Annotated in this window: 46 protein-coding genes and 2 pseudogenes; 22 read left to right on the top strand and 26 right to left on the bottom strand. The window is 70.8% G+C overall.

The genetic code is table 11. The features are described from left to right. Window positions 1-182: pseudogene (locus N4P33_RS06360) on the top strand (MFS transporter); the annotation flags it as partial. Between the two features lie 243 nt (window positions 183-425). Here the strand turns inward: N4P33_RS06360 and N4P33_RS06355 are convergent. Both N4P33_RS06355 and N4P33_RS06350 read right to left on the bottom strand, forming a co-directional pair. Beyond that, complete coding sequence (locus N4P33_RS06355; protein ID WP_061441644.1) at window positions 426-707, bottom strand: metal-sensitive transcriptional regulator; 282 nt, start codon at window positions 705-707, stop codon at window positions 426-428. 27 nt (window positions 708-734) lie between these two features. Continuing rightward, entirely contained in the window at window positions 735-1,691 is a 957-nt protein-coding gene (locus N4P33_RS06350; RefSeq protein ID WP_061441643.1) for a hypothetical protein, read from the bottom strand. 176 nt (window positions 1,692-1,867) lie between these two features. Here N4P33_RS06350 and N4P33_RS06345 point away from each other — a divergent pair, with 176 nt between their 5' ends. The 4 genes from N4P33_RS06345 (at window position 1,868) to N4P33_RS06330 (ending at window position 8,648) form a co-directional block, all read left to right on the top strand. After that, the gene (locus N4P33_RS06345) at window positions 1,868-2,146 is read left to right on the top strand and encodes a heavy-metal-associated domain-containing protein (protein WP_061441642.1); all 279 of its coding nucleotides are present in this window, start codon (window positions 1,868-1,870) and stop codon (window positions 2,144-2,146) included. Between the two features lie 89 nt (window positions 2,147-2,235). Further along, on the top strand, window positions 2,236-4,494 hold the full coding sequence (locus N4P33_RS06340) for a cation-translocating P-type ATPase (protein WP_260825269.1): 2,259 nt from the start codon (window positions 2,236-2,238) through the stop codon (window positions 4,492-4,494). Window positions 4,495-4,924: 430 nt separating this feature from the next. After that, on the top strand, window positions 4,925-6,373 hold the full coding sequence (locus N4P33_RS06335) for an MFS transporter (protein WP_199560842.1): 1,449 nt from the start codon (window positions 4,925-4,927) through the stop codon (window positions 6,371-6,373). An 835-nt stretch (window positions 6,374-7,208) separates the two neighbouring features. Continuing rightward, window positions 7,209-8,648 carry an MFS transporter gene (locus N4P33_RS06330; RefSeq protein ID WP_061441639.1) on the top strand — a complete coding sequence of 480 codons (1,440 nt, stop codon included), beginning with the start codon at window positions 7,209-7,211 and terminating at the stop codon, window positions 8,646-8,648. Between the two features lie 442 nt (window positions 8,649-9,090). On the opposite strand, the gene N4P33_RS06325 is transcribed toward N4P33_RS06330, so the two are convergent. The 3 genes from N4P33_RS06325 to N4P33_RS06315 all read right to left on the bottom strand — a co-directional run bounded on the left by N4P33_RS06325 (window position 9,091) and on the right by N4P33_RS06315 (window position 11,245). Beyond that, window positions 9,091-9,993: a F510_1955 family glycosylhydrolase gene (locus N4P33_RS06325; protein ID WP_061441638.1), complete on the bottom strand. Its 903-nt coding sequence runs from the start codon at window positions 9,991-9,993 to the stop codon at window positions 9,091-9,093. Window positions 9,994-10,086: 93 nt separating this feature from the next. Continuing rightward, window positions 10,087-10,722, bottom strand: coding sequence for a DUF305 domain-containing protein (locus N4P33_RS06320; protein ID WP_061441637.1), 636 nt, complete (start codon window positions 10,720-10,722; stop codon window positions 10,087-10,089). A 121-nt stretch (window positions 10,723-10,843) separates the two neighbouring features. Next, window positions 10,844-11,245 carry a DUF6153 family protein gene (locus tag N4P33_RS06315; protein WP_078884535.1) on the bottom strand — a complete coding sequence of 134 codons (402 nt, stop codon included), beginning with the start codon at window positions 11,243-11,245 and terminating at the stop codon, window positions 10,844-10,846. Window positions 11,246-11,526: 281 nt separating this feature from the next. Here N4P33_RS06315 and N4P33_RS06310 point away from each other — a divergent pair, with 281 nt between their 5' ends. From N4P33_RS06310 to N4P33_RS06245, 14 genes are all read left to right on the top strand, one after another. Then, window positions 11,527-11,964: a hypothetical protein gene (locus N4P33_RS06310; RefSeq protein WP_136236446.1), complete on the top strand. Its 438-nt coding sequence runs from the start codon at window positions 11,527-11,529 to the stop codon at window positions 11,962-11,964. 112 nt (window positions 11,965-12,076) lie between these two features. Further along, window positions 12,077-13,228, top strand: coding sequence for a PLP-dependent cysteine synthase family protein (locus N4P33_RS06305; RefSeq protein WP_061441636.1), 1,152 nt, complete (start codon window positions 12,077-12,079; stop codon window positions 13,226-13,228). After that, on the top strand, window positions 13,225-14,478 hold the full coding sequence (locus N4P33_RS06300) for an MFS transporter (RefSeq protein WP_061441635.1): 1,254 nt from the start codon (window positions 13,225-13,227) through the stop codon (window positions 14,476-14,478). The genes N4P33_RS06305 and N4P33_RS06300 overlap by 4 nt, the downstream gene beginning before the upstream one ends. 314 nt (window positions 14,479-14,792) lie before the next feature. Next, complete coding sequence (locus N4P33_RS06295; RefSeq protein WP_061441634.1) at window positions 14,793-15,143, top strand: NADH-quinone oxidoreductase subunit A; 351 nt, start codon at window positions 14,793-14,795, stop codon at window positions 15,141-15,143. Continuing rightward, entirely contained in the window at window positions 15,134-16,522 is a 1,389-nt protein-coding gene (locus N4P33_RS06290) for a hypothetical protein (RefSeq protein ID WP_061441633.1), read from the top strand. Before N4P33_RS06295 ends, N4P33_RS06290 begins: the two co-directional genes overlap by 10 nt. After that, on the top strand, window positions 16,515-17,444 hold the full coding sequence (locus N4P33_RS06285; protein WP_228126027.1) for an NADH-quinone oxidoreductase subunit H: 930 nt from the start codon (window positions 16,515-16,517) through the stop codon (window positions 17,442-17,444). The genes N4P33_RS06290 and N4P33_RS06285 overlap by 8 nt, the downstream gene beginning before the upstream one ends. Window positions 17,445-17,458: 14 nt before the next feature. Beyond that, window positions 17,459-18,028 carry an NADH-quinone oxidoreductase subunit J gene (locus N4P33_RS06280; RefSeq protein WP_061441632.1) on the top strand — a complete coding sequence of 190 codons (570 nt, stop codon included), beginning with the start codon at window positions 17,459-17,461 and terminating at the stop codon, window positions 18,026-18,028. After that, window positions 18,025-18,330, top strand: coding sequence for an NADH-quinone oxidoreductase subunit K (locus N4P33_RS06275; protein ID WP_061441631.1), 306 nt, complete (start codon window positions 18,025-18,027; stop codon window positions 18,328-18,330). The genes N4P33_RS06280 and N4P33_RS06275 overlap by 4 nt, the downstream gene beginning before the upstream one ends. Continuing rightward, window positions 18,327-20,204, top strand: coding sequence for an NADH-quinone oxidoreductase subunit L (locus N4P33_RS06270; protein WP_061441630.1), 1,878 nt, complete (start codon window positions 18,327-18,329; stop codon window positions 20,202-20,204). Before N4P33_RS06275 ends, N4P33_RS06270 begins: the two co-directional genes overlap by 4 nt. A gap of 5 nt (window positions 20,205-20,209) precedes the next feature. Continuing rightward, complete coding sequence (locus N4P33_RS06265; protein ID WP_061441629.1) at window positions 20,210-21,715, top strand: NuoM family protein; 1,506 nt, start codon at window positions 20,210-20,212, stop codon at window positions 21,713-21,715. Beyond that, on the top strand, window positions 21,712-23,133 hold the full coding sequence (locus tag N4P33_RS06260) for an NADH-quinone oxidoreductase subunit N (protein WP_061441628.1): 1,422 nt from the start codon (window positions 21,712-21,714) through the stop codon (window positions 23,131-23,133). The genes N4P33_RS06265 and N4P33_RS06260 overlap by 4 nt, the downstream gene beginning before the upstream one ends. Before the next feature lie 625 nt (window positions 23,134-23,758). Then, entirely contained in the window at window positions 23,759-24,619 is an 861-nt protein-coding gene (locus N4P33_RS06255) for a hypothetical protein (RefSeq protein ID WP_061441627.1), read from the top strand. Between the two features lie 20 nt (window positions 24,620-24,639). After that, on the top strand, window positions 24,640-25,170 hold the full coding sequence (locus tag N4P33_RS06250; RefSeq protein WP_061441626.1) for a carboxymuconolactone decarboxylase family protein: 531 nt from the start codon (window positions 24,640-24,642) through the stop codon (window positions 25,168-25,170). Window positions 25,171-25,251: 81 nt separating this feature from the next. Next, a complete protein-coding gene (locus N4P33_RS06245; protein WP_061441625.1) occupies window positions 25,252-26,526 on the top strand; it encodes an MFS transporter in 1,275 nt (424 codons plus the stop codon). Window positions 26,527-26,878: 352 nt separating this feature from the next. Here the strand turns inward: N4P33_RS06245 and N4P33_RS06240 are convergent, their stop codons facing one another. Then, complete coding sequence (locus N4P33_RS06240; RefSeq protein WP_061441624.1) at window positions 26,879-28,276, bottom strand: MFS transporter; 1,398 nt, start codon at window positions 28,274-28,276, stop codon at window positions 26,879-26,881. Between the two features lie 106 nt (window positions 28,277-28,382). Here N4P33_RS06240 and N4P33_RS06235 point away from each other — a divergent pair, with 106 nt between their 5' ends. Continuing rightward, the gene (locus N4P33_RS06235) at window positions 28,383-28,991 is read left to right on the top strand and encodes a TetR/AcrR family transcriptional regulator (RefSeq protein ID WP_061441623.1); all 609 of its coding nucleotides are present in this window, start codon (window positions 28,383-28,385) and stop codon (window positions 28,989-28,991) included. Window positions 28,992-29,378: 387 nt separating this feature from the next. Continuing rightward, a complete protein-coding gene (locus N4P33_RS06230; protein ID WP_260825264.1) occupies window positions 29,379-30,275 on the top strand; it encodes a DUF5655 domain-containing protein in 897 nt (298 codons plus the stop codon). A gap of 178 nt (window positions 30,276-30,453) precedes the next feature. Here N4P33_RS06230 and N4P33_RS06225 read toward each other — a convergent pair whose 3' ends face one another. The 9 genes from N4P33_RS06225 to N4P33_RS06185 all read right to left on the bottom strand — a co-directional run bounded on the left by N4P33_RS06225 (window position 30,454) and on the right by N4P33_RS06185 (window position 38,464). After that, on the bottom strand, window positions 30,454-31,821 hold the full coding sequence (locus tag N4P33_RS06225; protein WP_260825263.1) for a DUF317 domain-containing protein: 1,368 nt from the start codon (window positions 31,819-31,821) through the stop codon (window positions 30,454-30,456). Between the two features lie 65 nt (window positions 31,822-31,886). After that, window positions 31,887-33,002, bottom strand: a complete 1,116-nt coding sequence (locus N4P33_RS06220; protein WP_078884531.1) for a DnaB-like helicase N-terminal domain-containing protein — start codon at window positions 33,000-33,002, stop codon at window positions 31,887-31,889. Then, window positions 33,002-34,273, bottom strand: a complete 1,272-nt coding sequence (locus N4P33_RS06215; RefSeq protein ID WP_061441620.1) for a DNA cytosine methyltransferase — start codon at window positions 34,271-34,273, stop codon at window positions 33,002-33,004. The genes N4P33_RS06220 and N4P33_RS06215 overlap by 1 nt, the downstream gene beginning before the upstream one ends. Beyond that, entirely contained in the window at window positions 34,270-35,193 is a 924-nt protein-coding gene (locus N4P33_RS06210; RefSeq protein ID WP_258566176.1) for a hypothetical protein, read from the bottom strand. The genes N4P33_RS06215 and N4P33_RS06210 overlap by 4 nt, the downstream gene beginning before the upstream one ends. Before the next feature lie 52 nt (window positions 35,194-35,245). Beyond that, window positions 35,246-35,704 (bottom strand): hypothetical protein, encoded by a 459-nt coding sequence (locus N4P33_RS06205; protein WP_061441618.1) that lies wholly within the window; start codon window positions 35,702-35,704, stop codon window positions 35,246-35,248. Next, entirely contained in the window at window positions 35,697-36,437 is a 741-nt protein-coding gene (gene trpA, locus N4P33_RS06200) for a tryptophan synthase subunit alpha (protein WP_061441617.1), read from the bottom strand. The genes N4P33_RS06205 and trpA overlap by 8 nt, the downstream gene beginning before the upstream one ends. 92 nt (window positions 36,438-36,529) lie before the next feature. Continuing rightward, window positions 36,530-37,069: a hypothetical protein gene (locus tag N4P33_RS06195; RefSeq protein ID WP_181849636.1), complete on the bottom strand. Its 540-nt coding sequence runs from the start codon at window positions 37,067-37,069 to the stop codon at window positions 36,530-36,532. 58 nt (window positions 37,070-37,127) lie between these two features. Then, window positions 37,128-37,988, bottom strand: a complete 861-nt coding sequence (locus N4P33_RS06190) for a hypothetical protein (RefSeq protein WP_260825261.1) — start codon at window positions 37,986-37,988, stop codon at window positions 37,128-37,130. Between the two features lie 191 nt (window positions 37,989-38,179). Continuing rightward, window positions 38,180-38,464 carry a hypothetical protein gene (locus N4P33_RS06185; RefSeq protein WP_114532533.1) on the bottom strand — a complete coding sequence of 95 codons (285 nt, stop codon included), beginning with the start codon at window positions 38,462-38,464 and terminating at the stop codon, window positions 38,180-38,182. A 216-nt stretch (window positions 38,465-38,680) separates the two neighbouring features. On the opposite strand from N4P33_RS06185, the gene N4P33_RS06180 reads away from it, so the two are divergent. Next, window positions 38,681-39,883, top strand: a complete 1,203-nt coding sequence (locus N4P33_RS06180) for an IS110 family transposase (RefSeq protein WP_061441613.1) — start codon at window positions 38,681-38,683, stop codon at window positions 39,881-39,883. A gap of 5 nt (window positions 39,884-39,888) precedes the next feature. Here N4P33_RS06180 and N4P33_RS06175 read toward each other — a convergent pair whose 3' ends face one another. The 11 genes and pseudogenes from N4P33_RS06175 to N4P33_RS06125 all read right to left on the bottom strand — a co-directional run. After that, a complete protein-coding gene (locus N4P33_RS06175) occupies window positions 39,889-40,356 on the bottom strand; it encodes a hypothetical protein (RefSeq protein ID WP_260825260.1) in 468 nt (155 codons plus the stop codon). After that, a complete protein-coding gene (locus N4P33_RS06170; RefSeq protein ID WP_258566175.1) occupies window positions 40,353-40,988 on the bottom strand; it encodes a hypothetical protein in 636 nt (211 codons plus the stop codon). The genes N4P33_RS06175 and N4P33_RS06170 overlap by 4 nt, the downstream gene beginning before the upstream one ends. Further along, window positions 40,985-41,443 (bottom strand): XF1762 family protein, encoded by a 459-nt coding sequence (locus N4P33_RS06165; RefSeq protein ID WP_260825259.1) that lies wholly within the window; start codon window positions 41,441-41,443, stop codon window positions 40,985-40,987. The genes N4P33_RS06170 and N4P33_RS06165 overlap by 4 nt, the downstream gene beginning before the upstream one ends. Further along, entirely contained in the window at window positions 41,440-43,230 is a 1,791-nt protein-coding gene (locus tag N4P33_RS06160; RefSeq protein WP_114532534.1) for a type IV secretory system conjugative DNA transfer family protein, read from the bottom strand. The genes N4P33_RS06165 and N4P33_RS06160 overlap by 4 nt, the downstream gene beginning before the upstream one ends. A gap of 32 nt (window positions 43,231-43,262) precedes the next feature. Next, window positions 43,263-44,039, bottom strand: a complete 777-nt coding sequence (locus N4P33_RS06155; RefSeq protein WP_260825258.1) for a DUF317 domain-containing protein — start codon at window positions 44,037-44,039, stop codon at window positions 43,263-43,265. Between the two features lie 2 nt (window positions 44,040-44,041). Beyond that, window positions 44,042-44,401 carry a hypothetical protein gene (locus tag N4P33_RS06150; protein WP_260825256.1) on the bottom strand — a complete coding sequence of 120 codons (360 nt, stop codon included), beginning with the start codon at window positions 44,399-44,401 and terminating at the stop codon, window positions 44,042-44,044. 239 nt (window positions 44,402-44,640) lie between these two features. Continuing rightward, the gene (locus tag N4P33_RS06145) at window positions 44,641-45,462 is read right to left on the bottom strand and encodes a DUF317 domain-containing protein (protein WP_260825255.1); all 822 of its coding nucleotides are present in this window, start codon (window positions 45,460-45,462) and stop codon (window positions 44,641-44,643) included. Then, entirely contained in the window at window positions 45,453-45,806 is a 354-nt protein-coding gene (locus N4P33_RS06140; protein WP_168723761.1) for a hypothetical protein, read from the bottom strand. The genes N4P33_RS06145 and N4P33_RS06140 overlap by 10 nt, the downstream gene beginning before the upstream one ends. Window positions 45,807-45,832: 26 nt before the next feature. Then, window positions 45,833-46,636 (bottom strand): DUF317 domain-containing protein, encoded by an 804-nt coding sequence (locus tag N4P33_RS06135; RefSeq protein ID WP_061441607.1) that lies wholly within the window; start codon window positions 46,634-46,636, stop codon window positions 45,833-45,835. Next, a complete protein-coding gene (locus tag N4P33_RS06130; RefSeq protein WP_061441606.1) occupies window positions 46,633-47,016 on the bottom strand; it encodes a hypothetical protein in 384 nt (127 codons plus the stop codon). Before N4P33_RS06130 ends, N4P33_RS06135 begins: the two co-directional genes overlap by 4 nt. A 22-nt stretch (window positions 47,017-47,038) precedes the next feature. Continuing rightward, window positions 47,039-47,340 (bottom strand): annotated as a pseudogene (locus N4P33_RS06125) (hypothetical protein); the annotation flags it as partial.

The raw sequence follows: 47,340 nt of genomic DNA, 5'->3' as shown, positions 1-47,340 counted from the left end.
CCACCCACAACGGCACGCTGTCCGGCCTCCTCGCCGCACCGGTCACGATCGCCGGCGCCCTCGCCCCCTTCGCCGGCGCCGCCCTCGCGGCAGCCCTCGGCGGGTATCCCGCCCTCTTCTGGGTCCTCACGGGGATGTCCCTGGGCGCCGGTCTACTGGCAGCGGCTTCCAGCAGGCGCTGATCGGTGCTTGGGGACGGGGGCGCTCTGCACGGAGTGCTCGTTCACGCTGCTCGCGGCCCAGGCAGCCATGGTGGTTGCTGTGGCTCCCTTCGCCGGAGCAGTGCTCACCGTGCCACTCAGTGGGTACAGTCACCTCTTCGTGCTCCTGGTCATCATCGCCATGGCCGCCGCCTTCACCGCAACCTGGGGCACTCTTAACGCCGGACCTGGAGCGGGTAGTGAACCTGCCCTCCTCCCGATTCGTCAGGAGCGCACGAGGCGGGCGATGGCGTCGCTGGCTTCCTTCAGCTTGATGTCGCCGTTGCCGCTGCCGTCCGCTACGGCGGTGCGTACGCAGGTGTCCATGTGTTCGTCGAGCATCTGCAGGGCGAAGGACTGCAGGGCGCGTGTGGTGGCGGAGACCTGGGTGAGGACGTCGATGCAGTAGGTGTCCTCTTCCACCAGCCTCTGCAGTCCTCGGACTTGTCCTTCGATTCGCCGCAGTCGCTTGAGTACGTCTTCTTTTCGGTTGCTGTAACTGGCCACGGGCCTCTCCCTACTTCTTTCGATGGGTCAGTGCTGGTGGTTGCTCTCGGCGTGCTCTTCGCCTTTCGTCGGCTCCAGGGCATCGTCGGGTGCGGATTGTCCGGTGTGGGCGGTGAATGCCGCGGTCCGCACGGTGCCGTTGTGCTGGAAGTCGAGGAACAGGCGGTACGTTCCGGCACTGGGTGCGCTGGCGGTGAAAGAGACCTCGGGGCCAGCCTTGGTGGCGCCGTCGCCGGGCTCGCCGTTCGGGTGGACGTGGAGGTAGGCGAGGTCTCCTGAGCGCAGGGCGACCAGGTGACCGTAGGCGCCCAGGTAGGGCTCCAGGTCGGTGACCGGCCGGCCGTCACGGCTGACGCCGAGGGTCAACTCGCTCGCCTTGCCGGGGCGCAGGTCGCCTTTCAGAGTGACCGTGTAGCCGTCGATCGTGGTGGTGGCGGCAGGTTCGGGCAGAGGCGGTGCCTGGTAGGTGCCGGAGGCCGCGAGGTCCGCGCCCAGGGTGAGGTTGGTGGCGCCCTCGGCGGCGGGTGTGAAGTCGGCGAAGACGCGGTAGGTGCCGGCGGCGGGCAGGTCGACAGGGGTGCTCCAGGTGCCGTCGGCTGCCCGCGTGGGGTGCAGGTGGCGGTAAGTGACCAGGTCGCGTGAGGCGAGGATGAGGTGGAGTTCCTTTCCGTGCTCGCGCCGGTAGGAGGTCACCTGCCGTCCGTCCTGGTCGCGGATGGCAAAGCGAAGTTCGTTCTTCGCGCCTGCGGTCACGCGAGAGGTCTTGAGGTCCAGGGTGTATCCCGCCTCGGAGACCTGCAGGCCCGCGGGAGCTGCCTCCGTGTGTCCGCTGTGGCTGGACGGTGCCAAGCGGTCGTGCTCCGCGTGAGCCGCCGGTTCCGAGCCTCCGCCGACGGGGCCGATTACCCCGCCGACACCGTAAGCAGTGCCGAAGGTGGCCGCTAGCGCGGTAGCGAACACAGTGATCTTTACGCCGGTGTTCATGACGTGCCCTCTCCTCGGTGGTGCCGTTCCTGCTGGACCTGGCGCCGACTATATACCCCAGGGGGGTATTGGTAAGTAGCCCGTCGACGTTTGCCAAGGGTACCCCGAGGGGGTATATCTAGTGGGGTGTGCGACAGCGTACCCCCTGGGGGTACACAACTCATCTAGGAGGAACCATGTCCTGCTGCACTCCTGACGGAAGCTGCTCCACCGGCACCACCACGGCGACGGCTACTGCGGGCACCACCACCGTCTACAACGTGTCCGGGATGACCTGCGGGCACTGCAAGGCCACGCTCACCAAGGAGATCGGCGCGCTGGACGGTGTACAGGCGGTCGACGTCGACCTCGAATCCGGCCAGGTCACCGTCACCACGGCGGACGAACCCGACGACGCGCTGCTGGCCAAGGTCATCGACGACGCCGGCTACGAGCTCACCGGCCGCGCGGCCTGAAGGACCCACACCTCGGCCGGGCCCACTCGCGGGCCCGGCCTCTTCCCTCCCTGACTTTCCCTTTGCCTTGATCAGCCCAAGGAGTAGTGATGGCTACCACGGTCCCCGACACAGCCGAGGTGGAACTCGCCATCGGCGGGATGACCTGCGCGTCGTGCGCCGCCCGGATCGAGAAGAAGCTGAACCGGATGGAGGGGGTCACCGCGACCGTCAACTACGCGACGGAGAAGGCCAGGGTCAGCTTCACGGACGGGGTGTCCGTCCCGGAGCTGATCGCCACGGTCGAGGCCACCGGGTACACCGCCCGCGAGCCCGAGCCGGTACGGGCCGATGAGGCGCCGGGGGCGGCGGGGGCCGAGGAGACGGACGGGCTGCGGCCGCTGCGGCAGCGGCTGGTGACCGCGGTGCTGCTGGCCGTTCCGGTCATCGCGATGGCGATGGTGCCGGCGTTGCAGTTCGAGTACTGGCAGTGGCTGTCGCTGACCCTGGCGGCGCCCGTGGTCACCTACGCCGCCTGGCCGTTCCACCGGGCCGCGTTCACCAACGCCCGGCACGGCGCGGCGACCATGGACACGCTGATCTCGGTCGGTACGTCGGCGGCGTTCCTGTGGTCGCTGTGGGCGCTGTTCCTCGGCAGTGCGGGCACGCCGGGCATGACGCACCCCTTCAAGCTGACCATCGCCCGCGGTGACGGTTCGGGGAACATCTACCTGGAGGCCGCCGCCGGGGTGACGGCGTTCATCCTGGCCGGCCGCTACTTCGAGGCCCGCTCCAAGCGCAAGGCCGGTGCCGCGCTGAAGGCCCTGCTGGAGCTGGGGGCGAAGGACGTCACCGTGCTCCGGGAGGGCCGTGAGGAGCTGATCCCGGTCGGTGAGCTGAAGGTCGGCGACCGCTTCCTGGTGCGTCCCGGCGAGAAGGTCGCCACCGACGGCACGGTCGTGGAGGGCGCCTCGGCGGTGGACGCCTCGATGCTCACCGGCGAGTCGGTGCCGGTCGAGGTCGGCGTGGGCGACGCGGTCACCGGGGCCACCCTGAACGCCGGGGGCCGGCTGGTGGTCGAGGCCACCCGGGTCGGCGCCGACACGCAGCTGGCGCGGATGGCGAGGCTGGTCGAGGACGCGCAGAACGGCAAGGCCGCCGCCCAGCGGCTCGCCGACCGCATCTCCGGCATCTTCGTCCCGGTCGTCATCGCCCTCGCGCTGGGCACCCTCGGCTTCTGGCTGGGCAACGGCGCCGGCATCACGGCCGCCTTCACCGCCGCCGTCGCGGTCCTGATCATCGCCTGCCCCTGCGCCCTGGGTCTGGCCACGCCGACCGCGCTGATGGTCGGCACCGGGCGCGGCGCCCAGCTCGGCATCCTCATCAAGGGCCCCGAGGTCCTGGAGTCCACTCGCAGGGTCGACACCATCGTCCTGGACAAGACCGGCACCGTCACCACCGGCCGCATGACCCTGCTCGCCGTGCACACCGCCGCCGGCACCGAGGAGACCGAGGTACTGCGCCTGGCGGGCGCGCTGGAGCACTCCTCCGAGCACCCGATCGCACAGGCCGTGGCCACGGGCGCAGCCGACCGCGTCGGCACCCTGCCCGCTCCGGAGGACTTCGCCAACGTCCCCGGCCTCGGCGTCCAGGGCGTCGTCGACGGCCACGCCGTCCTCGTCGGCCGCGAGCAGCTGCTCGCCGAGTGGGCCATGGAGCTGCCCGTCGGCCTGGCCCGCGCCAAGGCCGACGCGGAGACGGCCGGCCGCACCGCGATCGCCGTCGCCTGGGACGGCGAGGCCAGGGCGGTCCTCGAGGTCGCCGACGCCGTCAAGGACACCAGCGCCGAGGCCATCACCCGGCTGCGCGCCCTGGGCCTCACCCCGGTCCTGCTGACCGGCGACAACCAGGCCGTGGCCGCCTCCGTCGCCCGCGAGGTCGGCATCGACCCGGAGCACGTCATCGCCGAGGTCATGCCCGAGGACAAGGTCGACGTCGTCAAGCGCCTCCAGGACGAGGGCCGTTCGGTCGCGATGGTCGGCGACGGGGTCAACGACGCCGCCGCCCTCGCCCAGGCCGACCTCGGCCTGGCCATGGGCACCGGCACCGACGCCGCCATCGAGGCCGGCGACCTCACCCTCGTCCGGGGCGACCTGCGCGCCGCCGCCGACGCCATCCGGCTGGCCCGCAAGACCCTCGGCACGATCAGGTCCAACCTCTTCTGGGCCTTCGCCTACAACATCGCCGCGCTGCCGCTCGCCGCCGCCGGACTCCTCAACCCGATGATCGCGGGGGCGGCCATGGCCTTCTCCTCCGTCTTCGTCGTCGGCAACAGCCTGCGACTGCGCGGATTCAGGGCCGCGGACTGACAACCGCTTCCCCTCCACAGCGCGGACGAGGGGCGGGCCACTGGGGCCGCCCCTCGTTGTCCGTCACGGTGCTCTCTCTGGGAGGGCTGCCGTTATGACTCACGAGAGAGACCGCGTGCGCAGCTGTTCCGGGCGGGTGAACGGCCTGCCGGTACCCCAGCCGGCATGCGGCGCCCACTCGACGACCGGAGTCCCCACAGCTCGGGTTTCGTCAGGACTGAGCAACAGACACCCTTTGCGTGGGGAGCTCAGGGCGCATGCCGTCTTTGTCGGGCCTGGTCGTCGTTGCATCACCCTCGGATTGGAATACCCCCCTCCGGTATGTTCTTATACCCGAGGGGGGTATCTGAGGTCGAGGTCGACGGTGGTTTCGGCCTCGTGAAGCTGACCCGGAGCCGAAGACTTGCGGGCACCGAATGAAGGAGACGACGTGACAACGACGACGAGGCAGCGGGCCGGGATGATTCCGCTGCTGGTCATCGCGACCGCCCAGCTGATGCTGGTGCTCGACGATTCGATCGTGAACATCGCGCTGCCGAGCATCCAGCGTGAGTTCGGCGTGACGGCGGAGCACCTGCCCTGGGTGGTCAACGCCTACATCCTCGCGTTCGGAGCGCTGCTCCTGCTCGGTGGCCGGATCGGCGATCTGTGGGGGCGCCGCCGCACCCTGCAGCTCGGGATCGCGGTCTTCGTGATCGCGTCCCTGGCGGGCGGGCTGGGGCAGAACGTCACCATGCTGATCGTCGCCCGTGCCGTGCAGGGCGTCGGAGCGGCGCTGACCGCCCCGAACGCGCTGGCGCTGATCGCGACCACGTTCCCCGACCGCAAGCTGCGTGACCTGGCGCTGTCCCTCTACGGGGCGATGTCCGCGCTCGGGATCGTGGTCGGACTGCTCCTCGGCGGTGTGCTGACCGACCTCCTCGACTGGCGGTGGGTGTTCTTCATCAACATCCCGTTCGGCCTGCTTGTTCTTCTCGGCAGCCGCACTCTGCTCGCTGCCGGGCGTCACTCCGGCCGGGTCGGCGCGGTGGGTGCGGTGCTGGGCACCGGCGGAATGGTCGCGCTCGTCTACGCGATCACGAGGTTCGGCGAGGACGGCTTCACCGACCCGGTCGCGCTGGTCCTCCTGGCGGCGGCCGCCGTGCTGCTCGTCGCGTTCGTCCTCACCCAGGCCCGCAGCGGCAGCCCTCTGGTGCCGCTGAGCCTGTTCAGGGACCGCAACCGCTCCGGCGCCTACCTGACCATGCTGCTGCTGGCCATCGGCCCGATGGGCACGTTCTACGTCGTCACCCTCTACCTCCAGCAGGTGCAGCAGTTCAGCCCCCTTCGCACCGGGGCGGCGTGGCTGCCGTTCGCCGCCGGGCTCGTGCTCGGAGCCGGAGCCGCCCCGAAGCTCCTGCTGAAGACCGCCCCCCGCTCCGTCGCCGCGCTCGGGGCGCTGCTGAGCGCGCTGGCCGCGTTCTGGTTCTCCACGATCACCGTCGACACGGACTACTGGCTGCACCTGGCGCCGGCGATGTTCGTCCTCGCGCTCGGTTTCGGTCTCGGCGTGCTCGCCCTGACCCAGGCCGCGGTCTACCGCGTCGACGCGGACAAGGCCGGGATCGCCTCGGCCCTGCTCAACTCCGCCCAGCAGATCGGTGTCGCCCTCGGCCTGGCCGTGCTCGCCGGGGTCGCCGCCACCGTCACCGCGCGGCCGGAGAAGGCCGCGCTGGGCACCGGCGAGGCACTGGTCGCCGGATACGGCACGGCCCTGACCGTCGCCGCGGGCGTCCTCCTCGCCGCCGGCCTCCTCGCCCTCACCACCCTCAGCGCCCGCCCGGCCACAGAACAGGACACGTCTGAGCCGGCAGGCACGAGCACCGCGCAAGGAAACTGACCGAACACTGCCCGCGCGCCGGAGTCGCTCTGAAGTGATCAGAAAGGCTCGGTGCGCGGGCTTGGCCGGTGTGTCCGAACGCGTGCAGTGACGACTGCCGACTGCACACCACGACACGGGGGCAAGGAAAGGGGGCTGGTCCTGCTGCACTGCGGCGACCCGGACCGCTGCAGCCTGCTGCCGCTCGCCCGCCTACTCGCAGACGGCTCCTCCGTCATCCTGCCGGACGTCCGCGATCACGGCTGCTCGACGTGTACCGACTCCGCCCGTCACACCTGGACCCAGCACACCGACGATGTCGGCGCCCGGCTGGATCATCTCGAGCTGCGCTGTGCGACATGGGACTGGGCGGCACCATCACGGTGTACGGCGTCCACGCGGCTTGGCCCCATTCTGCCGGTACTGGCTCCCGTGATCGGGTCCTCGACTTCTTCACCACCCGGCTGACCCTGTACACGGCAGCCTCGTGGGTCCGGCGCTTCGTGATCTGCCGTGGACAGGGCTCGCCAGGAGCAGCTCCTGGAGGTATCCGAGCGACCTAACCCGCGCGGGCCGAGGGTCGTCGGCATGGGCCGCGAAGCGGCAGGGCTCTCGGGACGGCCCCGCTCATCCGGTTACCTCCTTCCGGCTACGCAGGGCTGGGCGGGCTGCGGCCGCCCTCGGGTACCGCGCCTGCAGGCTGAGCCCTCCTCAATGAGCAGCGGGGCGGGGGCTGTCGCCACGACTGCCTCGACAGGGTTACGCAGACTTCTTACATACCCCTAGGGGGTATGTTATGTTCCCTGCCAGGTACCCCCAGGGGGTATGAAGCTCCGTATCTGAAGAGGGGAAGGCAATGCCAACTGTCAGTCCCAAGCGCTGGTGGGCGCTCGCCGTGCTCGCCACCGCCCAGTTCATGGTGATCATGGACACCTCGATCATCGGGGTCGCACTCCCCGAGATGCAGAAGGACCTCGGCTTCTCTCAGGGCGACCTGCAATGGGTGTTCAACGCCTACGTCATCGCCTTCGGCGGTCTCCTGCTCCTCGGCGGCCGCCTGTCCGACCTGCTCGGCGCACGCCGGGTGTTCACCGTCGGCTGGACCGTGCTCATCGGCGGATCGATCGTCGCCGCAGCCGCTCAGACCGCGTGGGTGGAAGTCGCCGGCCGAGCCGTCCAGGGCGTCGGCGGCGCGCTGATCGCCCCCGCCGCGATGACCCTGCTGATGACGCTGTTCGCCCACGACCCGAAGGAGCTCGGCAAGGCCATGGCCCTCTACGGTGCGGCGGCCCCGGCCGGTGGCACCGCGGGCGTCTTCCTCGGCGGGGTCTTCACCGAATGGCTCAGCTGGCCCTGGGTGTTCATCATCTACATCCCCATCGGCGCCGCCACGCTGGCCGCGACCAAGCTGCTCCCTGCCGTGGCCCCCCGCCGCGGAGCGATCGACGTGCTCGGTGCCGCCGCCGTCACGGCCGGCCTCGCCCTCGCAGTCTTCGCCGTGGTCCGCGCACCGGAGATCGGCTGGGGAGCCACCCAGACCGTGCTCGAACTCGTCGGCGCCGCCGCTCTGCTGGCGCTCTTCTTCGTACTGCAGAAGACGATGCGCCGACCTCTGATGCCGCTGGGTATCTGGCGCGTGCCGAGGCTCGGCTCGGCCAACCTGGCCATGGCACTGCTGGGCGCCGCGTGGATTCCCATGTGGTACTTCCTCAACCTCTACCTGCAGCAGGTCCTCGGCTACGGTGCTTTCGCCTCCGGCGCGGCGCTGCTGCCGATGACCGTGCTCCTCATGGTCTTCATGACCGCCATCACCGCGCGGCTGCTGGCCCGCCTCGGTGCCAAGCCGCTGATCGGCGGCGGCCTGCTCGTCCTCGCGGCCGGCCTGCTGTGGCTGTCGGCCGTCGAGCCGAGCGGCTCCTTCGTCGTCGACGTCCTGCCCGCCTCGCTGGTGGCCGCCCTCGGCATGTCGCTGGCGTACATCCCGGCGATGATGGCGGCCATGTCCGGCGCCCCGGCCGAGCAGGCGGGCCTGGCCTCCGGCATCGTCAACACCACCTACCAGATCGGTTCGGCCCTCGGCCTGGCCGCTCTCACCGCCCTGGCCACATCCCAGGGCGCAGGCCGACTCGGTGACCTGCCTGCCCTGACCGACGGCTTCAGCGCGGCGTTCACCGCGGCCGCCGCCATCGCCGCCGTCGGCGGTCTCATCACGCTCCTCGTGATGCGCACCGAGAAGGACGTGGCCGCCGCCAGTGCGGAGCAGCCCAGCGCGCTGGGTGAGAAGGCAGAGGTGTGAGCCGTGGACTGTGAAGCCGCCAAGGAGCGATGTCGCGGCCGGCGGTCCGTCAGATCCCTGTTCCCGGAACTGGCGGACCGCCGGCGCCTGTCACCACACCCATGACCGGCAAGCAATCCCAGGAGGGACTTCACCCATGGCCACACCGTCGTGGACCGTCACGATGCGCCGGGCAGCTGGACACCCCGTCGTCAAGATGACGGTCGTCGCGCTGCTTCAGGCCCTCGCGTCCCATCTCTCCCACCAGAGTCTCGGCCGTCCGTCCTGCGCGGACGCATGTGCCCGCCATCACGCCCGAAGCGGCCGCCCCTAAACGCTGCCCTGGCACGGGCCGGTCCAGCACGGCGACCACCATCGTCAACGACATACGCCGGACCTGCCCGGCCGAACCTGGGCGGGGTGGGCCGGAATCGCACCGATGGCTCCCCGAATGGTGACTCCGCTAGGTGCGATCGGCATCCGTTGCCGGGCGATGCAGGGACATCCAGGTTCGCCCGCTATCGACCGACTCGTAGACGGCGTCCGCGCTGTCTGCTGCCAGAAGGTGCTGCGTGGTCACCGCGGTCAGCACCCTGCCCTCTCCGCCCGCGGGCAAGCGGCCCTGCTCCGCCCATGTCCGCCCATCGAGGCTGGCGACGACCCGGCCGTCGGCCGTGAGCGCCAGCAGCTTGCCCGGATCCGGTTCCTCCACCGCGACCAGGTCGGGCGTCGAGGGGACGGGGTGGAAGGTCCGTGCACCGTCGTCACTGCGGGACAGCCCCGTGCCGGTGGCCGCCCACACGGTGGCCGCGCTGCTCGGATGGGAAGCGAGGTCGAGCGCCGATACCTTCGCGCCCTTGTCCCAGGAGCGGCCCCCGTCGGTACTGGCCCACACCCTTTTGCTCTGGCTGTCGAACCCGTACAGCGAATCACCGGCCTCCTCCAAGGCGTGGAAGTCGGCCTCACCTTCGGCGGAGAGAGCCTGCCAGGTGCGGCCAGCGTCCGTGCTCCGGATCAGGCCCAGGTGAGCTGGTCGAGTGCCGGTATCCGCAGGGCCGGGATGACCGCTGGCCAAGAACGTGGACGGGCCGGTCACGGTGAAACCCATGGTGTCCTGGTAGCGGTCGGCGACCCGGATCGCGCTCCCGTCCTCCAGGCGAAAAACGCCGTGGTGGCCGGCGGCATAGACCGTGCCGTCGGCCGGGTCGACGCCCAGGCCGTGCAGGTGTCCGGTGCCCGGATCGGGAAGCGCCCCTTCCTTGCCGGATTCGGTGGTGGTGTCGGTGGCGGAACACGAGGCGAGGAGCAGGCCGGCGGCCGCGAGCAGGAACAGGGCACGCGGACGGGGCAGCGGTATGCGAGTCATGGTGTGAGGTCCAGGCAGCGAGAAGGGAGACGAGGGGAGGGAGACCGGGGCGGGTGGACGCCTTCGGTGTCCACCCGCCCCGGCGTGCTGTGATCAGCCCTTGCCGAGCAGTTGGTTCATCTGCTCGATCTCCGCGCTCTGCGAGTCGATGATCTCTCCGGCCATCTTCTTGGCCGGTCCGTAGGCGCCGTCGGCCTGCTCGGTCTTCGCCATGTCGACCGCGCCTTCGTGGTGCTTGATCATCATTTCCATGAAGGCGGTGTCGAACGCCTTGCCCGAGGCGTTCTCGAGCTCGGTCATCTCCTCGGCCGTCATCATGCCGCCCATGTCGTGCATGGAGTGGTCCATGGCACCCTCGGCGGGCACGTCCTCGCCCCACGACGTCAGCCACCCGGAGAGCGTCTTGATCTCCGGGTCCTGGGCCTTCTTGATGTCGGCGGCGAGCTTTTTCACCTCGGCCGACTGCGCACGGTCGGGCGCCAGGTCGGCCATCTCGACGGCCTGGCGGTGGTGGGGGATCATCCCCTTCGCGAAGGCCACATCGGCAGCGTTGTGCTGCCCCTGCGACGCCGACGCCGGGGCGGACGAGGAAGCGGTGGCGGCGTGGCCGCCGTGTCCAGCCGAGCCGTCATCGTCACCGTTGCCGCCACAGGCGGCCAGGACCAGTGCTGCCGCGCCTGCGGCGGCTACGGCGGCAGTACGGCGCATGAGGGAACGCTTGCGGATCATGGTGGTGCAACTCCTTGACGCGCGCCGTTTCGCGGCACGCGGTGGGAACGGATGTAGAGCGTGCGGAAGCACGGCACCCGTCACCGGCAGGGCCGGGCGCACGGGAGCCGAGCGGGCCGCTCTATATGCGCAGGAGCTGCAGTTCCGACAGGTCGGGCGGTGCTCGGCCACCATGCGATGCCCCTGGGAACGCGGCAGCGGGCGCGGGGGTCGCAGGCGCGTTCAGCAGGGTGCCGGTCAGCGCGGGCGGCGTGTACGCCGAACCGATGCCGGCCGCCGCACACGTCCCATCGGCATGATCGAGATGACTCGAACCGCCATCCGTGTGCGTGCATCCCCCGCCCGCGTGAGGCACGCCGTCCGCAGGGACCATCACCATCTCGTGGCCGGTAGCCGCCTGCACCGCCACTGTCGCACCGGGGGCGAGGCCGTGCATGCCCAGCACTCCGGCCAGTACCGCCATCACCAGCAGCACGAACAGCCGCCCGGCAGGGCGGCTGCTTGATCGAGTACTCCTGGTCACGCACCCATCGTACGGGCCCTTCGCGAAAGCGCAGATGTGACGGCGCGACCGGCGGCCGTCCTCACTCGTACGCCTCCGTGCCCGTCTCTCGACCAGTTGGTGCTGACGTTCACCCGATCCGGTGGTCAGCGGAACCGGCATTTACGGGCAGTCAAGGCCGCTGCACGTCGCATTCGCGGACGTCCCAGCCGTGTCCGGCCCTGGCGCACGCCAGCAGAACCGTCGAACGGTAGATCCGCCCACAATGACCTTGCGCATGCGATTCATTACAGTCCGTCCTGATGTCTGCCTGGTCAGTACTACCGAGCACTCGGCCCCCGGCGCGCACCGCGGCGCCGCTGGTCGTGCTGCTCGCCGTGCTGGTGCACCTGCTGGCCTGCGCTCACGGACCGGTGACGGCCGGGACGGCACGGGCAGACGCCGCGCACAGCGCGGGAGCCTTCTGTGGACATACGCCGGGACCGGCCGACGACGGGATGGCGTCGCTGCAGAGCGCGCCGCCGCATGACCACCAGTCGCACTGCTGTGATCTGGACGAGCCCACGGTGCAGCCCTCCCGCGACATCCCCCTTGCTGACGGCCCGGCCCTCCATGTTCTCCGCGTCGAGCAGGGCACCCAGCCGTCGCCCACACGGCCCGGCGCGCAGGCATCGGCTCTCGACCCGGGTTGCTCGTCCACCGGACATACGCGGTCCCGTCTCGGCGTGTGGCGGACCTGATCGACCAAGCACCGCGGCCCCGTATCCGGCCGCGGCTCAGCAACCGATCACCTCCGCCCCCTCTACACGCGGCCCGTCGCTGTTCAGACACCGGCTGCCGGAGAACCACGCCATGAATCACCTGACCTGCACGTCTGTCCTGGCCGCGCCCGCGAAGCCTCTCCCCGAAACCGAGCGACTGACGCACACTCCCGCCGGACTGGTCGGCAACACACCTGTCCTCCGGATCGGAGCCCCCTTCACTCTCCCGGGGCGCGGCTTCTGGGCCAAGATCGAGGGCCACAACCCGGGCGGCATCAAGGACCGCACCGCCCTGCACATGGTCCGTGCAGCCCGCGAGCGGGGACAGCTCCTGCCCGGCGCACGCATCGTCGAGTCCTCCTCCGGCACGCTCGGCCTCGGCCTTGCCCTCGCCGGCGCGACCTACGGCCACCCGGTCACCGTCGTCACCGACCCCGGCATGGAACCCCTGATGACAGGACTCCTCACGGCGTACGGGGCCACCGTGGACCGCGTCGACACCCCGCACGCCTGTGGAGGCTGGCAGCGCGCCCGCCTGCACCGGGTGCAAGAGCTGCTCACCGCCCATCCCGGCGCATGGTGCCCCGACCAGTACAACAACCCGGATAACGTGACCGCCTACGCTCCGCTCGCCCACGAACTCGTCGACCAGCTCGGCCGGATCGACACCCTCGTCGTGTCCGTCGGCACGGGCGGCCACTCCGCCGGGATCGCCTCCGTCCTGCGTGGGCTCTTCCCCCACCTGCGGGTCATCGGTGTGGACACCTGCGGCTCGACCATCTTCGGCCAGCCCGCCGCACCCCGTCTGATGCGGGGCCTGGGCAGCAGCATCCACCCACGCAACGTCGCCTACCACCTGTTCGACGAGGTCCACTGGGTCGCCGCACCGGAAGCGGTGTGGTCGGCACGCAGGCTGGCCCGTGATCACTACACAACCGGGGGATGGAGTGTCGGCGCGGTCGCCCTCGTCGCCCGATGGGCGGCTCGCACCCTGCCCGCCGCGAACCGGATCGTCGCCATCTTCCCTGATGGCCCGCAGCGCTACATCGGCACGGTCTTCGACGACGCCTACTGCCAAGAGCACGGACTGCTCGACGCCCCGCCCGCCGACGATCCGGAGGAGATCGCCCGGCCGGACGAGCGGGTGGTGACCCGCTGGACGCGCTGCACCCACGTCATCGACCCCCTGGCCACCGCCGACGCCCAGGGAGCGGGAGACGAGACCGTAGGAGTCGCACGATGAAGCACCTGTGGCAGCAGACCCACTCGTTCCCAGCCCCGGTCCGACTGTTGATGGCCAACCAGTTCGCCATCAACCTCGCCTTCTACATGCTCATGCCCTATCTGGCAGCCCACCTGGCCGGCGGGCTCGGGCTGGCGGCATGGGCCGTCGGACTCGTCCTGGGCGTACGCAACTTCTCCCAGCAGGGCATGTTCCTCATCGGAGGCACCATCGCCGACCGCTACGGCTACAAGGCCCCCATCATGGCTGGCTGCCTGCTCCGCACCGTCGGCTTCGGCCTGCTCGGCTGGGTCGACAACCTCCCGGCCCTGATTGCCGCGTCAGCGGCCACCGGCTTCGCGGGCGCCTTGTTCAACCCTGCCGTACGCGCCTACCTGGCCGCCGAAGCCGGCGAACGACGCGTGGACGCCTTCGCCACCTTCAACGTCTACTACCAGGCCGGAATGGTCCTCGGCCCGCTGGTGGGCCTGGCCCTGCTGGCTGCCGACTTCCGGCTCGTCTGCACAGTCGCTGCCGCGATCTTCACCCTGCTGACCGTCCTGCAATGGCGTGCCCTGCCCGCCCGCCGTGGCGAGGCACCCGGCGCGACGCCGGGCAATGTACTGGCGCAGTGGCGCACGGTCGTGGCCAACCGGCCCTTCCTGCTCTTCGCCCTCGCGATGACCGGCTCGTACGTCCTCACATTTCAGGTCTACCTGGCACTGCCCCTGGCCGCAGCCGACGTCCTCGGGGACAAGGGGACCTGGGTGACCAGCGGACTCTTCGTCGTCTCGGCTGCCGTCGCCGTGGTGGGGCAATTGCGGCTTACCGGCTGGGCGAAGCGACGCTGGACGCCCGCTCAGGCCCTCGTCCGCGGACTGACCGCCATGGGGGCGGCCTTCGTGCCGCTCGCCCTGGCACCACCTGAGGCCCCGGCCGCCGTACTGACCGCCCTGGTCCTGGCCGTGGTCCTCCTGGCTGTCGGCGGTGCCGTCGTCTACCCCTTCGAAATGGACACCGTCGTCACGCTCTCCGGCAACCGGCTCGTGGCGACCCATTACGGGCTGTACAACACCGTCTCGGGCCTCGGCATCACCCTCGGCAACCTCACCACCGGAGCCCTGTGGGACTTCGCCGAACACGAGGACGCCCTCTGGCTGACCTGGTGCTCCCTGGCCGCGACCGGACTGGCCTGCGCGGCATCCGTCGCCGCCCTGGCCCGCAGCGAGCGCCTGATCGCGCGGGCAGAGGCGCCACTCGCCCCCGCCTGACGCACGGACACCCCCTCGGGGCACCGATGGACCCGGCCGCCTCGCGCGGTGTGTGGACGTCCGGCACCGTGGCCGTAGCACTCGACGCCGGGCGGTGGAGCGTGCCGACTGCGGCTTCGGGGCCCACGCCGCCGTACGACTCGTGCCCTCCGGGACTGCGTATGCCTCCGGGGGGTACCCAACGCTTCCGGCACAGCGGGAACGGAGCGACAGATGGGTTCGACGCGGAGTGCGGGCGGGACAGCGCCCGCCGACGGGCGCCTCGACGTACAAGTCGCGGGGCGTGGGAGGGACCTCCTGGGTGGTGGCATCCGGTGAGTGGCTTCACCGCCGCGCTGTCCTTGCTGGGGCTGGCCCTGCTGGCGGTGGCCGGAGCATACGGAGCGGCCTGGGCGCTTCGGCTCTCGTCCGGTCCGCTGCCCGCGCAGCCGTTCGGATCGGGACTGGAGCCGACGGAACACGCGGTCAGCCGTTTCCACATGCGCTGGTACACGGTGACGATGCTCTTCCTCGCCTTCGACATGGAGATGGTCTTCATGTACCCGTGGACACTGGTGATCTCCGCGATGGGACCCAGTGCGGTGATCGAGATGTTCGTCTTCCTCGCCGTCCTGCTCACGGGTGTGATCTACGCATGGCGGGAAGGAGCACTGCGGTGGGCCTGACCGCCGCCCTGACCCGCGCAGCGGCCGCCCGGCCACGCGTCCTGCTGGTGACCACGCCGGGCGGTACGCCGGTGCGGCTGGCCGCCGAGAAGGAACTGCGGTCCCGGGACTGGCCGTCGGCGTCGACCCCGGCCGGAGCCGACTTGATGCTGGTGGCGGGTCCTGACTGCTCGCGGCTGGGTCCGGCGCTGGAACGGTTGTGGCAGGACATGCCGCGGCCGCGCGTGCGCGTGCGAGCCGTGACGGCCGACGAGGTGGCATCGGTCCTCGAAGCCGGCCGCGCTCGGTTGGCCACACCAGAGGGCGACCGGGGCGGGGCCGACCGCACCGCGGGAGAGCACGGGCACGGAGAGCCCGGAAAGCACGACGCGGAATCGGTGCGAGCCGATCACGCGAAAGACGATCGCGGCTTCGAAGGCGGCGCACACGCGCGGCATCACGACGATGGCCCGGAGGCCAGTGGCCACGGCGGTGAGCACGCCGGTCATGGCGGCACCGGTCACGGGGACGGCGATGACGACCACGCCCGTCATGGTCACGACGGTCACGGACACACCGGTCACGGTCATGGGCATGGTGGCATGGAGATGCCGGGCGGACTGGCCATGGCCGAACCGGGGGAGGACCGCGACGGTCTGACGCTGGACCGCCTGCACGTGCCGTTGGGGCCCTTTCTGGCCGACTGGCCCGCCGGCCTGACCCTTCGCGTGGTGCTTCAGGGCGACGTCGTCCAACGTGCCGACCTCGACGATCCGCCCGCCGGCGGACCAGCCGACCCCTTCTGGAGCCGGCCGTGGCTGCGAGCCACCACGGGCGAGCCGGTGTGCGTGGGGGAGGCGGCCCGGCGGCGGGCCGCGGCGCACCTGGACAGCCTGGGCCGACTGCTGTCGGTGGCCGGCTGGCCCGCCGAGGCGGTGACGGCCCGGCGGCTGCGCGACGACCTGCTGGAGGAGGCGCCCGCCTCGGCGATCCTGCCCCGGGCGGAGCGCTTCACCCGGCGGGTCGGGCGGTCACGCACCCTGTACTGGCTGACGCGAGGCGTCGGTCTGCTGAGCGCGGCCGACGCACGAGCCGCAAGTGTCACCGGTCCCGCCGTACGGGCGGCCGGCGGGGATGTACCGGCCCGCTACCGCCAATGGCTCACCGAGGTCATGGACGCCGTACGGCAGCTGGACGCGACCGCCCCGCTCAATCCGGTGGCGCAGGAGAGCCCGCGCGGTCGGTGGGACGCCGAACGCCCGCCGTCGGCCGCCCTGGTGAAGCTGCTTCCCCGCCTGTTGGTGGGGGCCGAACTGGGCGCGGCCCGTCTCGTCGTCGCCAGCCTCGACCCGGACCCGGACGAACTGACCGCGTGTCGGCTGGAGGTGGCCCGTGGCTGAGGCGGGGACGTGGTGGGCGCTGCCGGCCGCCCCGGCGATGCTGCTCGTCTTCGCGGTGCTGGCAGTGGCGGCCGACGCGGCACTGGACGCCCGGAACGCGGGCCGTCGGATCACCGCCCATACTGCGGTGCGGCCGCTTCTCGCCGTGCCGCGGGCGCTGCTGGCGCAGCCGCGGCGGTTGCCCGCACCGGATCGGTTGCTGTGGCGGGCGGGTGTGATCACCGTCCCGGTGGCCGCGGTACTGGCCACGCTGGTCATCCCGTTCGGCAACCGCGTCGTCGCCGATCTGTCGGTCGGGGTGGTGTGGTTCAACGCCATGGAGGTGCTGACCTGGGCCGGGCTGTGGCTGGCCGGCTGGGGTCCGAACGCCGCCTTCTCCCTGGTCGGCGGCTACCGCTTCCTCGCCTTGGGCCTGGCTTACGAGCTGCCGCTGATGTTCGCGCTGATCTCGGCCGCCACGGGCGCCGAGTCCCTGCGGGTGACCGACATCGTCGGCGCCCAGCACGGCTTGTGGTACGCGGTGTGGATGCCGTTCGCCTTCGTCCTCTACCTGGCAGGAGTTCTGGCCTTCAGCTTCCTGGGACCGTTCGCGTATCCGCTCGGGCGGGACGTCGCCGACGGCGTACTGGGGGAGACGAGCGGGGTGGACCGGCTGCTGCTGCAGGCAGGGCGGTGGCTGTGGCTGGCGGCCGGGGCCGCGATGGCGGTGCCGCTGTTCCTGGGCGGCGGCGCCGGGCCGGGGCTGCCCGCCTGGGCCTGGTCGTTGGTCAAGACCCTGCTGGTACTGGCGGTGCTGGTGTGGACGCTGCGGCGGCTGCCCATGCTCCGCGCCGACCGGTACGTCGAACTGGCCTGGGTGGTGCTCCTGCCGCTGTCCGTCCTCCAGGCCCTGGTGCCGGCCCTGGTCAGTCTCACCCGTTAGGAAAGGAACGCGTCATGGGCACGACGAGCACGGTGCTGCTGTGGGTACTGGGCGTGCTCGCCCTGGTCGGCGGCGTCCTGGTCTTCACCTTGAACTCCATGGCTCGGGTCACGTTCGCCCTCCTGGGCTCCCTGGTGTGCGTGGGCGGGGTGGTGACCGTGCTGCGGCTGCCGTATCTCGGCGTGGTGATCGTGCTGATGATGGTCATGGAGATGGTGATCATGGCGGTTTTCATGATCGCGTACATGATGAATCCGGCCGGTCTGATGCCGATGTCGATGCTGCACAACAAGCGCGGCTCACTGGTCATCAGCGGCCTCGTGTTCGCCGCCCTGGTCGTGGGGATCTTCCTGGTGCCGTGGCCCGACCGCACGGGAGCGCGGCTCGAGGACACCACGTTCCAGGTCGGGATGTCGTTGATGGGCGACCAGATGCTGACCATGGTCACGCTCGGATTCGTACTCCTGGCCACCATGGTGGGTGCCACCGTCCTCGCCACCCGCCGCGGCCGGTACGACCGTTTCGGAGACGACCTCGATCAGCGGCCTGCGAACGACTCGGCCGGCGGGGGAGTGGGCCGATGACGTTCGAACTCCTGCTGGTCCTCGCGGCCGGGCTCTTCTGCACCGGCCTGTTCGGTGCCCTCTCCCAGCAGTCCATCGTCATGATCATGATGGGGATCGAGCTGATGATCGGCGGCGTCATCGTCGCCGCCGCCGACTTCTGGTACTTCCTCGCCCCCGCCGCCGGCAGCGGCCAGGTCGTGATCGTGGCGGCCGTGGTGGCGATGGCCGTGGAGATGGCCATGGGCTTCGCCGTCACCACCGCCATCTACCGCGCCCGCCAGGTCGACATGACCGACATGGCCGAGGACCTGAAGGGATGAGCGCGGTGCTCTGGCTGCTCATCGCTCTCCCCCTGGGCGGGGGAGCGGTCCTCGCCCTCACGGGACCCCGCCGAGGCGGCCTGGTCCCCGCCGCCGGTGTGGCGGCCGCTGTCGCCACGCTCGGTGCGGCGGTCGCCGCCGCGCTGACCCGGCCGAAAGCGAGCGCGCCGCTGTTCGCCGGGATGGAGGCGGGACTGGCGGTGGACGGCCTGTCCGCGGTGATGGTGGTCACCGTCGCCGCGGTCACCACCGCCGTGCTGGCCTTCGCCGTGGGCGAGTTCGCCGCCCACGAGAACCGGGGCCGCTTCTTCGGGCTCATGCTGCTCTTCGCCGGCGCCATGCTCGTCACCGTCACGGCGACCACCCTGCCGCTGCTGCTGATGGCCTGGGAAGTGATGGGGGCCACCAGCTGGGCACTGATCGGCTACTGGTGGCGGCAGCCGGAGCGGGCGGAGGCCGCCGACGTCGCGTTCCTCACCACCCGCGCCGCCGACCTCGGCCTGTACCTGGCAGCCGGCGCCGCGATGGCCGGCGGCATCGGCTCGCTGCGCCTGGACGCTCTCCCGGACGCGGACGCGCCCTGGCTGCACGTGATCACCGCGGGCGTGGTGGTGGCCGCCCTCGGCAAGTCTGCGGCACTGCCGTTCTCGTTCTGGCTGTCGCGCGCCATGCAGGGTCCGAGCCCGGTCTCGGCGCTGCTGCACTCGGCGACCATGGTCGCCGCGGGCGCTTACCTGCTGCTGCGACTCGTCTCGCTGCTGGACGCCACGGCCTGGGCCGGGCCGCTGGTCGCCTGGACCGGCGCGGCCACCGCCCTCGTCCTGGGGCTGGTCGCGGTGGCCCAGACCGACCTCAAGCAGCTCCTCGCGGCCTCCACCTCCGCCCAGATCGGCTTCATGGTGCTGGCCGCGGGCAGCGGCGGCGTCGCCGCGGGCACCACCCAGCTCGTCTCCCATGCCGCCACCAAGTCGGCTCTGTTCCTCGCCGCGGGCGCCTGGCTGACCGCGCTGGGCACCAAGCAACTGCCGGCACTGCGTGGGGCGGCCCGCGTCCACCCACTGGTCGGCGTGGCCTTCGCGGTGGGCGCGCTCACCCTGGCCGGGTTGCCGCCCCTGTCCCTGTGGGCGGCCAAGGACGAGGTCCTCGCCGCCGCCCGCACCGAGTCGACCGCGCTGTACGCGGTGGGCCTCGCGGCGGCTGCCGTCGCCGCCGTGTACAGCGTCAAAGCCGTCTGGTACGTCACCCGTCCCCTCCCTGCCGACGCGGAACTCGGATACGACACCGAGGAGCGCGGCACCCGTCGCGTCGCCGGTTCGACACCCGCCCCGCTCCTCGCCCTCACCTTCGCCGCGGCGGTACTGGGAGTACTGGCCTTGCCGGGACCGGCGTCCTGGCTGAAGGGGCTGGTCGGCGCCCAGGGCGAACCGTCCCCCGAGCCGTGGGAACTCGGACTGTCCGCCGCCGTGGCGCTCGCCGCCGTCGGCCTGGCCTGGCGGTGGGCTTCCCGCCCTGCATCCGCAGGGCTGTCGCGCGCGGCCGTCCGATGGACTCACGGGTGGCTGTACCTGGAGCGGGCCGCGCGGCTCGTCGTGGTCCGCCCGGTGCTGGGCCTCGCGCGCACGCTGGCCGACTTCGACGATCGGGTCGTCGACGGCGCCGTACGGCAGACCGCCCGGGGCGGCCTCGCGGCGGCCCGGCTCGCACGCCGTCTGGACGACGGCGGCATCGACGCCGGAGTCCGTGCCGTTGCGACCGGTGCGCGGAGCCTGGGCCGGTGGGCGCGCCGCCCGCAGACCGGACTGCTGCATCAGTACTACGCCCAGGCCGCCGCGGGCTTCGCCGTACTGGTCCTGATCATCCTGTTGGTGAGGTAACCCCTGTGCTGACCGTCGTCACGTTCCTGCCGCTGCTGGTGTGCGCGGTACTGCTGCTCCTGCCGCGCACTCTCCCCGAGCGGGCGTACGTATGGGTGTGGATCACCACCGCTGCCGTGGACCTGGCCCTGGTCGTCGGCGTGTGGACCGGCTACGACACCGACGGCGGGATGCAGTACGAGCAGCGGGTGCGCTGGATCCCCAGCGCGGGAGTCGGCTACCACGTGGGCGTCGACGGACTGTCCCTGCCCCTGGTCGCCCTGACCTGCCTGCTGTTCCTGGCCGTCGCGGTCCACTCCCTGCGCGAGACGCGGCGCGTACGCTCCTACGTCTGCCTCTTCCTGTTCCTGCAGACCGTCAGCATCGGTCTGTTCGTCGCCCTCGACCTCATTCTGTTCTTCGTCTTCTTCGACCTGTCGATCGTCGGCATGTTCTTCGTCATCGCGGGATGGGGACACGGCGAACGAGCCCGGGCCGCGGCGCTGAAGTTCTTCCTGTACACCTTCGTCGGCTCGCTCGCCCTCCTCCTCGGCTTCATCGGCCTCTACCTGGCGGCCGACCCGCACACCTTCGACATCGTCGACCTCACCCGCGCGAACCCGCTCGCCGGACGCGGCCTGTACGCGGGCCTCGTACTGCTGGCCATCGGCGTCGGTCTCGCGGTCAAAACGCCGACCGTGCCCTTCCACACCTGGCTGCCGCCCGCCCACACCGACGCCCCCGCCACCGGCTCGGCGATCCTCGCCGGAGTCCTGCTGAAGATGGGCACCTACGGGTTCGTCCGCATCGCCATGCCCCTGCTGCCCGGCAGCTGGCGCCACTACGCGCTCGTCATCGTGATCGTCGGCGCCGTGTCCGTCGTCTACGGGGCCTTGGTAGCGTTGGCGCAGACGGACTTCAAACGCATGATCGCCTACACGTCGGTCAACCACATGGGCTACGTCGTCCTGGCCGTCGGTGCCGCCGGGACACTCGCGGGCAGCGACGCCCAGGCGCGCACCCTGGCGGTGACCGGAGCCGTCACCCAGATGGTCAGCCACGGACTGATCACCGCCGCTCTGTTCCTGCTCGCCGGGGTGCTCTACGACCGCGGACGCACATACACGATGGACTCGTACTCCGGCCTGGCCGCGCATGCCCCGCGCTTCGCGGCGGTCACCGCCGTCGCCGCGTTCGCCAGCCTCGGCATTCCAGGCTTTTCCGGCTTCATCGCCGAATTCCAGATCTTCACCGGCAGCCTGGCCTCCCACGCCATTGCCACCGCCATCGCCGTGACCGGCATCCTCATCACCGCCGCCCTGTTCCTGACCGCACTGCGGCGCATGTTCCTCGGTACCCCGCGCCTTCCCGAAACCATCCCCACCGGCATTGTCCGCGACTTGAGAAAGGCCGAGGCGCTGTCCACGGTGCCGCTGCTCGCGGTGGCCCTGGTGATCGGCATCGCACCGCGCTGGCTGCTGGACGTCATCGAACCCGCCAGCCGCACCCTGACGGGCCTGGTCGCACGGTGAACGAGAACCTGGCCGCCCTCATCCCCGAAATCGCCCTCCTCGGCGCCGCCGTCATCGGCCTCCTGGCCGGCTCCTGGCTGCCCCGCCGCCGTCAGTGGCTCGTGGCCGTACTCGCCGCGGCCGCCTGCGCGACCGGCCTGACGGCCACCGCCGTCACCATGGTCACCGACCGCGAACAGACCGTCTTCGCCGCCGCGTTCGCCGTCGACGCCGCCACCGACACCGGGCGGCTCATCGTGCTCGTCGCTCTGCTGCTGATCATCTGCATGTCGGTGGAGACCGTACGGCGCCACAAACGCGAGGCCGAGTACTGGGTGCTGCTCCTGATGACCGGCGCCGGCACCCTCGCCCTCACCGGCGCGAACGACCTGCTGATGCTCTTCGCCGCCTACCTGCTGGCCAGCGTCCCCGCCTACGCACTCGCCGGGTTCGCGAAGGACGCCCCCGGCACCGAAGCCGCCCTGAAGTACTACCTTATGGGCGCCCTGCTGGGCATCACCATGCTCGCCGGCACCGCGCTCCTCTACGGCGCCGGCCACGCCACCCACTACAGCGAACTCGCCAAGACCCTGCCCTCCGCGCCCTACGGACTCGTCGCCGTCGGACTCGTCGGCGTCCTCGCCGGCCTGCTCTTCAAGATCGGCGCCGTACCGGCCCACTTCTGGGTGCCCGACGTCACCGACGGGGCGCCGGCACCCGTCGCCGCGTACGTCACCACCCTGCCCAAAGTCGGTGGTCTGATCGCCGGTTACCGGCTGCTGCAACAGGCACTCGCCGACAGCGACGTCAACTGGCCGCTGCTTCTCGCGATTCTCGCCGCGGTCACCATGACCCTGGGCAATCTCGCGGCGTTCTTCCAGACCTCCGTCAAACGCCTGCTCGCCTACTCCACGATCAGTCAGGTCGGCTACCTGCTCATGGCCCTGGCCGTCACCACCCGCAGCGGCACCGTTCAGCGGAGCCTGCTGCTCTACCTGGCCGCCTACGCCGTCACCAACCTCGGCGCCTTCGCGGTCGTTGCGACACTTCCGCGGGCCCGTGCCCTCACCGACTACCGCGGCCTCGCCCGCCGCCGCCCCGACCTCGCGGCCGTGCTCGTCGTCTGTCTCCTGGGCCTGGTCGGCACGCCGCCTACCGGCGTCTTCCTCGGCAAACTGGAGATCTTCAGCGCGACCATCGACGGCGGCTACACCTGGCTCGCCGCCCTCGCCGTCGCCAACACCGTCGCCTCGCTCTTCTACTACCTGCGCTGGCTCGGCCCCCTGTTCCTCACCACCGGCACGGCACCCACCGATACGCAGACCGGCCCACGACGCTGGTCCGCTGCCACCGCTCACCTAGCGGGCACCCTTTCCCTCACACTCGGCATCGCCGGACAAGCCGTACTCACCATCGCCGAAGGACCGCTGCTGCCCTGAAGCAACCGCGCCTCCTTCGTAAGTCGGCATCTCCCTGAGGTTGCAGACAGGGGACACCGGCCGCTGCGCCGCCACGGCTGGGTGCGGAAAGAGGAGCCTGTCGTCCCGCCGATAGCGCTGCCGACTGCGCTGCCGCCGGGCAGACCTTCCCTCGATGAGAAGGACCCGGCGAGCCCTCAGACGGACCGGGAAGTGGCCTTCGATGCCGACGCGGGCGTCTTCTCCGGAGACTTTCCTCTCCAGTGAGTGCCCTCTTCCACCATTCTCCTGCCTGGCCTCTCGCCCATCCCTCGATGCGTCGAAGTCGTCCGAGCACCGGGTGCTGCCCGCCTGCCCCCTGCATGGACCGCGTTCGCGTAGGCGGCGCCAGTTTCTCTGCCGCGCGTCACCAGGTGCCCTGTCGTTCTGCTGCCGTTCGCGGGAGTCACCGCAGAGCCAGCCGTGCCGGCACGCTGGCGTCACGGCGCCGGGACAGGTGGGTGGGTGCATCTGGCAGATCCGCCTCGAAGCCCTCTCGCGAGATTTCAATCATCGAGGTACCGGAATACCCCGGGGGGGTATATGGTTGCGATCAACGTCCTGAACGGACAACGCCCGAAGGCGCATCACAACCATGGGAGATGCCATGACGAATCACGCTGGCCACGGCCACACCAGCCACGGTGTCCACGGTGTCCACGGCGGGGCCCAGCCCGGTGGGCTGTCGGTCTCCGAGAACGGGTACACCCTCGAGCTCGACTCGACGATCCTCGCCGCCGGCGTGCAGCCGGTCAGCTTCCGGGTGATCGGCCCCGACGGGCGGGCGGTGACCGAGTTCGTGCCTGAGCACGAGAAGGAACTGCACTTCATCGCCGTACGGCGCGACACGGCCGGATTCCAGCACGTCCACCCCGTGCGGGACGAGAAGGGCACCTGGAGCACCGAACTGACCCTGGAACCGGGGGACTGGAGGTTCTTCGCCGACATCCACCCGGTCGGCCACGACGGCACCCTGACGCTCGGGATCGACGCCGCGGTCGCCGGGCCGTACGCCCCACAGCCGCTCCCCGAGGCCACCGGCATCGCGCGGATCGGCGAGTACACCGTCGCGCTCGACGGCACGCTCGTGCCCGGCGAGGCGAGCGAGCTGACCCTCACCGTCAGCCGGAACGGCCGCCCCGTCACCGATCTGCAGCCCTACCTGGCCGCGTACGGGCACCTGGTCGCGCTGCGGGTCGGCGACCTGGGCTACCTCCACGTCCACCCGGAGGGCGAGCCCGGTGACGGCACCACCGCGCCGGGACCCGGCATCTCCTTCATGGCCGTAGCGCCCACGGCCGGCACCTACCGGCTGTACCTGGACTTCCAGCACGCCGACATCGTCCGGACCGCCGAGTTCACCGTGCGGACCACCGAGCCCGCCGCGGTCACGTCGGTCAACTCGGTCACCGCACCCGGGCACGCGGGCCACGACCACGGCCACCACACACACCACGCCCACCACTGACCATAAGCAGAAGGAGCGTCATGCCCCGCCTGACCCGCCTCACACCCGACACGGCGGTTGGCGCCTCCCGCGATCTCCTCGCCGACCTGGTCTCCCGCCACGGCCAAGTCGGTGACATGGTCGCCACGATGGCGCACTCCCCGGCCGTGCTCGGCGGCTACCTCCAACTCAGCCGGGCCATGGGCCGCGCCAAGCTGAACCGCCGGATCAGCGAACGCGTCTCGATCGCCGTCCAGGCCCAGCAGGGCTGCGGACTGTGCCTCGACGCGCACGTCAGCGCCGCCCGCGCCCTGTGCGTGGACGAGGAGGAGATCGAGCGAGCCCGCGCGGGCACCTCGGCCGACCCCGCGATCGCCGCGGTCATTACCCTCGCCCCCCAGATCTACCGCGAGCCGGCGTCGATCACCGACGACCAGGTCACCGCCCTGCGCGAGCACGGCTACAGCGACCGCGCGATCGCCGACGTCGTCGGCGTCGTCGCACTCAACATCCTCACCGGCGCCTTCAACCTGCTCGCCGGCCTCACCCCGGAAAGCGCCGCCCGTGCCTAGAGACCTGCCCGCCTGTACCCGCGGGGCACGGCCTCCGCTCCGGAGCCGTGCCCCGCCGCATGGACACGGAAGGAAAACGCCATGCGTCTGTTCGCCCTCCGCGACTATCGCCGCCTGTTCAGTGCCCAGGTCATCGCCCTGTTCGGCACCGGGCTGACCACAGTGGCCCTCGGCCTGCTCGCCTACGACCTCGCCGGTCCGCACGCCGGCATGGTCCTCGGTACGGCCCTCACCATCAAGATGGTCATGTACGTGGTCATCGCGCCCCTGGCCGCCGCGTACGTCGACCGGCTTCCCAGAAGAACGCTCCTGGTCCTCCTCGACGTGGTCCGCGGTGCGGTGGTCCTGGTACTGCCGCTGGTCACCGAGGTCTGGCACGTCTACGTCCTGATTGGCCTGCTCCAGACCGCCTCCGCGGCCTTCACCCCGACATTCCAAGCCGTCATCCCCGACATCGTCACCGACGAGTCCGCCTACACGCGTGCCCTGTCCGCCTCCCAAGTCGCCTCCACCATGGAGAGCCTGCTCAGCCCCGTGCTGGCGGCCGTCGCCCTGACGTTCATGAGCTTCGACCGACTGTTCCTGGGAACCTCCGCCGGCTTCCTCGTCTCCGGCCTGCTCGTCCTGTCGGCACGCGTCCCCGACGCCCGCCCCAGTACCCACACCAAGGCGTGGGACAAGGCGGCAGCGGGGATCAGGACCTTCCTCCGCACGCCTCGACTGCGCGGCCTCATGGCACTCAATCTCGTGGTTGCGGCGGCAGGGTCGATCGTCGTCGTCAACACTGTCAACCACGTCCGCGACCGGCTCGGCGGCTCGCAGCCGGACGTCGCCTGGATGCTCGCCGCCTCCGGCACCGGAACCCTCCTGGCCGCCCTCGTACTGCCCCGCGTCCTCGACCGGGTCTCCGCCCGCACCGTCATGATGACCGGCGCCGGAGTCCTCGTCGGCGCCACGGGTGCCGCGGTGACGCTCGTCGTGACTGGGCTCGCCACATGGACCGGTACGGCGATCACCTGGACCGCGATCGGTGTCGGCATGGCGCTGATCATCACTCCGACCGGCAAGGTCCTGCGTGCCTCCGTCGGACGGAACGCGATCCCCGAGGCATTCGCCGCCCAATTCTCTCTGTCGCACCTGGCCTGGCTGATCACCTATCCCATCGCGGGGTGGCTCGGAACGAACGCGGGCCTCCCCCTCGCCTGGTCCGTCCTCGCGATCCTTGCCGGAGCGGGAGCGATCGGTGCCCTCCTCCTGTGGCCGCGCCACGACGGACGAGGAACCATGACGAGACTCTCGACTCCCGCCCGCCATGTGCCCAGCAAAGAACGGTCCGCCCTGGCCAAGGCCGCGTGAAGTGCCGCAGACCCGGCCGTGGGCTGTGATCACCGGGCTGACCAGTGTCTCGTGTACCGACAGGCTTCACGCCCCGGGCCGCCAGGCGGTCCGGGGCTCACTCGGGTACTCCGCGGGGGCGGGCGTGCATGCATGCGATGCCGTGTTCAACGACGTCGCACTGGGCCGGGCACCCTGCGCCCCGGCTAATGAGCACGCCCGGGATGGTGGCTGGCACCACGATGGTGGAGGTGGCCGGCGCCTTCGGCGGCGAGGCCGTGCCGTGCTGGCTACGCCCACTCCACCCCCAACCTCCGCAGCCGTCGCGGGCAGGTCGGGGCCGCCGCGGGTTGGCAGCCGCATTCTGCTCGGCTCAGGCCATTTGGACTGGGATCAGCCACAGGGAGATGAGGGCGGAGGCCGCGGCGATGCCTGTGGCGACGAGGAAGGCGTTGTCGAACCCGGTCGCGGCGGCGGAGGGGGTGTGGGTGGCGATGCTGGCGGCTGCGGCGCTGGATACGGCGGCGGCGCCTGTGGAGGCGCCGAACTCGTGGAAGGTGCTGATGATTCCTGAGGCCACCCCGGCCTCGTGTGGGGCGACGCTGCCGAGGGCGGTGGCCGAGGCGACCACGAACAGGGTGCCCAGACCGGCCGCGGCGATACTCACGCCGGTGACCATGGCGGCGGTGCCGGACCAGAGGACTGGGACGAGGAATCCGGCGGCCGCGAGGACCAGGGCCGCCGTTGCCAGCAGTCGGGCCCCGAGGCGGCCGATCACGCGGCCGGCCGTAGTGGCGGCAGCCATGGTCACCAGCGCCACCGGCAGGAACAGCACCCCGGTCATCAAGGCGCCATGGCCCTGGTGGTTCTGCAGGTAGAAGGAGCCGAGGAAGAAGACACCCACCATCAGGGCCGTGGCCACCGCGATGATGAAGATGCCCGCCAGTACCGGGCGCCGGCTGAGCAGGCGAAGGTCCATCAGCGGTGCCGCCGTCCGGCGCTGCCAGGCGGTGAAAGCTGCGCATGCGGCTGCCGAGGCGGCGAACAGGGCGAGGGTGAGGGCGTCGAGCCAGCCGTGGTCGCCGGCACGGATCAGGGCGTAGATGAGAGCACCGGTGGCCGCGGCGACGAGGGCGGCGCCGGGCACGTCGAGGGAGTCGGCGGCCGCCTTGGGCAGGGTGGGCAGGATCCGGGCGAGTGCGGCGAGTACGGCCAGGCCGACGGGGACGTTGATGAAGAAGACCCAGGCCCAGCCGGGCCCGGCGGTGATCAGCCCGCCCAGCAGCACGCCGAGGGCGGCGCCGCCGCCGCCGAGCGCCGACCAGATACCCAGTGCCTTGTTGCGTTCGTCGCCGTCGAACAGTCTCACCACGACCGACAGGGCCGCCGGCGAGAGCATCGCGGCGCCCGCGCCCTGGGCGATCCGGGCGGCCAGCAGCAGGGGAGCGCCGGTGGCCAGTCCGGCGGCCAGGGACGCGGCGGTGAACAGGGTGAGCCCTGCCAGGACGACGCGCTTGGCGCCAAACAGGTCGGCGGCCCGGCCGCCGAGCAGCATCAGGCTGCCGAAGGTGAGGGCGTAGCCGCTGACCACCCAGGTCAGGGCGGCGCGGTCCAGGTCCAGTTCGGTGCCCATGTGGGGCAGTGCGATGGCGACCACGGTGATGTCGAGGATGAGCATCAGCTGGGCCAGTCCCAGCAGGCCGAGGACCGGCCAGCGCCGTGGATGGGGTGTCTGCGGCGTGTGTGTGCTCGCGGTTTCCGTGTCACTCATGACGCTCACCTCTCGACGGATAATCCGTACAGTGCTGTTCAGGTTAGACCTGCAGCCCGCCTAAGCCAAACAGTTATGTTCGACTTATTCCGGTAGGGTGTGGGGCATGGGCAGTAGAAGCACCGTCAAACGCGCCGACGCCCTGCGGAGCATCGACGCGATCGTCAAGGCCGCGGCCGAGTGCCTGGGACAGAACCCGGAGGCGAGCCTCAGCGAGATCGCGCGCGCCGCGGGCGTGGGCCGGGTGACGCTGTACGCGCACTTCGCCTCCCGGGCGGAGGTCGTCGATGCGGCGATGAGCCGCGCAGTGGACCGGGGCAATCAGGCACTGGACGCGGTCGATCTGGCCGGTGATCCGCTGCTCGCGCTGGCGCGCTATGTCGAGGCCAGCTGGCGTCTGGTGGACCAGGCGCGTGCGCTGTTGGTCGCTGCCCAGAGGGAACTGCCTCCTGGTCGCATCCGCGAGCTGCACAGCGGCCCGGCCGCCCGGGTCGAGACGCTCATCGCCCGTGGCCGTTCTGAGGGGGTCTTCCGCACCGACCTGCCGATCGCGTGGCTGGTCAACGTCCTGCACTCGGTCATGCACAGTGCCGCCGACGAGATCCGTGCGGGCCGTCTCACCTCCGAGCATGCCGCCGGCCACATCACCGCCACGGTGCTGGCCGCCTTCACCCCGCCGGGCAGGCCGGTGCCCGAACCCGGTGCGGGCACGTGACGCTTCCTGGCATCCTGCTGCGGCAACGGCGACGACAGCAGCTCGGCCGAGCACGGCTTACTGGACGACCGACGGCCCACCTTTCTCTACAGCTCACACTCTGCAGGTGTACGCGGTGAGCCGTTGCCGTCGAGCAGGCGCTTAGAAGGCACGTGCTCTATCCGCTGAGCTACGGGGGCTGACCTGCGTAAACGCAGCTTCCGGGAGCTGTCCCCCAGGTCGCGGGGGACACATGGGGGAATCGTGGATTCCCGGTCACCGGGGGGCGCGAGCTCCCTGGTCGAGCAGTACGTAGGGTCTCACACTATCTTCACGCCCCCGAAGGCTCTCGCGGAAACAATCCCGCACCCCGTCGGCGTTGGTGATCACCGAGCCGAGGAGGGGAAGGTGTCGGGCCTGAAGCTGTTCCGCACGGACACGACGAACAGCGGCATGACGGAGGTCATGCCGCGTCTTGCTGAGATCGAGGCCGATGTGCAGGCTCTCGTCGAGGCGCACATGGAGGCGCTGCTGGGCGTCCGCTTCCTGGCGAGCGAGTACAGCACGGGGCCCGCCCACGGGGGCCGGATCGACTCGCTCGGGCTGGACGAGAACGGATCGCCGGTCATCATTGAGTACAAGCGCGGCACGGACGCCGGCGTCATCAACCAGGGCCTGTTCTACCTGGCCTGGCTGATGGACCACCGGGCGGAGTTCGAGCACCTGGTCCGCGACCGGCTCGGGGTGACGGCCGCGTCCCAGGTCCTGTGGAGCGGACCACGCCTGATCTGCATCGCCGGCGACTTCACCCGCTACGACGTGCATGCCGTGCGCGAGCACCGGAGGTCGATCGACCTGGTTCGCTACCGACTCTTCGGCAGGGACCTGCTCGGGCTTGAGACCGTGGCCTCCGTGAGCGGCGGCGTGCAGGTGGCCCGTCGGGCACGGCGCCAGGCGGTTGCCCAGTCGGCGGCTGATGTCCAGGGCGCGGCGATGCGCGAGTTGGCGGGTGCGGTCGACGAGGTCCTGCTCGGGCTCGGGGATGGTGTGAACCGGGTGGAGCGCAAGACCTACCGGGCGTATCAGCGGCTGCGCAACTTTGCCTGCCTGTGCCCGCCGCAGCGAAGCAAGCTGCTGGTCTATCTGAAGGTCGATCCGAAGAACGTCGATCTTGTTCCGGGCTTCACTCGGGACGTGTCCGGTCTCGGTCACCACGGCACGGGTGATCTGGAGGTCCAGCTCCGTACGCTGAGGGACGTGGAGCGGGCGCAGGACTTGTTCCGGGCGAGCTACGCGGCGGCGTGATCGCCCGGCGCTCCCGGCCTCGTGACGGGCTGCGCTACGTGTGGTGTCTGCGGTCGTGGGAGGAGCCTCTCGACGTGCGGGCAGGGCGTGGCGGTGGACTATCTATGGTGCGTGGGATCGCCGGTTTGGCCAACCGGCGATCCCAAGCTATGTTGCCCCGCTCGTGCGGGGGTGATGATCAGCGTGAACGGCTGGCGGGTCGGCCGGCCGTGACCGCCGGAGCCGCCGGCGCACTGGCTGCGAGGCGGGTCCTGTGATCGCGGCGGCCCGGCTGGGGCTGGCGTGTGCCGGTCTCGTGGGCGAGAGTTTCGGAGAGGTCGGCCAGTAGCGAACTCGGGGTGTGTGGGGACGCGGTGATGGCCCAGGTGGGCCGGTCCGGGTCGGGGCCGGCCCAGATGGTCCAGGTGGCTGGGCTCTGGGGGGCCTGCGCGGTCAGTGGGTCAAACCGGACGCCTGCCTGCCCGTCGGGGGACGTCCACCGGATCCCGTGCCCTGTCAGTGTGTGCTTCCACCCGGCCTCAGTGAGCGGCTGCGTTGCTGTGGTGACCGTCCTCTCGCCCACTGGGACGCCGATGACCGTGTCCCAGCCGTCTCCGTCGGCGAGGTGGTTCAGCAGATTCTGCAGTACTGGGGCGGGGGTGGCGCCGCTCGCGGTGAGGTGCCACATGCGGTCGGAGACAGGCGTTTCGTAGGCGGCTACGGTCCAGGCGGTCTCGCGGGCCTGGGTTTCGTGGACGCGTTCGATGCGCAGGGTCTGCGTTTCGTGGATGGCGTGGGTCGTTTCATCGGACCAGGTGCGCCACTTTTCGAACTCGCCGTGCGTGTCGAGGAAGGTGTCGAGGAGGGCGTCGTGGTCGTCGGCATCGGCCAGGTAGATAGGGACGGTCTCCGGCTGGGGGCGGGGCGGTTCGGGCTTGGCTGTGGTGATGTCGAAGACGGAACGCGCTGCGGTGGCGGCGCGTTCGGTGTCGGTCAGGGGCGCTGGGCCGGGGCGCATTTCGGCCGCGTGGGCGTTCTCGAAGGCCACCAGTGCTTCCGCGGGTGAGTCGAAGGTGTCGGCGATCTGACGCAGATGGTCCTCGCCGTGGAGGTAGACGGTCTTGCCGCCCTGGTGGAGGTATGTGCCGACCGCGACGGTGGTGTGGCCGTCGTGGGCGTGGGCGTGTATCAGGAGGTGGCCGTTGCGGATGTCGTCGTGGATCTTCTGCGCCTGGTTGGAGACCTCGCGGATTTCGCTGCGCGTGCACCAGGGCATCGGGTAGTTCGGCCAGGTCCATTCCTCGTCGATGGCCTCCTGGAGCCGTGGGGTGATCTCGACGGTGATGCCTTCGGCGGTCAGGTGCTGGGCGGCGTCGGCGGCCCAGTAGGGCTCCTCGTGATCGATGCGGGCCAGGACCAGGACGTTTGTGGCGGCGGCACTCCAGCCGGCAGCCTCCAGAGCCGTGGAGGCGACGTGGGCCTGGGTGCCGGTCAGGTGGGCTTGCACGGCGCTCGGGTGAGTGGGGTGGGTGTCGAGGCGGACATGGGCGTCGATGGAGGCAGTCACGTGGGGGTCTCATCCGTTCTGCCGGTGGCCGGACTCGCGGGCCCGGCCACCGGCGTAATCGGGAGTTATCGGGTTGCTCGTGTGGGCCGGGCGGCGTGTGCGGCCGTGGTGGTCGGCGGGCCGGCGCGGGTGGCAGGGGCCGCTCGCCGCTGCTGCGGCGGAGTGGCTCCGGCGGCGTGCTGCCAGCGGGTGCGGACGGCGGCGATGTCAGCGAGAGCGCGACGGGCCCCGGCGACGAGCTGGAAGGGGGTGTTCGCCGAGTCGCCGGCGTACGCCTCGACGCGCCGTCCGGTGTGTTCGGCCGTTGCCAGCAGGGAGCGCCGCAGGGCGCGTTCGGCCCAGTGCTCGACGGATCCGGCGGGTTCGGCCAGCATGCGCAGGACCTCGCCTGGTTCACGGCCGTAGTCGAGCAGGCCGCGCTGCTGGGCTTCCCACAGGACGGTGACGGGGTCGATGGGCTCGTCGCGGCGGGCGAGGGTGGTCAGGCACTGCCACAGGCCGGCGTGCAGGGGCAGGGTGAGGTCGTCGGGGAGCAGCCACCGGACGGCGTCGATGTCGTCCGGGCGGGCGGTGGCGGTCGCGAGCAGGAGCTGCTCCTCCTCGACCGCCTCGGTGTCGTCGGCGGCGGTGGGAGGAGGTGCCGGGGTGCGGGGAAGGACACCGGAGCGCGGGGGGAAGCGGTTCGCGATGTCGTCCACGACCGCGGCAAGTGCATCCGCCTCGGCGAGCGCTGTCTGGACAGGGTGCGGGACGGAGGCGTCGTGGACGGTGTGGACGAGGCGTTCGGCGGCCGTCAGCAGGCGACGGCGGGCGTGCTCGGCCTCGACCATCCGGGCGTACGCGGGGGCGTGGCGGGGCCAGGGGCAGACCTGAACGAGGGCGTGCAGGTAGGAAGCGGTCAGTCCGCGCGCCTCCTCCAGGGCGGTAGCGAGTACGCGGTCGAGCCACGTGGTGTTCTTCGCGTGCTCGGCGGGATCGGGCCGCGGCAGGGTACTGATCGCGGCATACAGGGCGGCGTGCGCGGCGGTGGAGAACGAGTCGGCGGCGATGCCGTTCACGTCGTCCAGGCGGTGCGGGTCGAGGAGGAGAGCCCCCAGGAGGGCCTGCTCGACGTGGAACACCGGCTGGGGCGGTGGGACGGCGTCAAGGTCGTCTTCGTCGGGTTCGGGGGTGTGGGGCATCAGGCGGCGAGGGCGAAGTCGTCGGGGTCGAGGGTGACGCCGAGGTGCGGGGCGAGGAGGTGGCCGGCGAGCAGCGGGGGAACGGCGTTGCCGATCTGGGAGAACTGCTGGCCCTTGTTGCCGGCCCAGGGGTAGTCGGCGGGAAAGGTCTGCAGGAGGCCCGCCTCGCGGGCGGTGATCCGGATCGGTTCGGGAACGGCCGGCGCATCGGTGTCCGTGGCCGAGGGTGTGGCGGGTTCGGCGACCCAGGTGCACTCGTTGGCGCGGTGCCCGAAGAACAGCGTGCCAGCCGGCTCCTGGATGGACCGGACGGTGGCGTTGGCCTGGTTGTTGCTGCGCAGGGACCAGGACCAGCGGTGCGCCTCGGCGGTGAACGTGGGCGCCGGAGCGTCGGCCGCACGATTCTCGCGCATGCCGTGCCGGGCCGCCCACCCCGCGCCTTCCCGGCGGGACTGCAGAACCACCCCGTCCGGCCGCGGCATCCAGGTGCCGCGCTCCCGCGCGTCGGACAGCGTCTTGCGAGAGCCCGACGGGAACGGCTCGGGGCCGCCGCCAGGCCCACCTCCTGCACAGACGGTGGGGACGGGCCGGTCGGTCGCGCCCCACCCCAGAGCTTCGGCCATGCTGACCCAGCGGGCACGGCCCGGACCGAACAGCGATTCCGGCTCGCCGAGCTGGGCGTGCGTGGGCGTGGGCGGCTGCGCCGTGCGGACGCGGGAGGCCAGAAGGATTGCCCGCTTCCTGGTCTGCGGGACGCCGAAGTCGGCGGCGTTGAGGATCCCGCACCAGACGGAGAACCCCCACCCGCGCAGGACGGCCGCGTACTGCTTCCACAAGGGCAGCACGTCCGGTACCTCCTCCATGGCCACCCAGTCGGGCTCGCCGACCGCGTGCAGCGCGTACAGGTAGCGCATCGGCTCGGCGGCGAGCAGGGAGCGCTCGTCACAGCAGGCGGCGAGGAGGCGCTCGCGGGTATCGCGACCGGCGGCCAGATCCTCGACCGCCGCGTGCACCAGCGGCTGGTCGACCAGGCCGAGGCGCTTGCCGGCCATGCTCCACGCCTGACACGGCGGCGAAGCGATCACACCGCGGGTGCGGCCGACGAACGGCCATACCGGATACCTCGCCACGTCGCACCGGATGGTCAACTGACCCGCCGCAGCACGGGTCTTACATGCCCACGGGTCCCATTCCAGGCCGACGTCGCGCACGCCCAGGACGTGCAGCGCCCTGCTCCAGCCGCCCGGCCCCGCGAAGAGGTCGAGTATCACGTGGCCAGCCCGAAGTCGTCCTGCGTCAGCGCGTCGGCGTCGCCCCGGCACGCCCAGGGCGAGCAGCCGTCTTCGACACCGTTCTCCAGGACGTCGGCCTCCTCCGCGCTGATCCGCAGGGCGGCCCGCTCGGCGGCGGTGACGTGATCGATGGGGGCTTCGCTGAGCGGGACGCGGGAGCGGTGCAGGAACGCCTCGCCGAGCAGTCTGTTGCCGGTGGCGTTGGCACGGGCATTGCCCTGCCGGATGGCCGCGTCGAATTCGACGACGTCCGCCCACTCGGACGGAGATGTGTCCCTGATATGCCGCCACTGCGCATTTCCATGGAACGGGCATCCCAGGCAACTCGACTTCGGGGTATCGGCAAGACCGAGGGAAGTCAGGTAGCGTGCACAGTCGGCCCTGCTCCAGGACATGTCTAGAAGGGGATGCCGGTTACGCATGTACTTGACGTCCGCGTCCTTCGCGCGGTGGAATTCATCCGTGGAGATTCCTACCCACTGCTCGACGAAAACGCCCTTCGGGATGCGTGCCGGATAGGGGTAGCCGAGCAGTTCGCGGACCTTCTGCTTGATTGGCTTGACCTTATATTCGCCGGTGCACTGCCGCCGGGTCATCCCAGGTCGCCCGTCCTGATTGAGGATGTGGAGCGGCATGGAGGCGAACCGGTGATCCGGGTTCAGGGCGTCGTCTCGGATATTTCCGGCCGACACGCGCAGTACGGGTATCCCGGCGGGGGCGGCTATCTCTTCTTCCAGGCGGTCAAGGTGTGCATAAACCGCTTCGGGTTCCCATCCGGTGTCGGCGAAAATCGCATAGTCGACCCTGGGGAGAATGCCCTCGGCTGACAGGGCAAGGAGCGTGCTGGATTGAACTCCCGCACCGAGGGAGAGGGCGCGGAATCGGGGCTGATCTGAAATGGTCTGTCCTGGGTTTAGGGAAAGGGGAGGGAGTGCTCGAATCGCGGTCGCGTCAGCGGCAGGGGGATTGCGGCCGGTCGCGGGATACGGCGTCGCAGAGGGCGGGGATGCGGTCGACGAGGTCGGTGGCCGACTCGATGAACTGCTGCGGTGTCGGCCCGATCAGAACCACCCGCCGTGATGTGGCGGCGGCCTGGCGGCGCTGGTTCTCCACGGCGCGGGCAAGAGCAGCCGTCAGTTCGGCGGCGGCGTCCTGGGCGGCCTTGGCGATCTGCGCGACGCGGTGAAGGAGCAGCAGGTCCGGAGGGGAGGGCCGCGTCGTCTGGCGGCTGAGGGTGAGAAACAGCCGCAAAGCGGTGCCGGCGAGGTCCTGGGCGTCAGTGAGGCGCGCGGCCAGTGTGGATGCGGATGCGCCTCGTTCGGCGGGCAGGAAATACAGGGCCTGGTGCAGCGAGGCCGCATCGGACGAGATGCGGGCGAGGACCGGGGCCGGGTCGGCGGAGTCAGGCACGGGTCTCCGTGGTGGCGTACGGGTACAGGGCGTGGGCGAACGCGGTGGTGAGCACTGGGGCCTGCTCGGGGGAGGCCATCAGGGCGCGGACGACGGGGGTGCCGATGACGACGGCGTCCACCAGTGGCGCCACGCGTTCCGCGAGGGCCGGGGTGGAGATCCCCACGCCCGACACGACGGGCAGGGGACTCGCGGCACGCAGGCGTGTCGTGAAGTCGGCGAGCGCGGGCACGTCGAGCGGGCCGCGGTAGCCGGTGGGGCCGGTGCTGGCGGGTGCGTAGAGCCATCCCGACGCACCGGCGGCCACGGTGGCGAGACCGGTGTCGGCGAGGTGGCGCGGGACGAGGCGTGGGGTGGAGAGGTTCGTGGCCTTCGCTGCGGCCTGCCAGCGCTCTGCCTGGTCGTCGGGCAGGTCGACGACCATTGCCCCGGCGGCACCCGCGTCAGCGAGCAGCCGGGCCAGGCGTTCGGGGCCGTGCCGGTGGACTGGATCCCAGTAGGTCATAACGACGGTCGGCCGAAGGCCAGCGGCGTGCTCGACCGCGCGCAGGGCGCGGGCGAGGACGTTTCCGCGGCTCAGGGCGCGGCGGTAGGCGGCTTGGATGATGGGCCCGTCGAGGCCGGCGTCATGGTGGGCGAGGCCGATCTCGAACAGGTCGGCGCCGGCTCGGGCGATCTGGTCGAGCTGACGGCGCTCGGCGCGGGCCGGATGCAGTCCGGCGGGGACGAACACGCCGAGCGCGCAGCGGGGTTGGGCGAGGAGAGCTTGGAGGGAGTCGGTGGTGGCCAGGAGATGTCTTTCTCGGAGGGCGCTGTCGCGGCAGGTCAGCGGTGGCGTGGGGCCGGTGAAGGCGAGGAGGTTACGAGGGTGGTGGCGCTCTGGCCGTGGGCGGCCCGGGCACGGGGCGTGGTGTCCGTGGTGGGCTGGTGGCCGAAGGCGGGGGCCACGCGGTCGAGGGCCTGGGCGATCTGCCGGGCCTGGTCGTGAGCAGTAGCGAGCTGCTCGGCAACATCGGTGGGGAACCGGTCCCACTGGGCTCGGTACTGGTAGCGCTGGATGATCTCGGCGGCGTTGCGCAGCTGCTCGGCGACCTGCCGCAGGACGGCGGTTTTCTGTTCCGGGACGGTCGCGGTGTGTGTGGCTTGCAGAAGCGCGTCCAGGGCGGTGGGCAGCGACTCGCCGGGCGTGGGAAGGCCGTAGAGGGCGGCGTGCAGTGCTTGGGCGTAGACCGTCACGGGTCCGCCCCGACCGCGGCTGCGGTACTCGATGGGGGCTTGCCGGCGGGCGCCGAAGCTGACGGTCACGTCCCGGGGAGCGGCACCGGGGTGGAGCTGGTCGGCGAGGGCACGGGCGAGATCATGCACGGTGGGGGTGTCGGACGTGGAAGCTCCTCGGATGGCGGTGCCGGATGCGTTGGGGTGGTCAGCGGGTGCGGCGAGGGGCTGATGGTGTGATTCGTGGACCGGTGGCGGGAGCTGAGCGGCGGCGGGTGCTGGCGGGGATGTCGGCTGGTGTGGGGATGCCCAGGTGGACACGCGCGCTGAGACCGTGGGTGTACGCGTGTGCCTCGGCAGCGGTGACGGCGCTGAGCAGTTGGCGCTCGTCCAGCCCGTCCCGAGTGCGGTAGGACGCGCCGTCTGCTGTGGGGACGAAGCCGTGTTGCTCCAGCAGCAACCGGGCGGCGGTGGTCGAGGCAGTCACGGCAACCGTGCCGTCCCTGACCTGGAAGTGCAGGTCTGGGCCGCCTGCCGGCTGGTCGGGACTCCAGCGGGTGGTCCAGGAAAGGTCGACGAGGTCGTGGGTGTGGGCCAAGAGCCCGTACATCGCCACGCCGGCGCGCTCGTGTACGTCCTGCGCGATGCCTGGAGGCAGCAGGTGGAGCCTGCGGCCGTGGTGTTCACGAGGGAGGAAGCCGGCGTCGGTGAGCAGCCGGTCGGCGTCGCGGATGGGGCGGTTGAGGATGACGAAGGTGTGGCCGTCGTCGGTGGACCCGATGAATACGTCGGGGATGTCCAGGAGTGACACGGTGGTCCAAGGGATTCGGAAGTGCAGGCCGGGAGGAATGGCAGTGCGCTCGCGGAGGGTATGCCGGGAGTTGAAGTTGACGAACAGGCTGCCGTCGGGGCTGTGGACGCTGATGCGTCCGCTTGCGCGATCGTGCTCGCTCTGCCAGCCGAAGAGGTGGACCAGCGGGCCGATCGCATCGGCGAGCCGGTCGATGCCCGCTCCCGCCAGATAGCGCGGGGAGACCAGGACCCGGTCCTGGGGCCCGAAGGGCCTCACCGCCGGGCCTTGTACCGCAGGCGGCAGTGGGCCAGGACTGATCGGGTGCAGCGCGTCGGTGCCGGTGTGCAGGAGACGTCTGGGACGCGTGCGGGCGGGGCCTCGTATCCGTCCACCCGGGCGCGGGGTGGATCCGGGTGTTGGGCGCGGTTGTGCGAGGTCATAGGCTGCTGTGGGCTCCGATGGGTCAGTTAACGGCTGCGGGCGGCCGTCTTCGCAGCGGTGGGTGCGGGCGCGGGCGTCGTGCCGGGCGCCCTGCGAGTGGGCGGGATGCTGATGGCTGTGGCCAGCGCGGTGGTGCCGGCGGGAGTGAGGCGGACTCGGTCCTGGAGCGGGCCGCCCACATAGGCGGCAGGCGCGGACTGCGGAACGCGCTCCGCGAGCCCCTTTGCCTCCAACGCCCGCAGTGTGCCCAGGAGCACGCGCTCGTCGCGGTAGTGGATGTTTTGCCGTCCCAGGGAGCTGGTGACCACCACGTTCCCGCAGGCGATCTCCGTAAGTTGTTGGGTGGCCCGGGAGGGCTGGGTGTGGCACAGGCGTTCTTGTCTGCAGTGGCTCTGTGGGAGTGGCCGCCCGGCCCTCCGGGGCGCCCTGGCTGCTGATTGAGATGTGCGCTTCGGTCGCTGATTACGGAGATGACAGCGGGGTGTTCCTCGGGCCGACGGCATGCCGTGTGGAACGAGGAGGGGCAAGTGAGCAAGCGACGGGCCTGCGTCTGGGCCGGCATCGACGCGGGTAAGGGCCACCACTGGACTGCGGCGGTCGACGAGACCGGGGCGACCTTGTGGTCGAAGAAGGTCGACAATGACGAGTCGGCGATCCTGAGCGCGCTCGGCGAGATCCTGGACCTGGCGGATGAGGTCCGCTGGGCGGTTGACATCTCCGGCACGGCCTCCGCGCTACTTCTGGCCCTGCTCGCGGCGCACGGCCAGCAGGCCGTCTACGTTCCCGGCCGCACGGTCAACCGGATGGCCGGGGCCTACCGGGGCGAGGCGAAAACCGATGCCCGTGACGCCTACATCATCGCCGAGACCGCCCGGCACCGCCGGGACTTTGCGACCATCGATGTGCCCGCCCAACTGGCGGCCGAACTAGCCCTGTTGACCGCCCATCGCTCTGACCTGGTTGCAGACAGGGTGAGAATGATCAACCGTCTCCGCGATGTCCTGACCGGCGTCTTTCCCGCTCTGGAACGGTCTTTCGACTACTCGGCTCACAAAGGTGCCCTGGTGCTGTTGACCGGCTACCAGACCCCCGCCGCGATCCGCCGCCGCGGCCGAGCCCGGCTCACGGCCTGGCTGGCCAACCGGGGCGTGCGCAGCGCTGACGCCGTCGCGGTCACTGCTCTCGAGGCTGCCCGGACCCAGCAGACCGCGCTGCCCGGCGAGGAGGTCGCCGCCCAAATCGTCGCTGACCTAGCCGAACAGATCCTGGCCCTGGATGAGCGGCTCAAGCGCATCGAGAAGCGTATCCGCGAGACCTTCCGCAGCCATCCACAAGCGGAGATCATCGAGTCGCTGCCCGGCATGGGGCCCATGCTCGGGGCCGAGTTCGTCGTGGCGGCAGGTGACCTGACCGCCTACGCGGACGCTGGTCACCTGGCGTCAGCGGCCGGACTTGTACCTGTGCCACGCGACTCCGGCCGGCGGACTGGGAACCTGCACCGGCCCAAGCGTTACAGCCGCCGTCTGCGAAGGGTGTTCTACCTGTCCGCGCAGACCAGCATCATCCGCGAGGGCCCTAATCGGGACTTCTACCTCAAGAAGCGTGGCGAGGGGTGCAAGCACGTCCAAGCCATCATCGCCCTGGCTCGCCGACGAGCGAGCGTGTTGTGGGCATTACTTCGTGACGGACGAATGTTCACGACCGCCCCGCCAGTCACGCAGGCGGCTTGACTTCGTCATTGAGACTCCCACAGGGCGGTGTGGTGAGCGGCGGTCAGGGTGTGCTCCGGACCGTCGCCTGCTGCCGTCCCCTGGCGGCGTCGGATTTCGTAGGCGAGGGTGTTGGCGCAGCCCATCGCGGCTTCGGGTGCCAAGGCGGTCAGAGTGCGTGCCATCGGGAGCTGCTGGTCCGCGGAGGCACTGCTCAGGAAGGCGAGCTGCTCAAGGCGGACCACTGCGTCCGACAGGTCGGGACTGCGGAAGAGGCGTACGTCGGTGACCGCTTTGAGGGCGGTGCGGGTCGCAGAAGCGAGTCGCTGGGCGGAGGCGGCGTGGGCGTTGGGCTCGGATGGCGGATGGGCCCGCAGGAGACGGTCGAGCATGTCGTTGTGCTGCACGTACTGGTCTGCGAGCAGCAGCAGGCGCTCAACCGGCGTCGGCGGGGCGGCCACGTCGAACAGGAAGTCCTCGGGCGGCGTCGTCATACGCGGCGCCGGGCAGCGAGCACGGGCGGTGTGGAGGGCGCCTTCTGCGGGCTGGGCCTTTGGGCCTCGGCGATGAGTTGCCGGTCTTCAGCGCGCGCCGAGAATGAGGCGAGGCGTCGGGAGAGCCGTCGCGCTACGGCGCGATAAGTGGTGGCCGCTTGCTGCATCTCGACACCGGCACGGCGAAGCTGATCACGACTGGTCGCCGGGGTGGGATCGGCGTCCTCGTACAGCAGGATTTCGGTGCGGTGATGGATGGCGAGGTTGCACAGGGTGGCGGCCAGTGAGATCTGGGAGCAGGCGCCGGCGAGGAGCGCCAGGTTGTCGGCCCCGTCCTTCATTGCGGGGTACTGGCTGACCGACAGGTCGTGCACCTGCCGCGTGCACTTCATCGCCAGCTCGTGCACCCGCAGGCTCAGGGGTGCGATCTCTCGGACGGGCTTGGCGATCTCGCCCTCCCGGATGCGTGCCGCCTCCACGGACAGCTCCTTCAGGGCGGGGGCCACCTCGCCGAGAAGGCGGGTGTGTTCGGTCAGGTCAACGGTGTGCAGGACAACTCCGGGAGGACGCGGGGCGGTACGGGGCAAGGTGAGATGTTCGGTCCGTTGCTGTGCAGGAACGGGCTCGGTCACAGGGCTTCCCACAGCAGGCGGGTGACGTGGTCGTTGCCGTGGCCGGCTCGTGGGCGGGACGGGGTGTGCCATCCGGCGCGGGGCGGCCGGCTGGCGATCACGCGCCACCCGGCGCCGCGCAGGGATGCGCCGCTCTCGCCGTCCTGCGTGTAGGTGACCAGTCGTCGGTAGCCGAGGGCTTTCGCCGCCCGCCACGCGGCCCCGTAGAGCAGTGAGTTGGCGTTGCGGGTGCCGTCGGTGGCGGTCCGGGTGACTTCGAGGGTGGCGCCGTCGTCCAGGTGCCGGGCCACCGGCCTGCCGACGATGGCCACGGCGCGCAGCGTGCCCCTCTCGTCGGCGGCGCCGACCGCGAAGATCTGTCCTGCGGGCGGCGGGTGGTGACGGTGCCAGGTGCGCACGAAGTCCTTCGCCTCACGGGAGCGGACCGGCACCGGGTGCAGCGGTATGTCGCTCACGCGGCCGTCCCGAAGTCGGACTGTGTCGGCGCGTGCTTCGCGACGGCGCGAGCCGTGATCGCCTTCGACGCGCGGGCGGACGCCGCGGACAGTTCCCCGGCTCCTGGCTCTCGGTACCACGGTCGCAGGTCGAGCATGGCGGCGCGCATGCCGGTGGCGAAGCACAGGGCGGTGCCCTTGGGCAGGGCTCGGATCGCGTCGGCGGGCAGGATCCGTTCCTGCCGCATCGACACCGACGTGCTCTTGCCGGACTCCGAGTGCGAGGTCGATGTGGTCTCGACGTCGTGGTCGCCGATCAGGCGGGAGAGCTTGTCGGCGAAGTCGGGGTCGTCGATGCCGGAGCCGATGACCTTGACGGTCGAGGCGGACCACATGGCGTCCATGCCCGCGTCTCCCCAGACCTTCTGGCCCTGGCGGTAGGACTGGAGGATGGTGATCGGGATGATTCCGCGGGAGCCGAGGTGGGAGTACAGGTCCGGCAGGTCGCTGATCTTGCACACGTTGGCGGCCTCGTCGAGGATCGCCAGCATGGGCGGGTCCAGGCGTCCGCCGGCGCGTTCGGCCTGGGCGGTGGCCGCGCGCATGACGGAGTCCGCGCACGCGGCGATCAGTGCCGAGGCCCCGCCTCCCCCGTCCTTGCTCAGCAGGTACAGCGTGTCGGTGGAGGTGACGAACTCCGACGGGCGGAACTCGGGAACGTCCTTCTGCGGGGTGACCCAGGCGGCGATCTCGTTGTTCAGCAGGGCGGCGGCGTACTGGCGGGCAGTCTCGTAGATGCCGTCGCGCGTCTCCGGGGGTCCTTCGACGGTGCCCTTGAGCTGGGCTGCGACGGCGGCGAAGTCGTGGTCGCGGAGGATGTCGAGCGGGGTGCGGTCGGCGGGGAAGGCGAGCCACTGCATGATGTCGGTGATGGGCCGCTCGTCGAGCGCTGCGGCCAGCAGCAGTTGGGACAGGATGTTGCTGCCGGCCTTGGACCAGAAGTCGCCCTGCTGGGAGGCGTCCACCGAGGCGGCGAGGAAGTGTCCGGCGAGCCGGTTCGCTCCGTCCAGGGTTTTCGCGCTGGCGAGGGGGTTCCACCACATCTCGCGTGCGGCGTGCGCGATCTGCTGGGGGTCCATGGTCCACACCTGCCCGACGCGGGAGCGGGCCTCGTATGTGGCGGTGAATGCGTCGCCTGCGGCCTTGTTCGAGGTCAGCAGGACGGGGCCGGGCGCGGCGAGCATGGAGGGGATGGCGAGCGAGGTGGTCTTGCCCGAGCGGGGCGCCATGATGGCGACGGCCACGTCTTCGTAGCCCATGCGTACCTCGTGCCGGGTGTTTTGCAGGTTGCCCAGGAGGATGCCGGTGTCGCGGGCTTTGATGTGCTTGGCGTCTTTCAGGCTGGGGCGCAGCGAGCGGGCTTTGTCGGTGATCGCCTTGGCCATCAAGGGCTCGATGTCCCGGGCCTTGGCCATGCCGGTGATCTTCTTCCGGCTGCCGCCGCGGTTCCTGTGCCGGAGCCACAGGGCGACCGCCGTTACCCCGAGAGCCAGGAGGAGCAGAACGGGAACGATGCGTGCCCCGATGAGCAGGGCGTTCTCCCTGGCCTCGGGCCAGACCTGCTCGGGGTGGAGCAAGGCGTTGGTCGGCTGGTAGGGGGCCCAGCTGCCTCCGGCGAGGGAGGCGGTGAGATTGCCGCACAGCCAGGCCAGGTGGGACAGGGGGACGACGACGGCGAGCACGCCGAGCAGGAGGCGCAGGACGAGGTCGTATCCGTCGGTGTTGCTGCTGGAGGAGGAGGGGGGCAAGGGCTAGGTGCTTCCAGGCGGGGACGGAGGGATCAGCGCAGGCGGTGGCGCTCGGCCTGCGGCCGTTGCGGAGGATGCGTACTCGTCGCCGGCGGGCCAGTGCGGCGTGCGGCGAGGGAGCGGACGCGTTCCTCCAGGGCGCCGGCGACCTGCGTGGCGGGTACTTCCCGGTGCGAGAGAGTGATGAGGTCCGGGCTGCGAGTCGGGAGGCTGGAGGGGCCTGCGGTGCGCGGCACCGGTCGGGGGTCGGTGAGCGCGGCGGTGAACGCGGTGATCAGGTGCGGTGGGGTGTGCTCGCTGAAGTGGGCTTGCCACAGCAGAGCCCGGAAGTCGCGGAGGGTGGTGTCGACCCACCAGGCCCCGGTTGCCTCGTCGGCCTCGACGCGGACGGTGCCGTCGGGTGAGGCCAGCCGGTGGTGGCGGTAGGCCGGAGACCAGCCCGCTGTCAGAAGCGGCTCCTGCGGATCCCAGTTGTCTCCTTGATCGGCAGTGGGATCGGTCAGCACGTCGGTGAACGCAGCGATCATTTCTACGGGGGTGCGGGCATCGAAGCTGGCGAACCAGGCGGGCCGGTCCGGCGCGGGGGCGTGCTGCAGAGTCCACCACCGTCCGTCGGGGTCGGGCTCCAGCCGCAGGAGGGCCTTCTGGTCGGGGCTGGAAAGCAGGACGCGGGGCATCAGGGGGTCGTGACCGTAGCTCCAGCCGCAGGCACGGTGGAGGGGGACGGTGATCCAGGCGGGGTCACCGCCGCCGGCCAGGTGGCGCGGGGCGACGTAGTCGATGTCGACGTTGACGGGGACCTCGGGCATGGTCACCGCCCCCTCGCGCCGTGTCCGCTGCGCCGGGACGTCAGGGCGGGGAGCTGCGGGCGCTTCGGCCGGGACGGTGCGCGGCGTGCGGCGGCCTGGATGTCGAGGATGACGCGGCCGTGGCAGGTCCAGTCGTCCAGATAGCTCCAGCACTCTGCGTGGTGCGCGTCGAGCGCGTCGACGTACGCGTCGCTGCCCGGACCGGCACCCTCGGGGAGCTGGGCCCGGGTCTGGCGCCACTGCGCGTCCAGGGCGTCGAGGTGGCTCAGTGCCTCCTCCAGGATGGTCAGCTGCCCGGGCCAGCTGTCCCGCGTGAGGTGTGCGGGCAGGTGCTGGAGCTGGAGCCGGGCGGTGGCCAGCAATTGGCGGGCGCCAGGACGGATGCCGTCGAACGCTGCGGCGGTGTCTGCGTCACGGACGGCGGCCCGGCGGCCGTAGGCGTCCTGGTCGAAGGGCCAGCCGTCCAGGTCCGTGTTGAACGCGGTGAAGGCGTCCCAGGACGCCAGGATCCGTTCACTGTGGCGCAGGTAGCGGTTGAGGCGCCGCAGCGAGGTGCGGCGGCCGTGGTTCGTGGTGCGGGAGATGAGAGCATCCTTTGAGGTCAGCGGCGGGCGGCCGGCTGGTCGGCGGTCGTGGGCGCCGGGGGTGTCGCGGGGGTGGTCTGCTGACGGCGCACGGCGCGGGCCTGTGCGCGGAGCGTCTTCACCCGGGCGGTGTGCGCGTCGACTACCTGCTGCGGGCGCAGCGGGCTCGGCTCTTGGACGGCGCTGTAGTGGGCGGTGCGGTCGAACATGCCGCGCTGCAGCGGGCTCTGGTCGGCCAGCGCGCCCAGGAAGGCACCTACGAGGCGATCGGGAACGTGCTCGTCGAGGAAGGCATGCCAGATCCGCGGGCCCGGGAATGATTCGTCGCTGCTTGTCCTGACCTCGATGTGCCAGGACGGCCGTTCATGGAACTCACTCATGGGGCGGTGCTCGATCCGGCACAGCGAGTCCGGAGAGAACGCTCTCCCGGCATCCTCGTACTGCCAGCCTGCGCTGGTCACGGGCTGCCAGGGGTCCGGTTGCGATGAGGGCGGTGTGATGAGGGCGTCGGTGAGGCCGGCGAGGACCTCGGCCGGCACGAGTTCACCGAACTCGGCGTACCAGCCATGGTCGTTGTCGCCGGGGGCGGCCCGCAGCCGCCACCAGGCGGAGGTGGCGGACTGCGGGTCGAACTGCAGGCGGTAGCGGTGATCGGGGCTGGCCATCACGATCTCGGCGCTGAGCGGGTCGGAGACCGTGGCCCATCCGGCCGCGGCCAGGCCGTGGGTGACGTGACGGGCGTCGCCCGGGCCGGCGAGGTGGCGGGGGCTGGTGTCGAAGGGGATCTGCCCAGCGTGCTTGTCGGCGAAGGCGTCGAGCTGGCGCTCGCTCAACGGCACCGGCTGCACCCCTGCTCGCTCTCGGCGTCGTCGTGCAGCGCACGCAGCTCGTCCAGGACGTAGTGGAGGGTGTGCTGGTCGGTCTGTTCCCAGGCGGCTGAACGCAGCTCGGCGATCAGGACGTTGACGTGCGCGGTACGTGGGATGGCCTGGTGTTCCTGGATGGTGCGGGCGAGGGCACGCAGCGTGTCGGCGAGCTGGACGGGCAGGCCCGTGTACTCGTCGAGGAGCGGCTCGACGAGGGCGAGGGCTTCATCGGGGTCGGGATTCTCGCGCAGGTACTCGGTGACGTCCGACAGCGTTTCAGTCAGGGCGCGCAGGGTTTCCGGGGTGGGGGCAGGCATCGGGCTCCTTCAGATGGGGATGGAGATCAGCGGCGGGTCCGGGCACCGCCGGCCGGGGCGTAGGGACGGGCGGTGGTGCGGGGCCGGGCGCTTCGGGCGCTGTTGCGGGCCCAGGTGGCGGCGCGGGCAGCTGTAATCCGGGCCTGCTGCCAGGCGCTGAGCTGGGAGGGCTTGACGGAGACCGACCAGGTCCGGATCTGGGCGCTGTGCGGGACACGTCCGCGTGGGCGCATCACCGGGTCCGGGCCGGCAAGTTCGGTGGAGAAGGCTTGGACCAGGTGCATCGGCGTGTTCGGCGTGAAGTGGGCAGTCCAGCCGTTGCCCTGCTTGTCCTGCGCTCCGGTCCACCACATCGCCGAGCCATCGACGCCCTGGCGGAACTGCATCCACGCGGTGCCGTCGGGGCTGCTCGCCGAATAGTCTTGGCCCTCGAACCGCGTGTGCCAGTTCTGCTCCTGCAGAGGTGCCCAGACGTTGGGGGCGTGTGCGGAGCGGGGGCGGGTGAGGGCGTCGGTCAGACCGGCGACGATCTCCACCGGAGTCTGCCGGCCCAGGTGCGCAGACCATTCACCGGTCGCGCCGCCTGCCCGGCCGTGGATGGTCCATCCGCCCGGCAGGATGTAGGGGTCGTAGGCGACGCGGACGGTGCGGTCCGGGCTCTCCATGAGCAGCGGGCCGCCCTTCTTCGACTTCTCCCGCCAGCCCGAGGCGCGCAGGAACTCCGAGACGTGCCGGACGTCACCGCCGCCGGCCAGGGCACGGGGCTGGACGAGGTAGTGCTGCTCGGCCTGCTCGCCCGGCCCCCAGCCCTGCCACTGCTTCTTCTTCACCGGCGCCGCCGTACGACGAGCGGGGCGGGAGCCGGAGGCTTCGCCGCGCTGGTGTCCGGTCGGGTGCCGAGGTGCTGGAGGAGGTCCTGGTGCTCGTCCAGGTCCAGGCTGATGTCGTGCAGTTCGTTGGCGGCACGGCCCAAGGCGAGCCATACCTCCGCTGGCAGGGCGCCTCGTTCTGCCTCGCTCTTGGCGAAGTGGCTGCCGGTGATGACGAGGTGAGTGACGCCGCCGAGGACTCCGTTGTCCGGGTCGAGGACGCGGGCGATGACCTGCGCTGCCTGGGGCGGGGGAAGCTGGGAGAGGTGGTCGGAGAGCTGGCCGAGCTGGCGGGTGATCTCGTCGGCCAGTCTCACCGGGTAGGGGGCGGGGTGGGACATGCTCCTCCGGGTGTGTGGACGGTCAGTGGTGGTGGCGCTGCCCGATGCGTTGCGCCTCGGTGGGGACGGCGTCCGGGCGGGCGCCGGCCAGTGGGGAGGCGCGGTCGGGGCCGGCCGTGATGCAGGCGCGTAGATAGCGGCGGAACAGGGCGGTTGCGAGCCGGGGTTTGAGCCGATGGCTGATCGGTGCGGGTGTGCGTTCTGCTACGGGTTTCTCCGGGGAATCGGGCGGCGGGGCGGTGGGCGGCCCCGGCGTGGTGCCGGGGCCGCCCGGGCTTACGGGGTGCGGCGGGCCGGTGCGGAGTGCGAGGGGGGACTGGCGGG

Source organism: Streptomyces sp. 15-116A, from assembly GCF_025290915.1.
GTDB lineage: Bacteria > Actinomycetota > Actinomycetes > Streptomycetales > Streptomycetaceae > Streptomyces.
Note: the sequence above shows the minus strand (reverse complement) of the source record. Positions and strands in the feature narration are given on the sequence as shown.

Coding starts and splice junctions, on each gene's coding strand:
- N4P33_RS06350 (WP_061441643.1), bottom strand. CDS start 1,691: ATGAACACCGGCGTAAAGATCACTGTGTTCGCTACCGCGCTAGCGGCC.
- N4P33_RS06345 (WP_061441642.1), top strand. CDS start 1,868: ATGTCCTGCTGCACTCCTGACGGAAGCTGCTCCACCGGCACCACCACG.
- N4P33_RS06340 (WP_260825269.1), top strand. CDS start 2,236: ATGGCTACCACGGTCCCCGACACAGCCGAGGTGGAACTCGCCATCGGC.
- N4P33_RS06330 (WP_061441639.1), top strand. CDS start 7,209: ATGCCAACTGTCAGTCCCAAGCGCTGGTGGGCGCTCGCCGTGCTCGCC.
- N4P33_RS06325 (WP_061441638.1), bottom strand. CDS start 9,993: ATGACTCGCATACCGCTGCCCCGTCCGCGTGCCCTGTTCCTGCTCGCG.
- N4P33_RS06320 (WP_061441637.1), bottom strand. CDS start 10,722: ATGATCCGCAAGCGTTCCCTCATGCGCCGTACTGCCGCCGTAGCCGCC.
- N4P33_RS06310 (WP_136236446.1), top strand. CDS start 11,527: ATGTCTGCCTGGTCAGTACTACCGAGCACTCGGCCCCCGGCGCGCACC.
- N4P33_RS06305 (WP_061441636.1), top strand. CDS start 12,077: ATGAATCACCTGACCTGCACGTCTGTCCTGGCCGCGCCCGCGAAGCCT.
- N4P33_RS06300 (WP_061441635.1), top strand. CDS start 13,225: ATGAAGCACCTGTGGCAGCAGACCCACTCGTTCCCAGCCCCGGTCCGA.
- N4P33_RS06280 (WP_061441632.1), top strand. CDS start 17,459: ATGGGCACGACGAGCACGGTGCTGCTGTGGGTACTGGGCGTGCTCGCC.
- N4P33_RS06275 (WP_061441631.1), top strand. CDS start 18,025: ATGACGTTCGAACTCCTGCTGGTCCTCGCGGCCGGGCTCTTCTGCACC.
- N4P33_RS06270 (WP_061441630.1), top strand. CDS start 18,327: ATGAGCGCGGTGCTCTGGCTGCTCATCGCTCTCCCCCTGGGCGGGGGA.
- N4P33_RS06255 (WP_061441627.1), top strand. CDS start 23,759: ATGACGAATCACGCTGGCCACGGCCACACCAGCCACGGTGTCCACGGT.
- N4P33_RS06250 (WP_061441626.1), top strand. CDS start 24,640: ATGCCCCGCCTGACCCGCCTCACACCCGACACGGCGGTTGGCGCCTCC.
- N4P33_RS06245 (WP_061441625.1), top strand. CDS start 25,252: ATGCGTCTGTTCGCCCTCCGCGACTATCGCCGCCTGTTCAGTGCCCAG.
- N4P33_RS06240 (WP_061441624.1), bottom strand. CDS start 28,276: ATGAGTGACACGGAAACCGCGAGCACACACACGCCGCAGACACCCCAT.
- N4P33_RS06235 (WP_061441623.1), top strand. CDS start 28,383: ATGGGCAGTAGAAGCACCGTCAAACGCGCCGACGCCCTGCGGAGCATC.
- N4P33_RS06220 (WP_078884531.1), bottom strand. CDS start 33,002: ATGCCCCACACCCCCGAACCCGACGAAGACGACCTTGACGCCGTCCCA.
- N4P33_RS06175 (WP_260825260.1), bottom strand. CDS start 40,356: ATGACGACGCCGCCCGAGGACTTCCTGTTCGACGTGGCCGCCCCGCCG.
- N4P33_RS06155 (WP_260825258.1), bottom strand. CDS start 44,039: ATGCCCGAGGTCCCCGTCAACGTCGACATCGACTACGTCGCCCCGCGC.
- N4P33_RS06140 (WP_168723761.1), bottom strand. CDS start 45,806: ATGCCTGCCCCCACCCCGGAAACCCTGCGCGCCCTGACTGAAACGCTG.
- N4P33_RS06130 (WP_061441606.1), bottom strand. CDS start 47,016: ATGTCCCACCCCGCCCCCTACCCGGTGAGACTGGCCGACGAGATCACC.